Here is a 57,671-nt window from a genome sequence, read left to right as displayed (position 1 = left end):
GTGTTCTCCCGCGCCGCCTTCGGCACCCTCGGCGCCAACGTGCCTGCGGTGCTGCGCGCCCTGTCCGCATGCGGCTGGTTCGGCATCCAGACGTGGGTCGGCGGCGAGGCCATCTACACCATCACCGGTGCCTTCGCCGGTGACTCCTGGATCCACGCGGGCGAGATGTGGGGTCACCCGAAGACGCTGTGGCTGTCCTTCGCGGTCTTCTGGCTCCTGCAGATCGCGCTCATCGTCCGCGGCGTCGAATCCATCCGCCGCTTCGAGAACTGGTCCGCGCCGCTCATCCTGATCGTCGCCGCGTTCCTTCTGGTCTGGATGGTCGTACGGGCGCACGGCTTCGGCCCGCTCGCCGGTGAGCCGTCCCAGTTGGGTTGGGGCGCCGACTTCTGGATGCTGTTCGCGCCTTCCCTGATGGGGATGATCGCGTACTTCGCCACGATGTCCGTGAACATCGCGGACTTCACCCGCTTCGCCAAGGGGCAGCGGGACCAGATCGTCGGCCAGACACTGGGCCTGCCGACCACGATGACCCTGTTCTCCATGATCGGCGCTCTCACCACGTCGGCCACCATCGCCGTCTACGGGCACGCGATCTGGGACCCGATCGACCTGGTCAGCCGTTTCTCCAACCCGTTCGTCGTCCTGTTCGCGCTGCTGAGCGTCGTCGTGGCCACCGTCGCCGTCAACGTCGCGGCCAACACCGTGGGCCCGGCGTACGACTTCTCCAATGTCTTCCCGCGCCTCATCAGCTTCCGCACCGGTGGGATCATCGCCGGCGTCATCGGCATCCTGATGCAGCCCTGGCGGCTGCTGTCCTCGCCCGAGCTGTACATCTTCACCTGGCTCGGGGTGACCGGCGCCTTCCTCGGCGGCGTCGCCGGGATCCTGACCGCGGACTACTGGCTGCTGCGCAGGCGTGAACTCGACCTCGTCGGGCTGTACACGCGCGGCGGGCCGTACGAGTACGCGAAGGGCTTCAACTGGCGCCCGCTCGCAGCCCTCGCGATCGTTGTGTTCCTCTCCCTCGGCGGCGCGTACTCCGAGAACGGCGAGGGCCCCTTCCCGGCCGATGGGTACGTCCCGTTCCTCAAGCCGCTGTTCGACTACAACTGGGCCGTCGCCTTCCTCGGCGGCATCGCCCTGCACGCCGTCTTCAGCAAGCTCTTCCCGCCCCGCCGACCGCTCCCGGCGGCCCAGGAGGCCGAGCGGATCGCGGCCTGAACCGAAGGCGCCGGAGCGCACCGAGGCACGCCTGCCGCTCCGCCCCGGCGATGTCATGCGAAGTGGCCGTCGAGCCCCCGCCGCATCCTTGTCGCAGTCTCCCTCCCGGAGGACCCTGATGAAGACCCGTGCCGCCGTCATGACCGCCCCCGGCAAGGACTGGGAGATCACCGAACTCGAACTCGCCCCGCCCCAGGCGGGTGAGGTCCTGGTCCGCTTCACCCACGCCGGGCTCTGCTATTCCGACGAGCACGTGCGCACCGGCAACATGGCGCCGCTGCCCATCATCGGCGGCCACGAGGGATCCGGCATCGTCGAGGCCGTCGGCGACGGCGTCTCCAAGCTGGCCCCCGGCGATCACGTGGCCGCCTCCTTCAAACCGTCCTGCGGGCACTGCCGTTGGTGCGCCGGCGGCCGGTCCAACCTGTGCGACGCCGCGGCGTACGGCCCCGAGGGCAAACTCCCGGACGGGACCTACCGGTTCACCGGTCCCGACGGGCCGATCGGCGCCAACTGCGCGCTGGGCACCTTCGCCGAGCACTCCGTCGTCTCCCAGGACTCGCTGGTACGCGTCGCCCCCGACCTGCCGCTCTCGGTGGTCGCACTGGTGAGCTGCGGTGTACTCACCGGCTGGGGCGCGGCCGTGTACGCGGCCGAACCGGAGCCCGGTGACACCGTCATCGTCGTCGGCGCCGGCGGCGTCGGCATCAACGCCATCCAGGGAGCCCGGTTCTCCGGCGCCGGAAGCGTCATCCTGGTCGATCCGAACGAGGCCAAGCACGCCGTCGCGCGCGACCTCGGAGCCTCACACGTCTGCCGCACCCTCGACGAGGCGGCGGCCCTCGCCGCGGAGCTCAACCCCAGTGCGATGGGTGCCGACTCCACCCTCGTCTGCACCGGCGACACCACGGCCGAGGTCGTACGCGCCTCGTTCGAGGCCACCGGCAAGGGCGGCACCATCGTCCTCGCCGGAATGTCCGAGGACGTCCACGACATCAACATCCAACTCCCCGGAACCCAGCTCGTCTTCGCCGAGAAGCGCCTTCAGGGCACGATCTTCGGTTCTTGCAGCCCGGCGCGGGACGTGCCCCGCGTGCTGTCCCTGTACCGGCAGGGCCTGATCAAGCTCGACGAGCTGGTCAGCCGTACCTACGGCCTCGACGAGATCAACCAGGGGTTCGAGGACCTGCGCTCCGGACGGAACCTGCGGGGCATCGTCGCCCACCGCCCCGCGCACTGAGCCGACGGGAACAAGCCAGAAGGACCAGAAGGACCAGAAGGAGCACTCCGGCATGTCCCATGGGACCGATCGCGACGCCCTCTACATCGACGGTGACTGGCGCAAACCCTCGACCGCACGCACCTTCACCTCGATCAGCGCCGCGACCGAGGAACCCCTCGGCAGCTTTCCCGAAGCCGACCGCGCCGACGTGGACGCCGCTGTCACCGCCGCGCGCCGCGCCCTCGGTGGCCACCGCGGGTGGGGCTCGGCACAGGAACGCGCCGCGGCGATGGAACGCCTGGCCCGTGCCCTGGAATCCCGCACGGATGCCCTCGGTACCCTGATCGCGCAGGAGGTCGGTACACCTCTGGCCCGCGCCATCGAGGCCAACGTCGGCGCCGCGACGGGCCTGCTCCGGTTCTACGCCCCGCTCGCCGAGGTCATGTACGCGGAAGACCTGCGTCCCGCCCTGGTGGGCCACAGCCTGGTCCGCCGCGAGCCCGTCGGTGTGGTCGCCATGATCGTGCCGTGGAACTACCCGCTCAGCACCCTCTTCTTCAAGCTGGCGCCCGCGCTGGCGATGGGCTGCACCGCCGTGGTCAAACCCTCGCCCGCCACCGGCCTGGACTCGTTCCTTGTCGCCGACGCGGTCCACGAGGCCGGGTTCCCGCCCGGAGTGATCAACTTCCTGCCCGCCGAACGCGAGGTGGGGGAGTACCTGGTCACCCACCCCGGAGTGGACAAGGTCGCCTTCACCGGCTCCACCGCAGCCGGACGCCGTATCGGAGGGCTCTGCGGCGAGCTGTTGCGTCCCGTCACCCTGGAACTGGGCGGCAAGTCCGCTGCCCTCCTGCTGGAGGACGCCCCGCTGCCGCTCTTCCTCGACCACCTGCTCGACCTGTCGTTCAACAACAACGGCCAGACCTGCACCAACAACACACGGCTGCTGGTGCCCCGTTCACGCTACGAGGAGATCGTGGACGCCGTCACCGCGACGGTCGAGGGATGGCCGGTGGGTGACCCGCTGGCTCCGTCCACGGTGATCGGCCCGGTCGCCGGCGCCGCCGCCCGTGACCGTATCGAGGGCTACGTCCGCAAGGGCAGGCAGGAGGGGGCACGCGTCACCACCGGCGGCGGCCGTCCCGCTGGCCAGGACCGGGGGTTCTATGTCGAGCCCACGGTCTTCGCCGACGTGGATCCAGCGATGGTCGTCGCCCGTGAGGAGATCTTCGGCCCGGTGGTGACCGTCTCCGCCCACGACGGCTCGGTCGAGGGCGCCGTCGCCATGGCCAACGACTCGGCCTACGGTCTGGCCGGCAGTGTCTGGACGGCGGACGAGACGCTCGGCCGAGAGGTGGCCCGCGCGGTGGACACCGGCACCTTCAGCGTCAATCACGCCAACTTCGACATCGGCGCACCCTTCGGCGGACGGCGGGACAGCGGTCTGGGCTCCGAACTGGGCGCTGAAGGGATCGAGGCGTACCTCCAGTACAAGACGATCTTCGTGACCCAGCAGCCGAAGTGAGACCTGTGTCGTCCCCCAGGCCGCCATGGTCCTGGGGGACGGGTGGACCGCGCCCTGCGCGGCGGGCGGCCGGCGGGGTACGCCGGTGACGTCTGTTACCCGCAGCCGGCCCCCGCCGACCACCCCTGGCGCACCATGCCGCACCACGTGGCCCGCGACCGCCGTCGCGGATTGACTGGGAGGGCGCCTGGCCCGCACACGAGGCCGGACCGAGACCGTACGGAACTCGACTCTTTCCCGAGGCAGACCCAACTCTCGGAGTAAGCATCCGAGGGGGAGCCGGAATGAGACGTGCGTGCGGGGCGGTGTGCCTGGCGTTGGGTCTCACCATGGTGAGTGGGTGCAGCCCCCTGACCTGCCGCTCGTAGCGGTGCGAAACGGGGACGACGGGCAGCCGGTGGCCGAACTGCGGCCGTGCGAAGGGAGCGAGACCCTCTCCGGCACGGCCGGCTTGCCCCGGAAGAAGGGAAACCGCGGCCGGTCTTGCCAGGCAGGGTGTTCACTCGGTTGCCCGTTCGTGTCAGTGGGGCAACGGCAAGCGGGCGTGGTGAGGTGATGCAGGCGGCGGGGGCCTGGGCCGCTGGTGTGACGTCTTCCGGTCCTTGTTGAGATGGGGAGCATCCAATGCACGGCCTGCTCAAACCTGTTGCGGTGACAGCCAGTGCGGCCTGCGTGCTTCTGGGCCCGTCGGCGGCTCCGGCCGGCTCCGCTGCCGTGCCTCATCCCGTGCGGGCGGCCACGGAATCGTGGAGCAAGGGTGAGAACCTCCTGATCACACGCCTGTACACACCCCCCACCGGCACGTCGATCGCGTCACCCGCGCGCAACACCCTCTACGCCTGCCGCGGGGGAACCCTCACCCGGCCCGACCGCCCGTGGATCGACGCGCACGGCGTGATCGACGTGCGCAAGCGTCCTTTCGTGTCGGGGACCGGGCGCTGGCACGCCGAACTGCGGGTGACGAGGACCGCGACCAAGAGGCACTTCAAGGGCAACGGGCTCCCGGACCATGCGACCGGTCGCTTCCCCGTGCAGAAGGGCACCCCGCCTACAAGTACTACGCGGAGATTCCCGCGCACGGGTACCCCAATGCCGCTGCGATCCCCATCAAGCCGTGGAACCTCGACGTCATCGTTCCCCGTAATCCGTCCGTCGCGGCGAAGCCCACGTGCATCGACCAGTTGACGACGGGGCTGGCTCTGGCGGGCGGCACCTTCCACCTGGAGGTGGCCACCGACGCGCAGGACCGCCCGGTCGACCCGAACGCGGCCCTGCCCCTCGACCGCTGCTGGGGCCATCCGTACGAGACGCAGTACCACTACCACGGCCCCTCGCAGACCTGCTTCGGCAAGGCTTCCAGGGGGCCCGCGCATGCCCGTAACCGACACTCACCGCTCGTGGGATACGCCATCGACGGCTTCGGGATCTACGGGCCGCGCGGCGAGGACGGAAAGATCGTCAGGAACAAGGACCTGGATCTCTGCCACGGTCACACGCACGCGGTCATGTGGGACGGCCGGAAGGTGGTCATGTACCACTACCACCTCAACGGGGAGTATCCGTACTCGATCGGATGCTTCCGAGGGACGCCGGTGACGGTCCCCGGGTCCGGGCACGGCTGGTGCCACCAGTGGAAGCAGACTCCGGCCGCGGCAGGGTCCGGCATGAAAAGCCCCGCCAGACGGAGAGGTTACTGACCCACGGAGGAAGACGTAGCCGCGCTGGTCATGGCGAGTAGCCACCCTTCGGCACCGCTTGAGGCGGTGGATCGCCCGTTCGACGGTGTTGCGCTTCTTGCAGCGGTCCTCGTCGAAACCGGGCGGCCGCTCAGGTCATGCCACTGCACCCCGGTCCGTGCCCGGTGTCCTCTCATTCTCGGGCGGTGGCGATGTGGAGGTCATGCAGATCTCCGCTCAACACCTCGAACGGTCCCGTGACAAGTACAACCCGGATATCGACAACGAAGCTGCCCAGGTGGCCGCAGCCCTGTCGCTGCGTATCGTGCCTGTCCCTGACCTCGTCACCCGGTTGCAAGCGGCCGCCTCGAAGACCGAACCGCACTACGTCGTGACCGACGACGGGCAGGCGTTCGACCCACCGTTCGGCGAACACGTGGAGCCTCGCCACGGTGGCTGGCGCTGACCCCGACCGGCTGCTGCCGCCTGTCGCATCGACACCGGTATCCCGGCCGATATCTGACAACGCGCCGGGCAGCCGGCCCCCGCCCGTCCGAGCAGGGACCGCGAAGTCCGTCAGGGGCGGTCGTGGGGCCCATTCGGGCTGATGGCACCGTCGGCCGGGCGTGGCCGCGTGGCACGGGATCTTTGTGCCCCTACTCTCCGGCTGACCGACCAGCAGCATACGGATCTCCGGCCGGACGTCCCCGGTCGGGGCCCGCCCGTTTTCCTGGGGGAGACAAGTGACCCGGCCCACCACGCGTTGTTCCTCGCCGTCCCGCATCGTCGCCGGTCTGCTCCTCGCCGCGCTCTGGCTCGTCGGCTGCGCGGGGAGTGCACCGAGCGAGCGCTCCAGCGACACGCAGGGGTCCGTGGTCGAGGGCGGGCCCACACCGCCGGGCGCGGGGCCGCGGCTCCAGGATCCCCCGGAGGTGGTGAGCCGCGACGGCTTCCTCAGGACCACGATCGTGGTGGAACGGCGAAAGGTCCGCGTCGGCAACCGCCAGTTGTACGCGACGACCTACAACGGGGCCTACATGCCGCCCACGTTGCGCGTGTGGCCCGGCGACCGTATCGACCTGACCATGATCAACAAAACCGACAAGTACACCAATCTGCACACGCACGGTCTCTTCGTGTCGCCGCGTGCTCCCTCCGACGACATCTTCATCTCCATCAAGTACGGGCAGTCGTACCACTACACCTATCAGCTGCCGCTCAGCCACCCCACTGGCACCTTCTGGTACCACTCACACGCGGACATGCTGTCCGCCCCGCAGGTCGCGGGTGGTGAGTCGGGCATCCTCGTCGTCGAAGGCCTGAAGCAGCACCTGCCTCCGTCGTTGCGGAACATCACCGAGCACACCATCGCGCTCAAGGACTTCCAGGTCCAGGGCGACGCGATCAAGACCCATCCCCTGAGTATCGGCGCGTCCACCCACCGCACCGTCAACGGCCAGCAGAACCCGGCGATCCACATCCGGCCGGGAGAGACCCAGTTGTGGAGGCTGGCCAACATCGGCGCCAACATCTACTACAAGCTGCACCTTCCGGGCGCCCGCTTCCACGTGATCGCTCAGGACGGCGTTCCCGTGGGCAGGGTCTATGCCGAGGACATGCTGCTCGTTCCCGCCGCCGCTCGCTTCGATGTCCTGGTCCAGGGCGGCGCTCCCGGCACCACCCGGCTGGAGACACTGCCGTACAACACCGGCCCGGCTGGGAACCAGTTCCCCCGGGCGGACCTCGCCACTGTTGTCACCAGTGGCACGCCCATGACGCGGGCCGCGCTCCCGGCCGACCTCGGCCCTTACGAGGACTTGAGCCACGCGACGATCGCGGACCGCAAGACCGTCGTCTTCACGGAGAACAAGGCCGGCACGGTCTTCTACATCAACGGCCGGACGTACGCTCCGGACCGGACCGACTTCGTCTCCACCCTCGGCACCGTCGAGGAGTGGACCGTCCGCAATGACTCGGACGAGGACCACAGCTTCCACCTGCACACCAACCACTTCCAGTTGATGAGCACCAACGGGAAGGCCCACGACCCCACCCACGGCGTGTACGACACGGTGAACGTGCCGAAACGTGGTGCGATCGTCGTTCGCATCCACTTCCGGGACTTCACCGGCAGGACCGTGTATCACTGCCACATCCTCAATCACGAAGACATGGGCATGATGGCCGTCCTGGACATCGTTCCGCCCGGCGCGCGACCCCGGGCCACCCACAGCGGATGACCGCCGACACGCGGTGCGACCGCCCACCCCGCCGCTGCCCGTGATGCCTCTTCGGTGCGATGCCCGCCAGAGGGCCTCGCACGGGTGTGGTTGGCTCATGCTCTGCCGGACGGTTCGAGCCCTCGAGGGCTGCCGACGCTGAGAGCCGCCGGAATCCGACATGAGCCAAGTACTTCAGGAGCCAGCTTGTCCCGGAGCCACTCGCGCAGGTTCTCTCGTTCTGAGACCACACGGGCCGAGGCCTTCAGCGACGGTGTGTTCGCCATTGCCGTCACGCTTTTGGCCCTCAACCTCGCCGATCCGCCGCACAGGCCGGGCGGCCTTGGCCGGGCTTTGCTGGCTCAGTGGCCCGCCTACCTCGGCTACCTGGCGTCCTTCGGGTACGTTTCGGTGATCTGGCTCAACCACCACCAGGCCTTCGTGCGCATCAGGGCCATGGACCGCGGACTGCATGCCGCCAACCTGTTTCTCCTGCTCACCACGGCGGCGCTTTCCTTCCCCACCGCGGTGGTCGCGGACGCACTGCAGGCCGACCCCACGGGCTCCGACGCGCGGGTGGCCGTCGCTCTCTACGCCGGCCTCGCCGCAGCGATGTGCCTGAGCTGGGTGGCCTTCTACCAGCAGATCGCCCGGCGGCCCGAGCTGCTGGACCCCGACGTGGAGGACACGTACGTACGGCACGGACAGCTTCGTTCCTGGACCGGAGCCGTTGCCTACATCGTCGCCGGCCTCCTTGGGGTGTTCGTCGCTCCGTTGCTGGCGATCGCGGTGTTCGTCATGCTCCCGGTCTTCTACTTCGTCACCAGCGAAGGTCTGCCCGGCGGCCGGGACGGCTCTCCTGATACGGGACCCCATGCCGACGAGGGAGGCCGGGGAGGTGCGGTCTGACGCATCCTGACACCCGCCGGGTGTCCTGGGGGTGTGAGGCCGGAACCCCGGCCCGATTACGGCGGGCCGGGGTTCTACGTGGTGCTCATGGTGTGGTTGGGTTCAGAAGTCGAAGTCTTCACCGTGGTGGCGCTTGACCACCCGGAAGCTGCCCACCACTCCGTCCTTGACGTGGATGCCCTCGGTGTGGTGCACCTTGACGCCGTTGGCTTCGCTGCAGGGGCCGACGGTGGCGACGGGGGCGCCGTTGTCGCAGGTCGCGCCGCGGAAGAACTCGACGGCCCGCTTGCTGTCGTTGCGGATGTTGAAGCTCTTGGAGCCCAGGCCGCTCACCACGGTGATGCAGCCGTCCGGCTGGGCGGAGAACGACCGCTCGTTGATGAAGATCCTGCCGATCTCGTGGTGGCGACGCTTGCCGTGCTCGCCGCCCTGGCCACCCTCGCCGCGCTCGCCGCCTTCGCCGCCGCGGCCGCCGCCCTCGTTGCCCTTGCCCTGTCCGGACTCGCCGCCCAACGGGGCGTAGGCGGGGGCGGGGGCCTGCTGGACGACGGCCGGAGCCGCCTCGGGTGCGGGGGCGGCCGTGGCGTAGGTGATGCCGGTCGCGACGAGTGCTGCCGCGGCGGCGACGGCCGCGGGGATGACGTGGGAACGGGTCATGATCATGGCGCTTCTGCTCCTGTCTCAAAGTGGCCGGCTTTGGCAGTCGGCATGTGAATGAACGTAATGAAAGCCTCACGGGCTGTCATTTCGGACCACTGGGAGGGGGTGGCCCTGTGGGGCCGAACGGGGTACCCGGAGCACCCTCACGTCCGGCTCGACGCCTTCTGACGGCACGTCAATCTCCGTTGGATGTTCGGCGGGTCGGTGATCGACTAGGCCTTCAAGGTGATCTCTGACACCTGCTCACCCATGCGGCAGCGCGTCGCCTGGAAATGCCGGCGCGAAAGGGCCAAGGACAACGAGACCGCCCTGACGCACCGCCACGCTCACGGACAGGCCGGCCGAAGGCACCCCTGCCGGTCCCAAGCCTGTTCTCACAGGCGTTTCCTGTCTGCCGGCGAGGGCGTGGGTGCGGTCGTCGCCGTCCGTCGCCTGACGGACCCCCAGCCCCGAGCGGGGCGACGGCACCGGGAGGGCCAACTCATCACATGCGACCAGCAGGCCTTCGCCGGCTGAACTGATGGCCTGCGGCCGGGTGTCAGTGGGCCGGGGCGGGGCGCAGGGCGAGGAGGGCGGCGTCGTCGGTGCTGTCGGCGGCCAGTCCGCCGAGCAGTTCGTCGCAGAAGACGTCCAGGGGTTCGCGGGACAGCGCGGCGGTGTGCTGGCGCAGCCGGGCGAACCCGCGGTCCAGGGATTCGGCGCGGCGCTCGATCAGTCCGTCGGTGTACAGCAGCACGGTGGAGTACGGCGGCAGCTCGTCGATGGCGGTCGGGCGCTGGTGTCCGGGGTCGAGGCCGATCAGCAGTCCGGCGCCCGTCTCCAGATAGCGGGTGTCGCCCTCGGCGGTGGTCAGCAGCGGTGGCAGGTGCCCTGCGCAGGAGTGATGCAGGCCCCAGGGGCCGCTCTTCTCAGGGGGGGCCTTGACGAGGGCGTAGATGCACGTGGCGGTCGCCTCGTGCTGCAGCGTGTGGCTGGCGATGTCCAGGCGGCGCAGGACCTCGCCGGGGGGCTCCTGGCGGTCCACGGCGATACCGCGCAGCATGTTGCGCAGGGCGCTCATGTCGATGGCCGCTTGCAGGTCGTGGCCGGTCACGTCGCCGATGACCAGGGCGGTGTTTCCACGGGGCAGGACGAACGCGTCGTACCAGTCGCCGCCGACCTGTGCGACGGTCTGCGCGGAGGCGTAGCGGGCGGCGATCTGGAGGTCGCGGACCTGCGGCAGCTCGGGCAGCAGGGCGCGCTGGAACCGCTCGGCGATGCGCTGGGTCTGCTGGTACAGCCGCGCGTTGTCCACTTGCACCGCCAGGCCGCGGACCAGGTCCTCGACGAGTGGGAGATCGTCCTCGGTGAACGGGTGGCCGGGGTCGGTGCGCGCCACGGTCAGGGCGCCGAGGACCTCCCGCCGGGCCCGTAGCGGGGTGATGACGGCGCTGTGCGCGGCCAGCTGCTCGAACAGTTCCAGCTGTCGCGCGTGCAGCGGGTTCACCGCCAGACTCGGCGGGGACATGGGGGCGATCAGCAGCGGACCCGCCCCGCGCAGTACCCGCGGCAGCGGCCCGTCCGCATCCTCGGGCACCGGCGGAAGCGGCCCTTCGTGGCCACCCGGAATCAGCGCCTCGGGCGTGCGGTGGACCACGACGGCCCGCTCCAGCCGGCCGCATTCGTCGAGCAGGTCGACCACGCACCAGTCGCCCAGCCGCCCGGTCAGCACGCGGCACGCACGTCGCAGCCCGTCCAGCAGGTTCAGCGTGCTGGCCAGCGCCGCCTCGGCGTCCGCCAGCAACGTCAGACGGTCCAGCCGCGCCTTGTCGTCCGCGTCCTTGCCCATGCCCTACTTGTTCCCCGCCCTGGTCCTGCCACGACAGGACTGTTTTCCACATGTGGAGCGGCGACCGTGCCGTGCGCACCGGCAGCTTCCAGGGCCGGGCGGCCACCAGGCGCGCCTGACGGTCACGGAAGGGGGCGCGCTGATCTCACGCCGACCGTGCGCTCCACCACGGCGCACAGCGGGGTGGACGTCCTCGCCGTGGTCTGTTCGGTCAAGTCCGGATCCGCAGAACCCTCACCTGGTCCGCATCGAACTGTTCGAAGTGGAACTTCAGGCCGGCGAAGGGACTGCCCGGGAAATCCCCCGTGACCGTGCAGGTCACGACCGTCTCATCGCCGACTGGTTCGATGCCGGTGATCGTGTACTCGACGAGGGGGACCTCGGTGCGCCGTGCTCGAATGGAGGCGATGCCCCTGTACTCCTTGCCTTCGTCCTCGACGAGGGCGTCGTCCGTGAACAGGGCGAAGTATTCCTACGCGTCCCGCGAGGAGGCGAGCGCGAAGTAGCGCCGGATGATCGGGAGAGCGGGCGCGGCGGTTGTCATATGTGTTCTCCTGTTCGTTTTCGTGGTGGTTTCGGTGGTCAGACGGTGGGCTTGCTGCCGCCGTCGGAGACGTGCTCGGCGCCCACGATCGCCGAAGCACGGTCGGACACCAGGAAGGCGACCGGTTCGGCGACCTCCTCCGGACGGACCGGCCGGCCCAGTGGGATCCCGATGTCCGCCATCGCTCGTGTGCGTGCCTCGTCGTAGCCGGTGCCCGCGCGCTCGGCGAGCGCCTGGACGAACGAGCGGCCCCAGGAGCTCTCCGTGAACCCGGGGGTGACGCTGTTGACCCGCACGCCGAAGGGCGCCACCTCGTTGGCCAGGCCTTTGCTGGAGTGGCTCAGCGCCGCCTTGGCGGCTCCGTAGGGCACCCGGTGCGGGTTCGGTACGGAGCGGGAGAGCGACGAGACATGGACGACGCTCCCGGTGCCGCGCTCGACCATGCCGGGAACCAGGGCCCGGTCGAGCCGTGCGGCGGCGAAGACGTTGACGTCCATCACCAGCTGCCAGATGTCGTCGCTCTGCTGGAGGAGCGGCACATGCTGCTCGCCGTCCGCGCCCACGGTGTGGACGAGGATGTCGACGCCGCCGAGCCGGTCGTGGACATGTTGAGCGACTGCCTCGACGCCCGCGGCCGTGCCGACGTCGGCCTGGACGAACAGCTCGGGTGCCGCGGCCGGTGCCCGGTCCGCCGTCACCTGCCGCCGACTTCGCGTCAAAGTTAGGTTAGGCTAACCTGAATTAAACGAAGGGTGCAGGGTGGCGACCGAGATCTACCGCGATGACTGGGGCATCCCCCACCTGCGTGCGGACGGCGCGGTGCAACTGGCCCGTGCCCAGGGCCGCGTCACCGCCCTGGACCGGGCCTGGCAGCTGGAGGTGGAGCGGCACCGCGCACAGGGCACCTCGGCGTCGTTCCTCGGCCCGTCGGCCCTGCCCTGGGACCGGTTCGCGCACCGTGCCCGCCTGGACGACACCGCCCGCCGCTGCTTCACGGCCCTGGAGCGGCGTGACGTGGAGACGGCGGACTGGGTCCGGGCGTACGCCGACGGCGTCAACGCGGGACTGGCGGCCGCCACGGCCCCGGAGTTCGCCCGTGCCGGCCTCACGCCCGGCCGCTGGGAGCCCTGGACGCCCCTGGGCGTCTGGCTCGCCACCCACATCCTCTTCTCGGGCTTTCCCGCCAAGCTGTGGCGCGAGGAGGTGGTGACCCGTCTCGGCGCGGACGCGGTGGGCCTGTTCGCCACCGACGGCCCCGGCACTCTGGGCAGCAACGGCTGGCTCGTCGCCGGCGAGCGGACCGTCACGGGGCAGCCGCTCGTCGCGGGCGACCCGCACCGCTTCATCGAGGACCCGGGCGTCTACCAGCAGATCCGCCTGGCGTGCCCCGAGTTCGACGTCGTCGGCCTCGCCGTGCCCGGCGTCCCCGGCATCGCCCACTTCGGCCACACCGGCACGGTCGCCTGGGCCATCACCAACGCCATGGCCGACTACCAGGACCTGTACCGGGAGCGGCTGCGGCGTACCGGTGCCGGCGTCGAGGCGCTCGGTCCGGACGGCGTATGGCGGCGGGCCGCCCGGCACACCGAGACGATCGAGGTGGCCGGAGAGGAACCGGTCGAGGTGGAGGTGCTCGAGACGGAGCGGGGGCCCGTCGTCATCGGCGGACCCGAGGGGCTGGACGACGGCGCGGACGAGTCCGGCGCGATCCCGGTCGCGATCAGTCTGCGCTACCCGCCCCGTGTCACCGGCGATCTGGGCTTCGAAGCCCTGCTGCCCCTGCTGCGGGCCCGCCGGGTGGCCGATGTGGACGGGGCCCTGGACCGGTGGGCCGAGCCGGTCAACGTCGTGCAGGCCGCCGACACCGAGGGCGGGCTGCTGCACCGCGTGGCCGGCCGGGTGCCGGTGCGGGCCGAGGCCAACCGGATCCGCGTGGTGCCCGCCTGGGAGCCCGGCCACGACTGGCGGGGATGGCACGAACCACCACGCGCCGGACTGACCGACGGCGTCGCCGTCATGGCCAATCAGCGCGGCCCGGCCGCCCCCCTGGGCGTCGAGTTCGCTCCGTCGCACCGCGTCGACCGCATCAGGGCCCTGCTCGACGAGCGCCGGCACTGGTCGGCCGCCGACGTGTCCGTGCTCCACACCGACACCCAACTCGCCTCCGCCACGCCCCTGCTGGAACACCTCGCCACCCTCGACGGCCTCAGCGACGGGGCCGCCGCTCTGCGGGACCGGCTCCTGCGGTGGGACCGCCGCATGGACGCCGGCAGCGCCGACGCGGCCCTCTTCGCGACCGTACGCACGGCGGTCGTACGACGGCTCGCGGCCCACCCCGCCTTCGCCGTGCTGGCTGCCCCGCCCGCGTACCCCGAGGTCTTCCTGCCCTGGCTGGCTCTGACTCCGCGCATCGGCTACGCCCTGGAACACCTCCTGAGCGCCGAGGAGTTGTTCGGGATCGACCGGCCGTCCACCGTCCGCGAGGCGGTGGAGGAGGCGGCCGCCCGGCCACCCGCGGGCACCTGGGGGGACACCCACCGCCTCAGCCCCTGGCGGGCGATGCCCCCGGAGACGCCGTACGACGAACCCGGACTGTCCGGCGACCACGACTGTGTGCTGTGCACCTCCGCCGTCCCCGGCCTCACCGACCTCGCCGCGCGCGGCCCGGCCGCCCGGTACGTGTGGGACCTGGGCCGCCGCGAGAACAGCCGATGGGTGGTCCCCTTCGGCGCGTCCGGGATCCCCGGCTCGCCCCACCACCGCGACCAACTGCCCCTGTGGCTCGCGGGAAAGCTCCTCCCGGTCGTCACCGACTGGGAGCGGATGAAGAAGGAGAACGAGGAGACCGATGTCTGACGCGCACACCGTGAACACCGCGCACACCGCGCATGCCCCGCACCGCCCGTACGCCTTCCGAGAGGCCGTGCACGAGGTGCGCGTCGACGGCTTCGGCACCGTTCGCGTCCTGCCGCTGGACGCATGGGCCGACGCCGGGGCGGTCCACCGCTGGGTGAGCGAGGAACGGGCCGCGTTCTGGGGCATGACCGGTCTCACCGAGGAGCAGGTGGCCGAGGTCTACGCCCACATGGCCACCCTCGACACCCACCACGCCTTCCTCGTCCTGAAGGACGGCGAACCCGTCGCCCTGCTCCAGACCTACGAGCCGTCCGCCGACCGCGTCGGCGAGTGCTACCCCGTCGAACCCGGCGACATCGGCATCCACCTGCTCCTGGCCCCTGCCGCGCCGGGCGCCGCGCGGTCCGGCTGGACCTCCCGGCTGATGGCCGCCCTGCTGTCGTACGTCCTGCCGGGCCTGGACCGCACCCGCGTGGTGGTCGACCCGGACGTGCGCAACGACAAGGCCGTTGCCCGCTTCCTCCGCGAGGGCTTCACGGCCGGTCCCGTCGTCACCCTGCCCGAAGTGGACCTGCCGGACGTGTACTTGCCGGAGAAGAAGGCCCAACTGGCCTTCTTCGTAACGAGGTGCAGGTGAGGGGCGTAACAGGCGGCGCGCAGCTCCCTGTCGCCGGCCGGCGGTCCGAGGGCGGCGTCCCACTTCTCGGCCGGCGCCTCGGCGGCGCCGGTCAGGGTGCCCGCCTCGGCCATCAAGACCTAGCCAGGGGACGCCCCGCTTTAGCGGGGTGGGGAATGGCTTCTCTGGGCTGCTCTGACATCAACTGGGCGCGCGGATATGCACTGTTCACCTGTGCTGCCTCTCTGCCGCATTATACCTGCGGCATGTGTATAGTGATCGCATGGCCGTGACCAGGAAGGTTCGCCGGTTCTCCGGCGGCGTGTGTGACCTCGGACTCCACATCGTGTGGTGCCCGAAGTATCGCCGTCCGGTCCTCGGCGGCCGGGTCGCGGAACGACTGGACGAACTGATCCGGCAGAAGGCGGACGAGCGCGGCTGGGAGATCATCGCTCTTGAGGTGATGCCCGATCACGTCCACCTCTTCGTGAAGCACGACCCGAAGTCGTCAGCCTCGTACGTGGCCAACCAGTTCAAAGGCTTCACCTCCCGCGTCCTGCGCGAGGAGTTCCCGCACCTGAAGTCGCGGATGCCCACGCTGTGGTCGTCGTCGTACTTCGCCGCATCGGTCGGTGCTGTGTCGGCGGCGACGATCGAGAAGTACATCAACACCCAGTGGGAACGCCCGTGGAAGGAGGGGGACGGTTCGTGATCCGCGGGTACAAGTTCCTCCTTCGCCCCACCAAGGGGCAGGCGGCGGCGCTCACCGACATGCTGCGGGACCACTGCTCCCTTTACAACGGCGCATTGCAGGAGCGCCGGGACGCCTACCGGCACGCCTCGAAGACGAGCATCAAGTACGGGGACCAGTCCGCGCAGCTCAAAGAGATCCGCGCGTTCGATCCTGAGCGTCAGGGCCGCTGGTCGTTCAGCTCGCAGCAGGCCACTCTGCGGCGCCTCGACAAGGCATTCCAGGCGTTCTTCCGCCGTATCAAGGCCGGGCAGACGCCGGGCTACCCGCGCTTCAAGGGCGCCGGGCACTTCGACACCGTCACCTTCCCGAAGGACGGCGACGGCTGCCGCTGGGACTCCACACCCCACGGCCGTCACACTCGCATACGCCTCCAGGGCATCGGGCACATCCGGGTGCACCAGCACCGGCCCGTACGGGGCCGCGTCAAGACGATCAGCGTGAAGCGCGAGGGGACCCGCTGGTACGTCGCCCTCTCCTGCGACGAGGCCCCCGCCGAGCCGCTGCCGCCCACCGGGGCGATCGTCGGCATCGACATGGGCGTCGCCCACTTCCTGACCACCTCGGACGGCGAACACGTCGCCAACCCGCGCTTCCTCCGGGCGATGGCCGACGAACTCGCCGAAGCACAACGGCACCTCGCGGCCTTCCCGAAGCGGACCCGGCAGCGCACCAAGCGCCACCGTGCCGCGGCCCGGAAGGTCGCCAAGGTGCACGCCAAGATCCGCCGGCAGCGCGTCGACTTCCACCACAAGACCGCTCGCGCGCTCATCTGCGACCACGACGTGATCGCGCACGAGCGGCTGAACACTGCGGGCATGACCAAGAGCCCGGCACCCAAGCCCGACCCCGACAACGATGGCACGTTCCTTGCGAACGGCGCCGCCGCGAAGGCCGGGCTCAACCGCAGCATCCTCGACGCGGGTTGGACGCAGTTCCTCGGAATCCTGGCGAACAAGGCTGAGAGTGCCGGTCGCCTCGTGGTCCCGGTGGACGCGCGCAACACCTCCCGCACGTGCCCGGAATGCAGGCACGTCGCGAAGGGGAACCGCGCCACCCAAGCGAAATTCCAGTGCACGGCGTGCGGGTACACCGCGAACGCGGACCACGTCGGCGCGATGAACGTCCTGAACAGGGCCGGGCTGGTCCTCTGCGACGTGGCTTAGCCACCGACCCAGGAAGCCCACGCGTTTACGCGTGGGGTGGAGTCACGAACCGGTAACAACGAACGCCGTGCACACCGGTGATCACCGTGTCTCCCCGGTACGACGTCGGATCCGCGCCGAGGCCCCAGGGCACCGCCGAACGCCGCCACCCGAAAACCCGGCGACGGCCGACGGCAAGAACATCCGGTGGCCGTGCCGTCCTGACGCCCGCGAGCTCGGTGGGGCTCAGCGGCGGGAGGTGTGGCGGGCTCGGGCCATCAGCAGGGCGACGTCGTCGTGGGCCTCGGGGTGGCGCAGGGCGTTCAGCAGCAGGTCGCAGGTGTCCTCCAGAGGGGGCTGCGGGCCGGCCAGCAGGTCGAGCAGCGTCTCCAGCCGGGTGTCGAGAGCCTGGTCGCGGACCTCGACCAGGCCGTCGGTGTAGAGCGCCAGCCGGTCGCTGGGGGACAGCGCGACGCAGGTGGATTTGAAGGGGACGCCCCCGACCCCGAGGGGCGCGCCGGTGGGCAGGTTCAGCAGGGTGGAGGTCCCGCGGTCCGGGCGGACCAGGACCGGTGGCAGGTGGCCGGCGGAGGAGAGGCGGCAGCTGGACCGGTGTGGGTCGTGCACGGCGTAGATGCAGGTGGCGAAGCGGTGGTTGAGGTCTGCGGTGATGTGGTCCAGATGCTGCAGGACGGCGGCGGGGTCGAGGTCGAGCGTGGCCAGGGTGCGGGTGGCGGTGCGCAGTTGGCCCATGGTGGCGGCGGCGTTGATGCCGCTCCCCATGACGTCGCCGATGACCAGGGCGGTCTTTCCGCCGGGCAGCGGGACGACGTCGTACCAGTCGCCGCCGACTTCGCAGGCGGCTCCGGCGGCCTGGTAGCGGCAGGCGATCTCCAGGCCGGGCCGGTGGGGTGGTCGAAGGGGCAGCAGGCTGCGTTGGAGGGTCTCGGCGGTCTGCCGCTGCTGCTGGTACCACAGGGCGTGGTCGATGCACACGGCGGCGCGGGCGGCCAGTTCCACGGCCAGCAGGACGTCGTCGCCGTCGAAGGGGACGGGGTTGCGGGCACGCGCCAGGTCCAGCACGCCGAGTACCCGGCCGCGTACGGTCATGGGCACCGCCAGGTAGGAGTGCACCCCGGCGCGGGCCAGAACCGTGGCCGCGTCCTGGTCGGCGGCGATGCGGGCCAGGTTCGTGCTGTCCACGTGGGGGACCAGGAGGGGGCGCCCGGAGACCGCGCACTGGGTGACCAGGCGGTCGGGGCCGTAACGGGCGATCTCGCCGGCGCGGTCGGCGGCGCCGGTGGCGGGTGTGGGATAGGCCGCGGCCACCGAGAGCGCACGGAAGAGGACGCCGGGGCCCGAGAGCGCCATGTCGGGGCGCTCGCCCTCCAGAACGGCGTCGAGCACATCGACCGCGGCCAGGTCCGCCAGGGACGGCACGCACATCTCGACCAGCTCTCCGGCCGTGGTGTCCAGATCGAGGGTGGTGCCGATGCGCGCGGAGGCATCGGCGATACGGGCCAGGCGCTGCCTCGCCGCGATGGCCTCGGTGGCCGCGAGATGCTGCTCGGTGATGTCCACCAGCGACACGGCCAGGCCCAGCACTCGCCCGGCGGCGTCCTCCATCCGGTAGTACGAGACCGACCACGAGTGGTCGCGGCCGGGGTCGGAAGGGGTGGGGGTGACGATGACCTGGGCCAGCACCGGTGTGCCGGTGGTCAGAACCTGCCGCATGGCGGACTCGATGGGGTCCACGTCCAGGAAGGTGAGGACCTGACGGACGGTCCGGCCGACATGGTCCCGGGCGGGCACTCCGTTGATGCGCTCCAGCGCCGGATTGACCACGATGTACCGCAGATCGGCGTCCAGGACCGCCAGCCCGATCGGGGACTGGGAGATCAGCTGCGCGGAGAGGGCGAGATCCCGCTGCACGCGTTGCAGAACCTCGTGCTCGGTGATCACGCCCAGCAGGCACTGCCCCCCGCGCTCCCCCTGGAGCCGCACGCTGTGGCACTCCATCAGCCGCGTGCTGCCGTCCTTGTGCCGGGCGGGGAAGACCCCCGCCGCCCCCTCCTGAGCCTTCACCCGGGCGAACACGCCCGTCACCTGCCCCAGGTGCTTCTCGTCGACCAGCAGCCGGCGCGCGGACCGGCCCAGGGCCTCATCCTCGGTGTAGCCGAACAGCTGCCGTGCCTGCGGGCTCCACCAGGCGATCTTCCCGTCCTCGTCCAGGACCACCGCGGCGAGATTCAGGACCTCCAGGAGCGCGCCCGGCAGTGAGGGAAAGCCCCCGACGGGTCCGAGGCCGGCCCGGACGGATTCGGCCACACCCATGCCACCACTCCTTCCGCCCACCGCGGCGGGGGCTCTCGTGCTGGTCCGGCTCGTCCCGACCCGTCACCACCCATCATCCCTCCGGACCAGTTGCCCCGCAGCTTCCCGCGACGCGGTTCCGCGACCGCCACACGCCCCCCGGACTCCTCGCCATCAGGCCGCTGACCAGGGCGGAACCGGTCGGCACCCCGTCGCGCACATACGGCCGGCCAACATGGCCGACGCGCACAACGCGCTGCTGCCGGACACAACGCGCTGCCGCCGGACACGCCACGACGGGCCCCGCTCAGTCGCCCGGCCGCTCGACGGAGCGGGAGCGCCGGTGGGCCGCGACCCGTTCGCGGGTGGCGCACCGCCGGGAGCAGTAGCGGCGTTCGGGGCCGCTGCCCTGGGTGACGAAGACGTTCCGGCAGCTGGGAGAGGCACAGATCCTGCCGGGTGGGCGCTGACGGTCCCAGAGCAGGACGGTCAGGGCCATGCAGGACGAGGCGAGGAGCCACTCGTCCCAGGGGGCGTCGTCGTCGTGGTCGAGGTGGGGGTGCCAGGGGGTGCCGCCGCCGTGCGAGGTCAGGCGGAGCGGTCCGGTGTGTTCCCGCAGGAGGCGGTTGAGGGCGGCGGCGGCGCCGTCGGCGTGCTCGGCGGCGAAGACCTCCCGCAGCAGGCCGGCAGCCACGCGCATGCCGCGGACATCCCCAACGGTGAGATCGACGGGCTCCGCCTCACCGTATGTGCGGAGCACGTCGGCGACGTCGGCCGGGTCGGGGGATTCTTCGGCGAGGGCGTTGAGCAGGGCGGCGGTTCGACGAGCCGTGGTCAGCACGGAGTGCCGAGTCGACCAGTCGCCGGGGGTGTCGAGGGCGGGGGACACCCGCGCAATGTAACGCATATTGCTGAGTTTTGAGTTACCTCCGTAACGTCATGTCGGTGAAGAAGCGTTACTCCATGGGTTCCTATCTCGCCGGAGCGGTCGCGGCCCGTGCCGGGGACGAGATGTCGGGACCGGCGCTGATGCTGGCGGGATTCGCCCTGGCCGGGTCGACCGCTGACGCGTCGTCGCTGCTCGCGGGTGTCACGGTCTCCGCCGCGGCAGGAGGGCCGGTGCTCGGGGTGCTCCTCGACAGGGCCGGACGGCCGGGCCGCCTGGTGGCCGCAGCCCTCGTCCTGTACGCGGCGGGCCTGGGTCTGATCGTCGTGGGGCTCGACCGGTTGCCGTTCGCCGCCACCGTCCTGATCGCCGTGGTGACGGGGCTGCTGGGGCCGGCCCTGTCGGGTGGTTGGACCGCCCAGCTTCCTCGGGTGGTGCCCGGCGACCGCCTGCCCCGGGCGATCGCGCTCGACGCCATGACGTTCAGCGCGGCGAGCCTGGCGGGTCCGGCACTCGCGGGCGTCGTGGCGGAGGCGCTGGGAGCCCCGTCGGCGGTGGTGGTCGCCGCGGCGCTCATCGTCTCGGCACTGCCCGTCGCGTGGCTGCTGCCCGCCCGCCCCGGTGGGACGCGGGGCGCTCGCCCCGGTGGGACGCGGGACGCCCGCCTCGGTGGGACGCGGGGCGCTCGCCCCGGTCGGACGCGGGACGCTCGGGCCGCCTCGGTGATCGGCGACCTCGCCGCCGGAACGCGGGTCATCGCCGGAAGACCGCCGTTGGCCCGAGCGACCCTCACCTCGATCGTCACCTGTGTCGCCCAGGGCATGCTGACGGCCTGCCTCCCGCTCCTGGGCGAACGTGCCCTGGGGGGAGCCGGCCGTGGCGCGGCGCTGCTCTCCTGCGCGGCGATCTCCGCCCTGGTGGCCAACGCGGTCCTCGCCCGGTTCCCGCGCTCGGTCGCCCCCGACACCGTCATCTGGGCCGGTGCCCTTGTCCAGGCCGCCGCGTTGGCCCTGTGCGCGTCGGGACGACCGACCGTGCTCGTCGTGGCCGTCCTCATCCTCGGAGCCGGTGAAGGACCCCAGCTGGCCGCCTTGTTCGCGGTCCGCCACCGGGAGGCCCCAGAGCATCTGCGCGGCCAGATCTTCACCACCGGCGCCAGCCTGAAGATCACCGGATTCGCCCTGGGAGCGGCGGTCGCCGGACCGGCCGCGAACTGGTCCCTCCCAGGTGCTTCGGCGCTCGCGGCGACCGTGGCGGCCCTCGCGGCGCTGGTCTTCTTCGCCGTCCCGTCGACGAAGGTCGCCCCGTCCGCGGGCCGGGCCGGGCCCCACTCCTGAGCGAACTCGGCCGACGCTCGTCAGTCGGACTCCGCTCCGCCCTCTCTCTGCTCCGGAGCCGTCTTCTTCCGGTCGCCCCGCTCCGGCCCCGTGTGCTCCTCCTGACCGGCCGCGGCCGCCGGGAACATGCGCCCGGACTTGTCCTCCTGGGCTAGGCGGCGCATGGCGAGCAGGGCGGGCTCCAGGAGGACGGACACCACCACGGCGCGCTCGGCCCGCTCCAGCGGGCCGGACATGCCGTTGAGCTGTTCCAGGTCCAACGTCGACATTTTGTCGACGAGTTCGGCGTAGGGCAGCAGCGTCCGCCAGTCGATGCCCGCGCCGAGGTCGGCGAGGGCGTCCAGGATGCCGCCCAACTCCCCGATCGCGGACGTTTCCTCGTTCACGTCCCACCCCATCTCCGCCACCAGCCGGAGCGCGTCGGCGGCCCCGGGAGGTGCGGCCTCCTGCGACTGCTTCTCCTTGGCCTTGAGGTCGGCGGGGCGGGCGTTGATCACGATGCCCAGGATCTGATGCAGGTCGCCCTCGTGCGTGACCGCGGACAGGATCTCCTTCGTCGCGCCGACCGACAGCTGCCGCACGCTGATGAGGGTGCGGATCAGCCGGAGCCGGCGCAGGTGGTCCTCGTCGTAGACGGCCTGGTTGGCTGCCGTCGCGTGCCCCGGGGGCAGCAGCCCGTCCCGCAGGTAGTACTTGATCGTGGGGATGGGCACCCCACTGCGTCGGCTGAGTTCCGAGATCTTCATCGAGCCACTCACTTACAAATAACGGATAACGGATCGCGCTACTATCTATTATGCTTGCCGAAGGTCTTCTTCTGGAAGGTGGGTGCCGTTGTGCCTGCTCTCGGGTGGTGCACTCCTCGTCCTGTTCCCCCGCACTCCCGCGTCATCGTCATGGCGTCCCGCTTCGAGCTGAAGTCGCTGTCGGACGTGCCGCGGTTGTCTCCCCGGTTGTTCGCGCTCTCCGCCTGGGAAGACCGTAACGCCCTGTACGGCTGGGCCGAGTACCGGCTGGCCGAGAAGGCGCGCCGGGACGCCGAGGGTCGCGCGGCCTGACCGTACCCGGGTCGCCGCGCGCCGAGGTGTGCCGTCGTTGCCCGCGCGCCGCCCCGCTTTCGTCATCTGTTCTCGTCATCTGTTCTCGTCGTCCCGCACCCTGGAGGATTTGTCATGAGCGCGTTCAATGTCCCGGTGGGGGACTCGACTGGGCGCCGCCGATATCCACTGGCGTTCGTCGTCCTCGCCTCCGGCCTGCCCATGTTCATGGTGGCGCTCGACAACCTGGTCGTCTCCACGGCGCTGCGCACCATGGCCGTCGACCTCGGCGCGACCACGACCCAACTGCAGTGGTTCGTCAACGCCTACGTCCTCAGCTTCGCCTGCCTGCTGCTGACCGGCGCCGCGCTGGGCGACCGGTTCGGCCGGCGTCGGGTGTTCGTGACCGGTATCGCGCTGTTCACTCTCGCCTCGATGGGCTGCGGCCTCGCCGACAGCAGCGGCCAACTCATCGTCATGCGCGCTCTTCAGGGCCTCGGCGCAGCCGCGGTGATGCCGCTGTCGCTGACGCTGCTGGCCGAGGAGGTGCCGGAGCGCAAGCGCAACCTGGCGCTCGGACTGTGGTCGGCGGTCAGCGGTCTGGCGGTGGCGCTCGGGCCCGTGGTCGGCGGCGCGGTCGTCGACGGCCTGGACTGGCAGTGGATCTTCTGGATCAACGTCCCGGTCTGCGTGGTCGCCGTCCCGCTGGCGCTCGTGGTCCTCGGCGAGAGCTCGCTGCCCCGAACCCGGCTGGACCTGCCCGGCATGCTGCTCGCCACCGCCGGACTGGTCGCGATCGTCTGGGGGATCGTCAACGGCGAGCCGGAGGGGTGGAGTTCGGCCAGGATTCTGTCGGCGTTCATCGGCGGCGCGGTGCTCCTGGCCCTGTTCGTGCTGTGGGAGCGGCGTGCCGAACACCCGCTGCTGCCGCTGTCCTTCTACCGCGACCGCGCCTTCGTGTTCTCCAACATCGTCTCCGCGGCCATGTACTTCGGCGTCTTCGGCTCGATCTTCCTGCTCGCCCAGTTCTTCCAGATCGCACCCGTGCGCACCCCGCTGGAGGCCGGTGTGCTGACCCTGGCCTGGACCCTGATGCCGATGTTCGTCGCACCGGTGGCGGGCGCCCTGACCGACAGGGCGGGCGGCGGCCGGCTGATGGCACTCGGTCTGCTTCTCCAGGGTGTCGGACTGGCCTGGATCGACCTGGTCGCCACCGCCGACACTCCCTACTCGCAGGTGGTCGGCGCCATGATCATCGCGGGTACGGGGATGGGCCTGGTCTTCGCGCCGACGGCGGCGGTCGTACTCGGCTCGGTGGACGCGCGCCACCGAGGCAAGGCCTCCGGAGCCAACAACACCGTCCGCGAGATCGGGGGCGCCCTCGGCATCGCCGTACTGAGCAGCGTCTTCGTCCACTACGGCAGCCCCCGCAGCGCCCAGGACTTCGTCGACGGCATGCGCCCGGCGATCTGGATCGGCGTCGCCGTGGTGCTCGTCGGCGCACTGTGCGCCCTGGCCATCCCCCGGAGGGTGACGGCGAACAGGACCCCCGCCGCCGAGGAACGGGAGAGCGAGCGGACTCCGAGCCCGGCCGGCACGTGAACTCGACCGCTGCTCCCCGGACTTGGCGTGCTCAACGGGCATCCGCAGGGGAGACCCGCTCAAGATCGACGAGCGCCGGTGGGAGCTGTGTGCGCACGGTGGAAGTACCGGCGGGTGACTGTCCCGGTGCGGAGTCGCCGAGCCGCGCGCACCGTTACGCACATGGGGAAAGCATCATGACCAAGAGCACCGTGCGGACTTCCGCCCCTCCGAGCGCCCTGGCGGATCCGCTGCTGAACCACGGGGTGGCGTTCACCCAGGCGGAGCGGGACGAGCTGGGCCTGACCGGGCGACTGCCGTCGGGGGTGCTGACACTCGAGCAGCAGGCGCGGCGCGCCTACGACCAGTTGCAGGCCCAGGGCGGCGACTTGGCCAAGAACGTGTTCCTGGAGCAGCTCCACGACCGCAACGAGACCCTGTACTACCGGGTGCTCACCGATCACCTGGTGGATCTGCTGCCCATCGTGTACGACCCCACGGTCGGCGAGGCGATCGAGAAGTACTCCCACGAGTACCGCCGCCCCCGGGGTGTCTTCCTGTCCGTCGACCGCCCGGAGGACATCGAGAAGGCCTTCGCCACGCTTCGGCTCGGGCCCGAGGACGTGGACCTGATCGTGTGCACGGACGCGGAGGAGATCCTGGGCATCGGCGACTGGGGCGTGGGCGGCATCCAGATCTCGGTCGGCAAGCTGGCCGTGTACACGGCGGCCGCCGGCATCGACCCGCGCCGCGTCATCCCCGTGTCGCTGGACGTGGGCACGGACCGGGCGTCCCTGCTGGACGACCCGCTGTACCTGGGCAACCGGCACCACAGGGTGCGCGGCGCCGGCTACGACGCGTTCATCGAGAGGTACCTGCGGACCGCGTCGTCGATGTTCCCCGGCGCGCTGCTGCACTTCGAGGACTTCGGCCCCAGCAACGCCCGGCGGATCCTGGAGGCCTACGGCGGCACCTACCGGATCTTCAACGACGACATGCAGGGCACCGGGGCGATCACTCTGGCCGCGGCGCTGTCGGCCGTCAAGGTCAGCGGTGTGCCGATGCGTGAGCAGAAGCTCGTGGTCTTCGGTGCCGGCACCGCCGGTGTCGGTATCGCCGACCAGTTGCGCGACGCCATGATCCGTGACGGCGCGAGCCGCGAGCAGGCCACCGCACAGGTGTGGCTGATCGACAAACAGGGCCTGCTCACCCGTGACATGGCCGATCTGCGCGACTACCAGCGGCCGTACGCGCGCGATCCGGCGGAGGTCGCGGGCTGGGCGGGTGACGGCGGCGCGATCTCCCTGCTGGAGACCGTGCGCCGGGCCGAACCGACCATCCTGCTGGGCACCTCCACCGTGCACGGGGCGTTCACCCGCGAGGTCGTCGAGGCCATGGCCGCCGGCACCGAGCGGCCGGTCATCTTCCCGATCTCGAACCCCACGTCGCGCATCGAGGCCGTGCCCGCCGACGTCATCGCCTGGTCCAAGGGCAAGGCCCTGGTGGCCGTCGGCATCCCCGCCGCGCCCGTGGACTACGGCGGAGTGACCTACCGCATCGCCCAGGCCAACAACGCGCTGCTGTATCCCGGCCTGGGTCTGGGCACGATCGTCTCCCGCGCGTCGCACGTGACCGCCGGCATGCTGCTCGCGGCCGCGCAGGCGGTGGCCGACCAGGTCGACGTCTCCGCGCCGGGAGCCTCGCTGCTCCCGCCGGTGGAGAACCTGCGCGAGTCGTCGGCGCTCACCGCGGCGGCCGTGGTCCGCGCGGCCGTCGGCGAGGGCGTCGCCGCCCACCAGCCCGCCGACCCCGACCGGGCGGTCCGCCACGCCATGTGGCAGCCCGTCTACGCGGGCGGAGCGGACTCATGACACCGCCCGGCGCCGGCGCGACCCCGGACGGCGACGCCCGGGACGACCACGCCCCGAAGATCCGCGACATACCCGTCGGACTGCACGCGACCGGCACTCGGCGGGAGACCGACTCGATGGGCGCCGTCGACGTCCCGGCCGACCGCTACTGGGGCGCGCAGACCCAGCGCTCGCTGATCCACTTCTCCATCGGGGACGACCGGATGCCCAAGGCCGTCTACCACGCCTACGGCTACGTCAAGAAGGCCGCCGCGATCGTCAACGGGCGGGCCGGACGGCTGCCGGCCTGGAAGGCCCGCCTGATCGAGAAGGTGGCGGACGAGGTCATCGCCGGCGAACTCGACGACCACTTCCCGCTGTACGTGTGGCAGACCGGGTCCGGGACGCAGTCCAACATGAACACCAACGAGGTGATCGGCAACCGCGCCATCCAACTCGTCGGCGGCGAACTGGGCAGCAAGACACCCGTCCACCCCAACGACCACGTCAACATGGGGCAGTCCTCCAACGACACCTTCCCCACCGCCATGCACATCGCCGCGGTCAAGGCCGTCCGCGAGCGCCTGCTGCCCAGCGTGCGGGAACTCCGGCAGGCGATCGAGGCCAAGGCCGAGCAGTGGCACGACGTGGTCAAGACCGGCCGCACCCATCTGGAGGACGCCGTGCCGCTCACCGCCGGACAGGAGTGGTCCGGCTACGCCCACCAGCTCGAGCAGGCGGCCGGCCGGCTCACCGGATCCGCGGAGGGGCTGTACGAGCTGGCCATGGGCGGCACCGCGGTCGGGACCGGGCTCAACGCCCCGCCCGGATTCGGCGAGCGGGTCGCCGCCGAGATCGCCTCCGCGACCGGCCTCCCGTTCACCACTGCCGAGAACAAGTTCGCGGCCCAAGGCGGTCTGGACGCCATGGTCGGCGCCTCGGCCGGGCTGAGGGCGCTGGCCGTGCCGTTGATGAAGATCGCCAACGATATCCGCTGGCTGGCCTCCGGACCCCGCTGCGGCCTGGCGGAACTGAGCCTCCCGGCGAACGAGCCGGGCTCCTCGATCATGCCGGGCAAGGTCAATCCGACCCAGTGCGAGGCGATGGTCATGGTCTGCATCCAGGTGCTGGCCGAGGACACCGCCGTCGCCTTCGCCGGCTCACAGGGCAACTTCGAGCTCAACGCCATGCGCCCGGTCGTCATCAACAACTTCCTGCACGCGGCCACCATCCTCGCCGACGCCTGCACCAAGCTGCGCCAGTACTGCGTCGAGGGCACGCGGCTCAACCGCGACCAGATCGACAGGTACGTCGACCGGTCACTGATGCTCGTCACCGCGCTCTCACCAGTCATCGGCTACGACAAGGCCTCGGCCATCGCCCACAGAGCCGACGACGAGGGCACCACCCTGCGCGAGGCCGCACTGGCCTCCGGCTACGTCACCGCCGAGGAATTCGACCGCGTCGTCGACCCGGCCGCCATGGTCGGCGCGGCCGGGCGGCACGGGTGAACACGCCGTCACGCTTCGGACCCGCCCGCCGGACGGGAGATCGCCGGGCCAGGTTTCGCTCGGCTGGGGCACATTGGAACCATGCACATACGGCAGCGCCTCGACCGGCCGCGGCAGCTGTGGCGCTCGCGCCACGCGCTGGTGGCGATTCCACTGGTGCTGATCGTCGCGATCACCCTGGGGGACATCCACTCGCCGGAATCCGTCCACCTCGGCCCGCTGCTCGTCGTGGCCCCCGCCATCACCACCTCGTTCGGCGGTTACCTGCTGACCGGACTCATCGGGGCGCTGGCGGTGGGAGCGGAGGTGATCATCGCGGTGGTCCAGGGCGGAGTGGGCAGCACCAACCACATCTCGCAGCTCGTCGCGCTCGCGATCCTCTCGGTCTTCGCCATGGTGGTGTGCTTCTTCCGGGACCGGCAGAAGGCGGAGCTGGCCCAGGTGCGGTCCGTGTCCGAGGCCGCCCAGAGAGCTTTGCTGCGCCCGCTGCCCGACCACCTCGGCGACCTGCACATCGCCTCCTCGTACCTGGCGGCCGAGAAGGAGGCGTGCATCGGCGGCGACCTGTACGCGGTGACGCGCACCGGAGACCGTACACGGGTGATCGTCGGCGACGTGCGGGGAAAGGGGCTGGCTGCGATCGGGGAGGCGGCCACGCTGCTCGGCTCGTTCCGGGAGGCCGCGCACCACCACGCCACGCTGCCCGCCCTCGCGGAGGCCCTGGACCGCAGCGTCTGCCGCTACCTCACCGAATTCCCGGAAGCGGACGGGGAGGCCCAGGAGCACTTCATCACGGCGCTGCTGCTGGAGATCCCCGAGCACAGCCCCGTGGCACGGGTCGTCCACTGCGGGCACCCGCCGCCTTTCCTGATCAGGCACGGTGACGTCATCTCCGTGACGAGTCCCCGCCCGGCGCCTCCGCTGGGCATGTCGGGACTCCGGCCGGACGCCTATGACACGCATGCCTTCTCGTTCCACCCCGGTGACACCCTGCTCCTCTACACCGACGGCGTCGTGGAGGCCCGCGACCGCGGCCGGGTCTTCTACCCGCTGCGGGAACGGGTCGCGCAGTGGACCAAGTGCGGACCCAGGACACTGGTGCAGCGCGTGGAACAGGATCTTCTCGCCCACACCGACGGGGCTCTCGGTGACGACGCCGCCATCCTCGCCATCCGGCGCGCGCCCGTGCCGCACACCGGCCTCCACCTCAGTCATCGGGTGCACGAAGCAGTCTGATGTGGCGCAGGAACGCGGCGACCGCGGGAGACAGGTCGCCGCGCGGATGGACGACTCCGACGGTCCAGGCCGGCGCGTGCGCGGTGAAGGGGCGGACCGGGAGTTCCGGGAACCGGGCCGCGAGCGACGGGGGCATGATGCACACGCCGAGGCCCTGACGGACGAGATCGGCGGCCGCGAGCAGGTCGTTCACCTCGAACGTGACGGCGCGTTCCAGGGACGCCGCCCGGAAGGCCCTGTCGACCTCGTGCCGCACCGCCCAGCCCGGAGAGAAGTCCACCAGCGGCAGCCCGGCGGCCTCGGCCAGGGTCACCGGACCCTCGGACGGCGGACCGTCCGGCGTCGGCGCCGTCACCAGGACCATCTCCTCCCGTGACAGCAGCCGGGTCGAAAGACCACGCGGCACCGGGGTGTCCAGAGCGGTCACGGCCAGGTCGACGGCACCGTCGCGCAGCGCCCGCGGGATGTCCGCGGCCGGGGCCTGGCGCAGCCGCACCACCACGCCCGGATGCTCCCGGTGGAAGTCCGCCAGTGCCGTCGCGAGGCCGCCGTGCAGCCCTTGCATCACACCGATCGTGATCTCCCCGTGCAACTCGCCCTGCGCGAGGTCGACGGCGGCCCTGGCCTCCTCGGCAGCGCGCAGGGCGGCGCGCGCGGCCGGCAGGAAGGCGCGCCCCGCGGGGGTCAGCGACACCCGGTGGGTGGTGCGGTGGAACAGCGCCGCGCCCAGTTCGCGTTCCAGGGCGCGGACCGCGCTGGAGACCGCTGACTGTGCGACGTGCAGCCGCCGGGCCGCGGCGCTGAACCCGCCTTCTTCGGCGACCGCGACGACGACCTTCATCTCCCGAAGATCCATGGCCGGCCTTCCCTGGGCCATCTCCCGCACAGATAACCGCCATCTTGGATTATCTCCGCACAACGGGAAAAAACGGATCCGCCGGGTCGTTGGCATCAGAAGGCGGTGAACGAGGCGAACGAAGGACCGAGGCCGTTCCACCGCCGCCGGAATCCACCGTCGAGACAGTCGAGGACGGGAGTGCTCTCATGCCGCCGACGTCGGCCACGGGTCCGCGTACGGACCGCGCGTCCGCCCCGAAGACCCGGGCGCCCGAGCGTCCGGACACCGTGTTCCGGTACGGCGCGGGGTTCTGGACGGTCGCCGCGGTGTTCGTGACCGCGATGGCGTTCTCCACCGTTCCCACACCGCTGTATCCCCTGTACGAGGCCCATGACGGGTTCTCCACGTTCACGGTCACGGTCGTGTTCGCCGCCTACGCAGTCGGAGTGCTGATCAGCCTGCTGCTCGCCGGGCACGTCTCGGACTGGCTGGGCCGCAAGAAGGTCATGACGTCGGCCCTGGCACTGGAACTGCTCGCCGCCGCCCTGTTCCTGTCCGCGCCGGCCCTGCCGGTACTGGTCGTCGCCCGGCTGGTCACCGGTCTCGGCGTCGGCATACTGACGGCGACCGCCACCGCCTATCTTCAGGAACTGCACAGCGCCCACCGGCCCGGCGCCTCGACACGGCGGTTCGAGATCGTGTCGACCGCGGCCAACATCGGCGGACTCGGCCTCGGACCCATCGCCGCCGGAGCGCTCGCCCAGTACCTGGGCGCGCCGCTCCGGCTGCCGTACGCGGTCTTCTTCCTGCTGCTGCTGACCGGCGCGGCCGCCATAGCGCTGATGCCCGAGACCGTCGACAAGCCCGCGGTCAGGCCGGCCTACCGCCCGCAGCGGGCCGGGATCGCCCTCGGCGACCCCGGATTCCTCGCCGCCGCGGCGGCCGGGTTCACCTCCATGGCCGTGTTCGGCCTGTTCACCTCCGTGGTCCCCGGATTCGTCGGCGGGACCCTGCACCACCCGTCCCGGGCGCTCGCCGGACTGGTCGTGTCCGCGGTGTTCGCAGCCGCGGCGGCGGCCCAGACGGGCACCGGCCGGCTCGGCGCCCGGGCGCGTTGGCACATCGGGCTGCTCGCCCAGGCCGTGGGCATGGCCGTCCTCACGGTCGGCATCCGCCTCGCCAGCCTGCCCGTGTTCCTGCTCGCCGGGATCATCGCCGGGGCCGGCGCGGGCGTCCTGTTCAAGTCCGCCGTCGGCCAGGTGGCCGGCACGGCGGCGCCGGCCCGGCGCGGCGAGGCCCTCGCCGGTCTGTTCCTCGCCTCCTACCTCGGTCTGGCACTGCTTCCCGTCGGCCTCGGCGCGGCCAGCCGCACCATGAGCCTGTCCGACGCGACGACGTGGTTCACCGTCGTCGTCCTCGCGCTGCTCGTCGCCGTCGCCGTACGCGGTCGCCGCCAGGAACCCACCGCGGCCGGCGACGGAACGGGCGATGAACCGTTCCTATGGACTGAGCGGGAGTGAGTCCTGGGTCCAGGGCTCGTGCTCAGCCGTGTGTCCCGAACGGTTGTGGGCACACTGGTCGCCCGCTTTCGCTCCGCATTCGGCGCCGGCGGATCGTGTCCGTGGTCCGGGAATGCGGGGGTGGGGTCCCTCACGCCCCGGGGTGCCTGGTCGGGCCTGGACGGTCCGATGCCCCACCGCATCGCTCCGGTGCGGTGGGGGCGGTGCCGTCCGTCGCCTGATCGGGCATCCCAGGGCGCGTCGTCCGATCGCCACGGCGGCAGCATCGTGCCGCGTGGCCTTCCTGTTCTTGCTGGTGAGGGGTTTCTGCCAGTGCTGGGCGCCCCAGCGGCTGGTGTAGGCCGGGTCCACCGCTACGACGGCGACGCCCAGCTCGGCCGCCATGGACACCAGCCTGGCGCGCAGCCGGGCGGTGGGCAGGCCGGAGATCAGCTTCCGGAACCGCTTCCTGTGGCCGTGCTTCTCCCGGGTCTTCTCCGCGGCGAAGTCCAGGTCCTCGACCGCGAGCGCCAGACCGTGCCGCGCGGCCCAGTGCAGCAGGCGGATGAGGGCGTGGCGGACCTGCGCGTCCCGATGGCCCGCGGTACCGGTGAGGGTGTAGTCGAAGCGGCGGGGCACGCCGGTGGGGTTGCCGTGCTGATCCAGGCGCCAGGCGGCCAGGTGGTCTGCGTTCATGTCCACCCCGACCAGTCCGCCCGCACGTACAGACTCCAACGTCAGGGTCCGCACAGGCGGGTTCTGCCAGGAGGCGGTCACGTACCAGCGGTTGCGGCCGGTGTCGTAGTGGATGCGGTAGGCCACCGCACGGGCCGCTGCGACGCGGTCGGCCCACTGCTCGCCCCGGTGCCGAAACGACACTCGCGCGGCGAGCACGTACCGGCCATGCGGCGCGTTGGCCAGGTAGGCCAGCGCCGCCGGAAGCCGGATACTCACCTCACCGCCGGGGCTGACGCGGATCGTCTCGTTCCCGTACCGCTTCCCGGACTCACCGTCGGCCTGCAGGAACCACCGCTCGGCCTGCCACCGCAACCGCCAGCCGGCCTCGGTCAGCCCGGCGGCCTTCAGGTGGTGCCGAGTGCGCGCCAGCTTCTTGCCGCCGCGCACCACCCGCACCTGCCCGGCCTCCCAGTCGGCCCGCTCACCCTCCAGCCGGTCCTGAAGCACGTGCAGGCGTCGGGACTTGGCGAACCACTCCTTTCGGGAACGGTAACCGCCCGGCGCCCTCTTGGAGCCCTTCGCGCCGATGGGCTGGGAGAGCCGGTACGTGATCGTGTCGACGCCTGCCCGCAGACTCTGGATGTGGGCGAGCTGTCCGCGTCGGGCCAGCGCCCACTGATCGTGCGTGGCCTTGGTGATACTGCCCGCCCACCGCGACGACGACTGGCCGGTCAACGCCCGCTTCCGCCGCGCCCACTGCTCACTGTCATGGCCCAGCTCCGCCGCACAGCGCACCTTCAGATCGCGGGAGGCCAGCGAGCCGAGCAGACTGCCGACCTGGCGCAGCACCGCCTCGTCCTGCCCACTCAGGCCCTTGAGACTGGAGCGGATCGCCACTCCGGACGGGCCAGGCACCACGAACGGCGCTGATACCTCCCGCAACCCGCCCATGACCTCACCCCCGCCCGATGCTGAAGAACCCGTCACCGCATCCAACGACCACCCCCGGCCGAAGGTCACGCATTCGAAACCAGAACCCCTGCTCGCCCTACCACGCACTGCCGTCCCACACCGCGCACCGCAACTGCGACGCTCACTTACGCACACCAGAACGTTCCCAACCACTGTCGAACGACAGCAGTTCACAACCCTGCCGGGCAGCGCCCATGGGCACCCCTCGGCTCTGGATCGTCGGCCACGACCGGGCACACGGCAACCACCGCCCGGACGGCGCCGAGCAACGGGCCCGCGACACGACTCGGACACGGAACCGGACGACATGCTCACCGCGCGGTGGTGACGTGTGCCGAGCCCGTGCGAAAGCCTGTGAGGGACCCCTGTGTGAGACCTCTTCGGATCCTTCGGAAGCGTTCCTCAGCCGTGGACGGGCGCCTGCTCGCCGGTGGCACGGGCGCGGGAGGCTTCGATCTCCGCGTAGGCCTGCTCGCGGCCCTCCCAGTGCGAGCCCTCGACGGACTTGCCGGGTTCCAGGTCCTTGTACACCTCGAAGAAGTGGGTGATCTCCAGCCGGTCGAAGAGGGGGATGTCGTCGATGTCCTGCACGTCCGCGTACCGCGGATCGTGCGCGGGGACGCAGAGGATCTTCTCGTCCGGGCCGCGTTCGTCCTTCATGGCGAACATGCCCACCGCCCGGCACTCGATGGTGCAGCCGGGGAACGTCGGCTCGCCGGTCAGCACCAGCGCGTCCAGCGGGTCGCCGTCGCGGCCCAGCGTGCCGTCGATGTAGCCGTAGTCCGCCGGATACTGGGTGGAGGTGAACAGCAGCCGGTCGAGCCGGATGCGGTGCAGTTCGTGGTCCATCTCGTACTTGTTCCGGGACCCCTGGGGGATCTCAACGATCACGTCGAACTCCATGGTGTCCTCCTGGTGGCGGAAGCCGTCTCGCCGTGCGGCACCAGGACGTGCGGCCGTACGTGCCGGGCGGGCATGGGCGGACCGGGCCGTGGCCGGGGAGAGAGGGTCGGTCGGCGTGGGCATCGTTCCTCCTGGTCACATCCGTTGGACCAGGGACCGTCAGCGGCGTCATACCGCGGTTTCGGTGAGCCCCATCACCGACGCTCGGCGCGTTCTGCGGGTGCCCGGCGGATCGCCGTGGCCGGCATCCAGCGTACGCCGCACAGGCCTCGTCGACACCGCGACCAGGTCGGCGACGCCGCGCGTCACGCCGGGCACGCGTTCCCGAGCGCCCTCCATGGCGTAGCCCCGACCCCGGGCGGCGGCGATCCTCTTCATCGGCGGCCCGTCCCTCCACCGGACATCGGCCGCGCCGCCCCGCACAATGCTCCCGATCATGCCGGTCCGGGTTCTGGCCACCCCTGGATGCGCATCGCGGTCCGCGTGGCGCGCGGAAGGCCGCTGCGGGCGGCCGGGGGCGGCGTACCCCTCGCCGGTCTTGGGCCGGGGATCGTCCTGGACGAACTCAACCGGCAACTGGCCGGTTACCGCCTCCAGTTCGGTCTCGAACCGTCGACGCACACCTACTGCGCGCCGGGCGGCATGATCGGCAACAACTTCTGCGGGGCGTCCGCCGAGGTGCAGGAGTTCCTGCCCGGCGACCGTGACCGCGGGACCGGCCCCCGCACACGGCGGGTGGTGACGGCACGACCCCCGACCCGTCGGCCGGCGCGGTCCGGCGTGAGTGCCGTGACGCGTCGGCCGACGTGGCCGCCGAGGGGGGGCGGAAGAGCGGCGTCTAACGCCGACCGGCCATGGCGGCCGGGAGCGCCGCTCGCGCCGTCTCGGCGCAGGTCACCGGGCGGCTCCGAACTCCTGGGTCCAGTAGTTGCCGGGCTGGGCGAGACCGACGCCGATCTCCTTGAAGGAGCAGTTGAGGATGTTCGCCTTGTGGCCGGCGCTGGACATCCAGCCCGCCATGACCTGCTCGGGAGTGGCGTAGCCGTAGGCGACGTTCTCGCCGTAGGTCTGCCAGCTGTAGCCGGCGCGCGTGATGCGGTCGCCCGGGGCGGAGCCGTCGGACCCGGTGTGCGACATGTTCTGGTGGGCCGCCATGTCCTCGCTGTGTGCCTGGGCGGCCTTGGTCAGCTTCTCATTCACGGTCAGCGCCGAGCAACCGACCTTGGAACGCTCGGCGTTGACGAGTTCCACGACGCGAGCCGTGGCCCCGGACGACGTGCTGGTGTCATTGGACGCACTCGGCTCGGCGGGCGCACTGGCCTCCGGCGCGCTCGGCTCGGCGGGCGCGGCGGAGGCCGGCGCGTTCGGTTGGCTGGGGGCGGCCGGCTCGGCCGGGGACTCCGGCGAAACGGGGCTGACCGGGGAGACGGGGTTGGCCTGCCGGTTCCAGCCCGGGTGGCCCTGCCGGTTCCAGCCGTGGTTGCCCTGCTGGTTCCCGGCGCCGTAGGAGGGGCGCTCTCCGGGGGCGGACGGCTGGTTGCAGGCCAGTGCGGTGGAAGGTATGGCGACGGCGCCCGTGGCGACGGCGGCGACGACTATGCGCCGGTAGTGCTGCTTCTTGCGGTGCGTGCCCATTGCGTGACCTCGCTCGGGGTGGGGGGTCGTCATTCTCTGGACGGCTCCGCAAAGGGCGCAAAGGGCCCTTGTTACTACTTGACCTCGTACTTTCGCGAGACCCTTGCGAAAGCGAATGCAGGCGTGCTGCTCCCGGCCGCCGTGGCCGCCGGATTCCTGGCACGCCGTCAGAAGGCCCCGGGCGGCGCGGGACGAGCGAGGGCGGCGGGGGAGGGGGGTGCCGCCGGGCCCGTAATGACGCGCTCTGCACGAAGACGGACAAATCCCATATGTCGCCGGAGCGGCATCTACTAAGCGGCCCGCTTAGTTACGGGAATGATGTGAGGGATGTCACGGAATAACGGTTTCGTGACCATGTTCCACGTGATGCGTCGCCGGGTCCCGTGTGATGCGAGGGGGCGCGGCGACACGCTCGACCTTCACCCCTCGTTTTCTTGAGTCGTTCGTGTTTACGGCGTAGGTTCGGCGCATGACCGGACCTCGGACCGAGTCCACAGCAGGGGAGCTTCGTGACGCCGGCCTGCGCGTGACCGCCGTGCGGGTGGCACTGCTCGAGACCGTACGGGCAGGTGATCACCTCGATGTCGAGGCGATCGCCTCCGGGACGCGCGAGCGCGTGGGTCACGTCTCCCTGCAAGCCGTCTACGAGGCGCTGCGCGCGCTCACCGCGGCGGGGCTCGTGCGCCGTATCGAACCGGCCGGCAGTCCGGCCCGGTTCGAGGGGCGCGTCGGGGACAACCACCACCACGTCGTGTGCCGCTCGTGCGGTGTCGTCGCCGACGTCGACTGCGCCGTCGGCGACGCTCCCTGTCTGGCCGCGTCCGAGGACCACGGCTTCTCGATCCACGAGGCCGAGGTCAACTACTGGGGCCTGTGCCCCGCCTGTTCCACCTCCGGCAGTACCTGAGCTCGCGATCCGCCCAGTCCGGAAGGAAGACCATGTCCGAGAACCCCGATGCAATCGTGACCGACGCGAAGACGGAGGGCACAGGCGGCTGCCCGGTCGCGCACGGTCGTGCGGCGCACCCCACCCAGGGCGGTGGAAACCGCCAGTGGTGGCCGGAGCGCCTCAACCTGAAGATCCTTGCCAAGAACCCCGCGGTGGCCAACCCCCTCGGCGAGGACTTCGACTACGCCGAGGCGTTCAAGAGCCTCGACCTCCCGGCCGTCAAACGGGACGTGGCCGAGGTGCTGACCACTTCGCAGGACTGGTGGCCCGCCGACTTCAACCACTACGGCCCCTTCATCATCCGGATGGCGTGGCACAGCGCCGGCACCTACCGGATCAGCGACGGCCGGGGCGGCGCCGGTGCCGGCCAGCAGCGCTTCGCACCGCTCAACAGCTGGCCGGACAACGGGAACCTGGACAAGGCCCGCCGCCTGCTGTGGCCGGTGAAGAAGAAGTACGGCCGGAACCTCTCGTGGGCCGACCTCATGATCCTCGCCGGCAACGTCGCCCTGGAGTCGATGGGCTTCAAGACCTTCGGGTACGCCGGCGGCCGTGAGGACGTGTGGGAGCCCGAGGAGGACGTCTACTGGGGTCCCGAGACCACCTGGCTCGGCGACGAGCGCTACACCGGTGACCGCGAGCTGGAGAACCCGCTCGGCGCGGTCCAGATGGGCCTGATCTACGTCAACCCCGAGGGCCCGAACGGCAATCCGGACCCGATCGCCGCGGCCCGCGACGTCCGTGAGACGTTCCGCCGGATGGCGATGAACGACGAGGAGACGGTCGCCCTGATCGCGGGTGGCCACACCTTCGGCAAGACCCACGGCGCGGGCCCCGCCGATCACGTCGGCCCCGCCCCCGAGGGCGCCTCGATGGAGGAGCAGGGCCTGGGCTGGCGGAGCACCTACGGCACCGGCAAGGGCGGCGACGCGATCACCAGCGGCCTGGAGGGCATCTGGACGGACACGCCCACCACCTGGGACAACAGCTTCTTCCAGATCCTGTTCGGCTATGAGTGGGAGCTGTTCAAGAGCCCGGCCGGCGCCTACCAGTGGCGGCCGAAGGACGGCGCGGGCGCGGACACCGTCCCCGACGCCCACGACCCGTCCAGGCGGCACGCGCCCACGATGCTGACGACGGACCTCTCGCTGCGCGTCGACCCGGCCTACGAGCCGATCTCGCGCCGCTTCATGGAGAACCCGGAGGAGTTCGCGGACGCCTTCGCGCGCGCGTGGTTCAAGCTGACCCACCGCGACATGGGTCCGGTCGTGCGCTACCTCGGCCCGGAGGTTCCGGCGCAGACGCTCCTGTGGCAGGACCCGCTGCCGGAGGCGGAGTACGAGCAGATCGACGCCGGGGACGCCGCCGAGCTCAAGGCCAGGATCCTCGAATCGGGTCTGTCCGTGCCGCAGCTGGTGTCCACCGCGTGGGCGTCGGCCTCCACCTTCCGCGGCAGCGACAAGCGCGGCGGTGCCAACGGCGCTCGTATCCGGCTTCAGCCGCAGAGCGGCTGGGAGGTCAACGACCCCGACGAGCTGGCGACGGTGCTGCGCACCCTGGAGCAGGTCCAGGAGTCCTTCAACGCCGCCCAGAGCGGCGGCAAGCGGGTCTCGCTGGCCGACCTGATCGTGCTCGCCGGTGGTGCGGCCGTCGAGAGGGCCGCCAAGGAGGCCGGCTTCGACGTCGAGGTGCCCTTCACCCCGGGCCGCGTGGACGCCTCGCAGGAGCAGACCGACGCGGAGTCCTTCGCCGCGCTGGAGCCCACCGCCGACGGCTTCCGCAACCACTACGGGAAGGGCAACCGGCTGCCGGCCGAGTACCTGCTGCTCGACCGGGCGAACCTGCTGACCCTGAGCGCCCCCGAGATGACGGTCCTCGTCGGTGGTCTGCGCGCCCTCGGCGCCACGTACAAGGGCTCGCAGCTCGGTGTCCTCACCGCGACGCCCGGCGTGCTGACCAACGACTTCTTCGTCAACCTGCTCGACCTGGGCACGACGTGGAAGGCGACGTCCGAGGACGCCGCTGCCTTCGAGGGCCGCGACGCCGCCACCGGCGAGGTCAAGTGGACGGGCAGCCGTGCCGACCTCGTCTTCGGGTCCAACTCCGAGCTGCGCGCGCTCGCGGAGGTCTACGCGAGCGACGACGCGAAGGAGAAGCTCGTCGAGGACTTCGTCGCGGCGTGGGTCAAGGTCATGAACCTCGACCGGTTCGACCTCGCCTGATCGCGCATGACCACAACTGAACACGCCTGATCACGCCTGACTTCGGCTGATCATGGCATCGAGGCCGGCCGGCCCGCTCCGGCCGGCCTCGACATGTTTCCGCCTCCCCGCGTCCCGGAATCTTGTTTCGTCCTACATCCAAGTGCATAATGCGCTTATGCATAAGCGGGTTATGGACCCAGTGGGTTCCGAGGCGTCGCCCGAGGACCTGATGATCGCCGTCGAGCAGATGGTGCGCTACGTACGCCGCAGCGCCACCTCCGGCGGACTGAGCACGGCCGCCTCCTCGGCGCTGTCCCGGCTGGGCCGCGAGGGCCCCTACCGGCTGACCGAGCTGGCGCGGGCGGAGAGCGTGTCCCAGCCCAACATGACCCAGCTCGTGACCCGGCTGGAGCGGGCGGGCCTGGTACGGCGCACCGCCGACCACAGCGACGGCCGGGGCGTGCTGGTGGAGGCCACCGACGCCGGTCTTGAACTCTTCCGGCAGCGCCGCGCCGAACGCGCCCGGGCCCTGCAGCAACTCGTGGAGGAACTGCCCGAGGCCGAGCAGCGGGCGGTGCGGGTCGCGCTGCCGGCCCTGGCCCGCGTCATCGAGGACCGCCAGGCGCGCTCCTGACCCGCCGCGCCACCACCGCTCACCTCAGCCCACCTCACAGGAGAGGCGCACATGAGTGCACCGCACGGAAAGGCCGCCGGTCATGGAAAGGCCGCCAGCCCTTTCAAACAACCCAAGGCCGTCTGGGCCGTCGCGTTCGCCTGCGTCATCTCGTTCATGGGCATCGGCCTGGTCGACCCGATCCTGCCCGCCCTGGCCGAGAGCCTGCACGCCACGCCCAGCCAGGTCTCCCTGCTGTTCAGCAGCTACCTGATCGTCACCGCGGTCGCGATGCTGATCGTCGGCTGGTTCTCCAGCCGCTTCGGAGCCAAGCGCACCCTCGTCACCGGCCTGGCCGTCATCGTCGTCTTCGCCGCCCTGGCCGGCTCGTCGGGCTCCATCAACGGCATCGTCGGCTTCCGCGCCGGCTGGGGGCTGGGCAACGCCCTGTTCATCGCCACCTCGCTGGCCGTCATCGTCGCCTCGGCCAGCGGTGGCTTCGGCGGCGCGATCATCCTCTACGAGACCGCGCTCGGCCTCGGCATCGCCGTGGGCCCGCTGCTCGGCGGCGAACTGGGCGCCATCAGCTGGCGCGGCCCCTTCTTCGGCGTCGCCGTCCTCATGGCCGTCGCGCTCATAGCCACCCTGGCCTTCGTCCCGAACCTGCCGAAACCGGAACGCCGCACCTCGCCCCTCGCCCCCCTCAAGGCACTGCGCCACCGCGGCCTGCTGACCATGGGCATCATGGCACTGCTGTACAACTGGGGCTTCTTCACCATGCTCGGCTACGCGCCGTACCCGATGGAGCTCGGCGCCCACCAGCTCGGGCTGGTCTTCACCGGCTGGGGCCTGCTCGTGGCCGCCTTCAGCGTCTTCTTCGCCCCGCGCCTTCAGGCCCGCTACGGCACCGCCCCCGTCCTCTACGCCAACCTGCTCGGCCTGAGCATCGTGATGGCCGTCATCGCGGCCGGGGTCGCCAGCCCCACCGTGGTCATCGTGGCGGTCATCGCCAGCGGCGCGTTCATCGGCATCAACAACACCCTGACCACCCAGGCCGTCATGCTCGTCTCCCCGGTCGAGCGGCCCGTCGCCTCCTCCGCGTACGGCTTCCTGCGGTTCATCGGCGGCGGCCTGGCACCCTACGTCGCCGGCAAGCTCGCCGACGCCACCGACCTCAGTGTCCCGTTCTACCTCGGCGCCGCCACCTTCCTCCTCGCCATTCCGGTGCTGGCCTTCGGCCACCGGCTGCTGCGGGAGGCCGAGACGCGCACCGGTGAAGGGGAGCCCGTCACACCGACGTTCACGTCCGTCGGCACCGCGGCGCCCACCGGCACGCCGCCCGTGGTCGTCGCCGTCGGCGCCCACGAAGGGGCAGCCGTGATCGTCGACGCCGCGGCACGGCTCGCCCGGGACACCGGCAGCCCCCTGGAGGTCGTGCACGTCCAGCAGACCGCCGTCGTCGAGGAACAGGCGGCCGACGCCGAGGACTTCGCGCAGGCCCGCGCCACCGTCACCGCCCACCTCGACCGGCTCGCTGCCCATGGCGTCGTCGCGCGGGGCCAGATCCTCGGCAGCGTCGGCGACCACGCGGCGGCCGGCCGCGCCCTGGCCCGGCACGCCGCCGAGGTGGGCGCGCGTGCCGTGGCGGTGGGCCGTTCGCCGCGCGGCCCGCTCGCTCAGTTCGCCGACGGCAGTTTCACCGCGGCCCTGACCCACGCCGCCACCTGCACCGTGGTCCTCGTCGACCCCGACAGCGAGCCGCGGCCGCTGACCGCGGCCATGTTGCCGGAACTCCGGGGCGCGGCGGGCTGACCGGCGCCGGATCCCCGGACGGGGACCGCGGGGCGGCCGTCCGCCGCGCGGTCCCCGTCCGCGCGGCGGACGTCACCGGTCGCGTGGCGCGCGCCGCGTGCGCGAGCGGGGGTCGACGGCCAGGGAGCCCGCGGTGACCTCCTCGGGGCCGGATTCCGGCCGGTCGTGCCGGTCGCCGAGGAACGCGTCGCCGTACAGGTCCTCGAGCCAGGAGGACTGGTAGATCGTGTCGAGGTAGCGCTCCCCGAGGTCCGGGGCGATGGCCACGGCGGTCAGGGCGCGGGCGTCGTTGCGCGACAGCCAGTCCATCGCGCCGCTGACCACCGTCCCGGTGGACCCGCCGAACAGGAAGCCGCGCCGGGCCAGTCGGTGGCAGGCGCGAATGGTGTCCGCCTCCTCGACCCGGACCACCTCGTCGACGAAGGACTCGTCGAGCAGCGGCGGGCGCATGCTCATGCCCAGGCCGGGGATCATCCGCCGGCCCGGCTTGCCGCCGAAGGCCACCGAGCCGACGGTGTCCACCGCGACGATCCGCACCGGCCGATGCCACTCGCGGAAGAAGCGGGCACAGCCCATCAGCGTGCCCGTGGTGCCCGAGCCGACGAACAGCACGTCGAGACGGGGGAACTGGAGGGCGATCTCCGGTGCGGTCTTGCGGTAGTGGGCCCCCCAGTTGTTCGGGTTGGTGTACTGGCTGAGCCAGACGTACCGCTCGTCGGAGGCGCACAGCGCGCGGACGTAGTCGATCCGCGCGCCGAGGAAGCCGCCGTTGGCATCCAGGTCGGCGATGACGTGCACCTCGCTGCCCAGCGCCTCCATCAGCAGCCGTGCGGACAGGTTGCAGCGGGAGTCCGTCACGCAGAGGAACCGGTAGCCCTTGCTGGCGGCGATCATGCTGAGCGCCACACCGAGGTTGCCCGACGAGGACTCGATGAGGATCGAGCGGGGCGTCAGGAGGCCGTCCCGTTCCGCGGCCTCCACCATCTCTGTCGCGGCCTTCATCTTGATCGAGCCGGCGAAGTTGAAGCCCTCGCACTTCAGGTAGAGCGAGCGCCCGAATGTCGGCCGGAGATCAACATAGAGTTGGCCTTCGTTGAAGGCGTGGGGGGCTGAGATGACGGGCACGCTGGCCTCCTGATGCCTGGGCCGAGGGTAGGAACGTTCAGCCGTATCGGCGCAGCTCATGGAAGAAGTCGTCGATGACGTGCAGGTTTCCGGCGCGGGCCACCTCGTCGTAGACGTACTTGCCGACGGCGAGGTCGAGGATCCCCAGGCCGAACGGCGAGAAGATCACCGGCCGGTCGGTGGGCGGATCCACCCGCCCGGTCATGACGTCGTCGAGGGTGCCGTGCAGGAAGTCCCGGCCGCCGGTGAGCTGCTCGGTCAGGTGCGGCGAGGTGCCGGCCTTCAGGCAGTGCTCGACGTCGTCGACGAAGTTGGCCGCGGAGAGCAGCACCTGGGGGGCGAGATCGCGCAGCGACACGTGCAGGACGACCGGATGGTGGGTGAACCAGGCCGGGTCGGTGATGTGCGGCTCGCCGGCGATCGTGGCGAAGACCACCAGGTCGCTGGAGCGGATCAGGTCCTCGGCGCTCTCGTGGACGGTGACCTCGGGGGCGTGCCCGGGGGCACCGGTCTGGCGCAGGTAGCCGCAGAACCCGGCGGAGCTGTCGGCGGACACGTCGTACACGCCAACGCTGTCGAAGCTGAAGCCGGTGCCGGTCAGGAAGGTGTGGATGTAGCGCGCGATCAGGCCGGTGCCGAAGAAGCCGACCCGGGTGGGGCGGGGCCGGTTGCGGGTGAGCCAGTCGGCGGCCAGCGCCGCGGACGCGGCGGTCCTGGTGGCGCTGATGATGGAGCTCTCCAGGCAGGCGAACGGGTAGCCGGTGTCGTGGTCGTTGAGGACCAGGACCGCCGAGGCCCGGGGCAGGCCGGCGCCGACGTTGGCAGGGAAGCTGGAGATCCACTTCAGTCCGTCCACGCCCGCCGACCCGCCGACGGAGGCCGGCAGCGCGATGATCCGCGCCGTGGGACGGTCGGTGAAGCGCAGGAAGTACGACGGCGGGTTCACCGTGCTGCCGGAGCCGTGCAGCCGATACGTCGCCTCGACCAGCTCCGTGAGCTGCTTCTCACGCCCTTCGAGCGCTTGCCGGACCTGGGCGCCGGAGATCACGGCGAAGGTCGGCACCGGGGTGGGCCGGGAGGTGGTCGGGTCGGTGGCGGGGGAGGTCACGGGGGTCATCGCCGGATTCCCTTCGGGGTCGGGCCGTACTCGGCCAGGCGCTGGGGCTCGGCCATGGCGACGAGTACCTGTCGGTCACCGGTGAAGGCCTCCCTGCTGTGCGCGGTGCGGATGTTGTCGACCAGCATCAGGTCGCCGGACTGCCAGGGCTCGCGTTGGGTGTGCGCCTCGTAGGTCTCGTTGAGCAGCTGCACGACTTCCTCGCCGATCGGTGCGCCGTCGCCGAAGAGGGTGTTGAACGGCAGCCCGTCCGCGCCGTACTCGTCCACCAGGTACTCGCGCACCTCCGGGGCCAGCGTCCACTCGTTGAGGAAGGCGATCTGGTTGAACCAGCAGCGCCGGCCGGTGACCGGGTGCCGGACCACGGCGCAGCGCCGCTGCCGGGTGCGCAGGCCGCCGTCCGGCTGCCAGGCGAACTCGATGGCATGGGCGCGGCAGTAGTTCTCGACGGTCTCGCGGTCGTCGGTGCCGAACGACTCCGCCAGGGACGCCCCGATCTCGTCGTTGTAGCTGCGGGTGAGCAGCCAGCCCTCACGCTCGAAGCGCTCGGTCAGCTCCGCCGGCAGCGCGTTCAGCACCGCCTCCGCGTCGGCCACCGCGGTCGCCCCGCCCCCGGCGGGCGCGGTCGGGCACGCGAACAGCATCAGCCCGGGCACCTTCAGCGCGTAACTCAGCTCGTGGTGCATGCACATGGGCTGGTTGGCGGGCCAGGCGGTGGAGGAGTACAGACCGGGGCCGTAGGACTCGCGGGGGGCGAAGGCCTCCCGTTCCGGCATCAGCGGGCCGGCCAGTTCCGTGAAGACGGCGGAGATCTGCTCGGGCTCCCGCAGTCCCAGGCCGCGTACGAGCACGGCTCCGTGCTCGGCGACCCGGGCCCGCAGTGTCTCGCGGTGCTCGGCCGCCCATCCGGTCGCGTCCGCAGAGGTCTCGACACGCAGGACGGGCGGTCTGTCCGGTCGCAGCTCCACCTCCAGTACCGAAGCCGGGGACGAGAACGACATCTCGGTTTCCTTTCGTTCGTCACCAACGAGGCCGGGGTGGTCCTCAGCGGTGTTCAGGAGGAGGCCAGCAGGTCGGCGGCGTCCAGTACGGTCGCCGCCACCGCGGCCGGGCGGGTGCGTGGGAAGTAGTGGCCGCCGTCGGTGAGTTCACGCAGCGCCACCTGCTCGGCCAGGAACTCCCAGTCCCGCCAGTGGTCCTGGAAGCCCGCGGTGCTCGGGTCGTCGGCGGCGACGACCACGGTGACCGGCGCGGCCAGTCTCACCGCCGGCGGCCTGTCCAGGGCGTCGGCGAAGCAGCGGTGCGCCAACACGCAGTCGTGCCGGTAGGCGGCCCCGACGCGCTCGGCGTGCTCCGCGTTCAGCTCGCCGAGCTCCAGGTGGCCGCCGTCCGCACCGAGCCGGGCGGCGATCTCGGCGTCGCCGCGCTCAGTCAACTCGGTCGCTGCGGCGCGTCGTTCGGTGGCCGTGCCGAGCAGCTGCGCGCCGAGGAACACCCGGGTCACCTCCACTCCGAGCGCGGCGAGCCTCCGGGCGGTCAGCAGGGCGGGCGCGGTGCCGGAGGAGTGGCCCCAGAGCATGACCCGCTTCAGGCCGCGCCCGGCGATCTCCGCGGCGACCCGCTCCACCACCTGTTCCAACGGCGCGAACGGCTCCTCGCCTGCGGCCAGGTCGTGTCCGGGCAGGTCCACCGCGTGGACGGCGACGCCGCTGCCGGCCAGGGCGCTCGCCAGCGGCTGGAAGTTGACCGCGTTGCCGCCCGCGTGGGGGAAGCACACCAGCGCGCACTCGGGGGAATCCTCGCCCGCCGACAGCGGCTGGAGCAGCTCCGGCCGCTGCCGGGCCGTGCCGTCGAGGCACGCCGCGAGTTCGGCGAGCACCGGGTGCCGGGTGATGTCCTTGAGGGACACCGCGCGGTTCAGGGCGATGGTGAGCTTCACCGCCGACAGGGAGGTCCCGCCGCGGTCGAAGAAGTGGTCCCGTCGGCCGATCGTCTGCCCGGGCAGGCCCAGCAGTTCCGCCCAGGCGGCCGCCAGCCTCCGCTCGGTCGGGGTGCGCGGGGCGTCGTCGGACTCGCCGGAACCGGCTTCCTCCGTCGTCTGCTCGCCCCGTTCGGCCAGCGCGGTCAGCGCCTTACGGTCGATCTTGCCGTTGGCGGTCAGCGGCAGCCCGTCCTGCCAGTGGAAGGCCGACGGGACCATGTACGCGGGGAGCACGGCACCGAGCGCGTCGCGCAACTCCTCCGGATCGAGTCGCCGGCCGGTGTGGAAGGCGATCAGATGCGTGCTGCGGCCCGCGAGTTCGGCGACGACCACCGCGCCGTCCCGGACCCCGGGAACGCGCAGCAGGGTGTTCTCGATCTCCCCGATCTCGATGCGGAACCCGCGGATCTTGACCTGGCTGTCCCGGCGGCCGAGGAACTCCAGCTTCCCGCCGGGGTGCCAGCGGCCCCAGTCGCCCGCCAGATACAGCCGCTCGCCCGGCCGGTGCGGGTCCTCGCGGTAGGCCTCACGGGTCCGCTCGGGGTCGTTGACGTATCCGCGTCCCACGCACACGCCGGAGAAGGCGATCAGCCCGGGGGCGCCGAGCGGCACGGGTGAAAGGTGCTCGTCGACCACGTAGACGCGCACGTTGCCGACCGGGCGCCCCAGCAGCACCCGTTCCGGAACCGCGTCCATGACCTCGTGGTTGGTGTCGTCCGAAGTCTCTGTCAGCCCGTAGGCGTTGACCAGCTTGATGCCGGGCTGGAGGGCGAACCAGCGCTGGACGAGTTCCCGCTTCAGCGCTTCGCCGGTCACCGACACGCAGGCCAGGTCGGGCAGTTCGCGCGGGTGCCGCTCCAGGTACGAGGCCACCACCTCCAGATAGGAGGGCACGACCTGCGCCACGGCGACCCGGCCGCGCACCAGCGTGTCGACGAACCGCTCCACGTCCACGACGGCGTCCTGCTCGACCAGCAGGGTCCGCCCGCCCACCAGCAGCGCGGCCAGCAGCTGCCACAGGGAGATGTCGAAGCACTGCGGAGCCGTCTGTGCCACCACCCGCCCGGGACCGATCCCCAGATCGTCGATCTTGGCGTACAGGTGGTTGAGCATGCCGGCGTGCTCGCACATCGCTCCCTTGGGCTCGCCGGTGGAGCCCGAGGTGAAGTAGATGTACGCCAACTGGCCCGGGGAGACCTCCACTCGGAGGTCGTCGTCCGCGTGTTCCTGCGCGTACGCCGTTTCGATCAGCAGCTTCTCGGTCCCCGGCGGCAGCGCGGCCAGCGCCTCGTCCAGGGTGCCGGTGCTGCCCGGCTCGGTCAGCACCAGTCGGCAGCCGGCCCGGGCGAGCGTCGCCTTGATGCGCCCGGCCGGGAAGTGCGGCTCGATCGGCAGATAGGTACCGCCGGCCTTGAACACCGCCAGTACCGCCGCCAGCCAGTCGAGGTTGCGTGCGGTGACCACGGCCACCACGTCCTCCCGGCCCAGACCGCGCTCCAGCAGCGCGCGGGCCAGCCGGTTGGCCCGCGCGTTCAGCTCCCCGTACGTCCACGAGCGCTCGCCGTGCACCGCGGCCACCGCCTCGGGGTGGGCCCGTGCCCGCTCCTCGAAGAGCTCGTGCGCCCGCGCGGACGGCAGTTCCCGATGAGGTCCGGCCAGCCCCTCCAGCTGGTCGCGCGTCTCCTCGGGCGACAGCAGGCTCCGCCGGGTGTGCTCGGCGTCCACGTCGGCGGTCATCAGGCGCAGCGCGGTCAGGTGATAACCGCAGACCCGGGCCGCGGCCTCGGCGTCCAGCACGTCCGTGCGGTACCGCAACCGTGCCGTCAGCAGCCCGTCCCGCTCGCCGAAGGCCATCCGCAGCACCGCCCCGGCGGGCAGGGCGCCGCCCCCGGTGTCCGCCGGGTCGAAGACGGCCTCGAACAACGGTCCTGGGAGTCCCAGCTCCCGGCGCAGCTCGTCCACGGGGAAATCCCGGTGCGCGAGCAGGTCCGCCGCGACGCGGTGGGTGTCGAGCACCAGCCGGCGCCAGGACCCCGGCGCGACGGCCGACCGACAGGGCAGCGGGCCGGCGTCGGGGCCCGTGACACAGCCCGTCACCACGTCCTGCTCACCGGACAGCGCGGCCAGCACCTTGGCGTGCGCGGCCAGCAGGACCGTGCTGGACGGCACCCCCAGCTCCGCCGCGAGGGCGCGCACCGCCCGGGCCGTCCCGGCCGGCACGGTCTCCTCGTGCTCGGCGTCACCGGCCACCGGCTCGCGTGCCCACCGCGGAACGGCGGTGAACCCGCCGGCGGTGAGCACCTCGCTCCAGAACTCCCTGTCCGCTGCCACGAGCGCTCCCATTGAATGGCCCTTCCTCATTTCGCCGTCGGCTCGGCGGGGTTTCCGCCCCATTCCGCCTTCGCGGGGACTTCCTCGCCCTTCATGAGGAAGGAATCGGGCGCCAGTACGGCCCCGTCGCCCACCGTCACGCCGTAGTGCACGTGTGCGCCGACCCCGAGGGTGCAGTCGGATCCGAGCCTGGTGTGGTCCGACTTGAAGGTGCCGTCCTCCTGCGAGTGGCACTGGATCTTGCTGCCCACGTTCAGCGTGCAGTCGTCCCCGATGACGGTGAGCGTCCGCTCCGTGATGTAGCAGCCGTCGTCGAAGACCCTGCGGCCGATGCGCACGCCCATCAGGCGCCAGACCAGACGCTTGAAGGGGGTCCCGTTGAACAGCTCGAGCCACTCGTCCGGCACCTTCCACAGCCGCTCGTGCCACCAGAAGTACGGGTCGTAGATGGAGCACAGGCGGGGGCGCAGGGAGCGGAAGACGGCGATGGCCCGTTCCACCAGGATGAAGTAGCCGGCCGTGAGGGCGACGGTCAGGGCCAGATAGCCGCCGATCACCACGTGGCCCAGCGTGCCGTACAGGTCGACGCAGGCCAGACCGACTCCCGTGAGCACGGCGGCGAGCACCCAGCGCAGCAACAGGAAGAGTGCGATGGAGCGGAGGTTGTAACGGTTCTTGGCGGCGAGGTTGCGGCGCAGGGCGTCGCCCGTCCTGAGGTGGTCGAAGCGGGTGTCGCGCTCCACCGAGCGGGGGATCTCGAAGGATGGTGAGCCGAGCAGCCCGACCCCTTCGCGCAGTTCGCCGTCGAGGGGGACCATCACCTTCGTCGCGAGCAGGCAGTTGTCGCCCGTTCTGGCTCCCGCCGGATAGGCGATGTTGTTGCCGAGGAAGTTGTGCGCGCCGATCGTCGCCCGGCTCACCCTGAAGGAGGTGCTGGAGTAGTCGGCGTTGATGACGGAGAGCCCGTCGGCCACCATCGTCCCGCTGCCGACGGACACCAGGTACGGCGTCTCGTGCTGCACCTCGGTGCCGAAGTTCGAGCCGGTCTGCTCCACCTGGGACAGGTCGTATCCGAGGCGGCGCAGATAGGGGACGATGTAGGAGCTGTCGCCGAAGAGCCAGGGGAAGAACTTGAGGTTCGTCAGGCCGGCCACTGCCCGGTGCATCGCGTACTGGAAGCCGTAGAGCGGGTAGACCCGGTCGGGCTTGACGGCCAGGCTCAGCAGCCGGGGCACCGCGAACATCAGGGCCAGGCCCACGACGACCCCGCCGAAGAACAGCACGGCGGACACGACCAGGGTGTCGGTGAGGAACTCCGGCACCGTGGACAGGGTCGTCCCCGCGTCCAGCCGGCCGCGCAGCGCCGGTACCTCCGCGAACAGCATGTAGACGCCGCCGACGCCGAACGGCAGGTACAGCAGGAACAGCTGGAGCAGGGAGGACACCCCGAAGACGGCCCGCCGCAGCGTGCCGCACCGGGTCGGCTCGACCCTGATGTGGTCGACCGACGTGGGCTGTGCCGGGGAGCCGTGCCGGCGTTCGCCGGCCGGCACGTGCTGGCCCCGGTACAGGGCGGAGGCGTGGCCGAGCTGTGAGCCGTCGCCCATCGAGGTGTCGATGTCGAGCACCGACTTCTCGCCGACGAAGGCGTCCCGGCCGATGTCGATCCGGCCGGTCTGGATGCGCCCGGCGTGCGCCCGGTAGCACAGGAAGAACGCGTCCTTGCGGATCACCGTGCCCGCGCCGATGGTGAGCAGGTCGGTGCAGACCGGCACGGAGTGGGAGAGGATCGTGACGTCCTTGCCGATCCGCGCGCCCAGGGCCCGCAGGTACAACACGTACACGGGGTTTCCGATGAAGAGGATCATCGGATTCGCGTGCAGGAGCACCTTGACGATCCAGAAGCGGAGATAGGCCGCACCCCACACCGGGAACTCGCCCGGCTTCCAGCGGCCGACGAGAATCCACTTCGCCGCGATCGGGAAGACGCACAGGAGGAGAAAACCGCCGGTCCCGAACAACAGGGACCGGAGATAGATGTCGGCGAGGCCCGATGCCGAGCCGACCCACTCGTAGGCTCGTGCGGTGGCCATTCCGGCGACGAACGAATATCCGAGGAAAATGAGCAACTGAGCCGTGCCGCACAGCACGTAGCGAGCCGTGCTCGGGGTCGTCGCGGCCGGTGCCGGCGCCTCGTCCGCGGGTGCCGCCGGGGCCGCCGGAGCGGGTGCGCCGGCGGGGGGTGGAGCGAGCTCCGCGAGGGCTTCCGCCAGGCTGCGGACCGTGGGGTTGCGGTAGATGTCCTTCATGGACACCGGCGGCAGATCTGATCTCTTCCGGACCCGCGCGCAGAACTGCGCCATGACCAGGGAGTTGGCGCCCAGGTCGTCGAAGAAATGACTTTCGGGCGGAACGTGTTCGGCGTTTACGACGTCCGCCAGGATTCCGGCGAGCTCCCTCTCGGTGTCCGCCGTCGCCGGGAGGGAGCGTGCCTGCCCGGCGATCACGGGCTCGTCCGGCCCGGGCATCAAGATGTCGGCAGACTTCTCCACCATGCCAGCTCCCTGAAGGAAAGGTCGAAAACCATCGGCCAACGGTGCCCGGTCTCCGGGACCGTGCGTTTTCGCCTGATCACGAAACCACTGATCAGTCTTGTTCGGTCATCGCTCGGTTGCCACTTGGATCCGCTCGCGCCGAGGCAACCGGAGTGTTCGACGCGCCTCTATTCCTCGGTTCTTTGCGCCGACGGCCTGAGTAATCTCACTCGTATGGGGGTTCACCCTCCGGGAGGGCCTCGGCACGCCGTGGGGGGCGTATCGGCGCCGTGGCCGGCTGGTCATGGAACGCGCGTTCGGCGGGCCGGCGGTGTCCCGGAACGGGCCGAGTGGCCTCGGTGCGGACCGGCGCGCAGACTGAGCGGTGAGGCGGGGCCGCCCGGGGCCGGGCGGTGACGCGAGGCCGTCCTGTTCGCTGAGGGGGCCGATATGGCCGTGGAAATCCCGCCCCTGCTGAGTCCCTCACGGCTCAGGCGCCGTGGCGGGCTCTGGGGCGAATGCATGGCGGAGTTCCTCGGGACGCTGGTCCTCATCGCCTTCGGATGCGGCTCGGTGGCCATGGCGGTTGCGGCGCTGCCCGGCTCGGGGCGCACCGAGGGGCCCACGACGTTCTTCATCAGCGCCGGTGACTGGCTGCTGGTCGGCTGGGGCTGGGCCTTCGCGGTGGCCTTCGGCGTGTACGTCGCCGGAGGCGTCAGCGGGGCGCACCTCAACCCGGCGGTGACCCTGGCCTTCGCGGTGCGCCGCAAGTTCCCCTGGGCGAAGGTGGTTCCGTACTGGATCTCACAGGTGGCGGGCGCCTTCGTCGGTGCCGCGGTGGTGTACGCGGTTTATCACGACGCTATCAACACCTTCGACCAGGCGATGAAGGGACCGAAGACGCACGGGCACACCGTCGCCTCGTTCTCGATCTTCGCCACCTTCCCGGCGCCCTACTTCCATGGCGGTTACTGGGGGCCGCTCGTGGACCAGATCGTCGGCACCGCGTTCCTGGTCATGCTGATCGTGGCGGTCATCGACCTGCGCAACACCGCCGTGAAGGCCAACCTCGGGCCGCTGGTCATCGGCTTCGTGGTGGCCGCCATCGGCTTCTCCTACGGAGCGAACGCCGGGTACGCCATCAACCCGGCCCGTGACTTCGGCCCACGTCTGTTCACGTTCTTCGCCGGGTGGGGAGACCTGGCTCTGCCCGGCAGCCTGGCCGGGTCGTTCAGCCACTACTGGTGGATCCCGATCGTCGGACCGCTCATCGGCGGGGTCGTCGGTGTTCTGGTGTACGACCTGTTCATCGGCGACGTACTGCACATCCGTGCCCAGGACAACGAGCTCCCGGAGTCCGGACTCACCCGCCCGGCCGAGGAGAGCGGCACGTAGCCGCCCCCGACACCGGGCGGGTGGGCGCGGGCCGCCCGGGACGGCCCTGTTGCAGACGCTCCGTCAGGAGTATGCCCGCGGCCCACACGAGTCCGCGCCGGTGCGACGGCCGGATGCCGGATCTGCCGCGCGGTCGTCGCTGCTGGTGGTGCTGGGTCATGGTCCGCCCTGGGCCCGGTACGAGGGCCGGCCGCCGTGAGCTTCCCGGCAGCCGGCGGGATCGGGGTGGGCTCAGCCGTGGTAGCTGATGTAGCCGTCGCCGTCGCGGTCGTCGCGGGCCTTGGTGTAGGAGTGGACGTCGGCGCGGGCACCGGAGGGCTTGAGCAGGTAAATGGTGTCCTTGTCGTTGTTCCAGATGAAGTTGCAGTTCTGGCGGTAGACGACGTTCTTGGCGTCGGAGTCCGTGCCCTTGCCGCCGCGCAGCTTCACGTAGTCGCCGGGCTCGAGTTTGTGGTTGGCGCGGAACGTGAACCGCTTGCCGGAGGCGTCCTTGACCACGTAGCCCTTGAGGTTGACGGTCGCGGTGCGCGAGTAGTTCTTGATCGTCACGTACTCGTTCTTGGTGTTGCCGGTACGGCAGTTGTTGGAGTCCCGTCCGGGCGCGTCGTACTGGACGCCCTTGACCTTCAGCGCGGACGAGTATTCGGCGGCCTGCGCCGGCGCGGCGGCGACGACGGCGACCGTTCCGGCCGTGGCGGCCACGGCCAGCGCGGAGCGTATACGCATGAGGTTCCCCCCTCAGTGGTGCCAATGGAGCCTCAGGAGCATACACAAGAAGTAAGAATGGGGTGACGGAGAGGTGTGGAGAGTGTGAAGGTCGCCGTGTCCTCTCGACACGCGAGCCCTGCTCCATGTCACGGGTGACGTGCTCGGCGGCATCCTCGCCCGGTACTCCACGCCGGTCGTCACGGCCCGGTTGGGGCAGGAGCCCGCCGGGCGGCTGACGCGGCAGCACGCCTGCCTTCCGGCTCGGAAGGCCTGGGCGCTTCACCCCGTGCGGGACAACCGGCCGTGGTCCCGCGCCGGTTGGTCATCCGGTCGTGAGCACCATGCGGAACCGAGCGGTGCCGGCGAGCATTTTCCGGTACGCCTCGCCGGCCTGGTCCAGCGGCACCGCCTCGGTCATCGGACGGATCCCGTGCAGGGCGCTGAACGCCATGGTGTCCTGCACGTCCTGCGCGGTGCCCGACGGGTGGCCGCGGATGATCCGGGCGCTCGTGATCAGCTGGAGCGGGCTGATCCCCAGCGGCGTGGGAGCCGCCCCGATCACCACCAGCTCACCGCGGTGCGACAGCCCGTCGACGGTCGCCGCGATCGCCTCGGAGCTGCCGGCCGTGGCCAGCACGACCTTGGCGCCGCCCAGCGATCGCAGCGCGTCGGCGACGGGAGTGTCCGTCGTGTTGTCGACGTAGTGGTGCGCGCCGAGCCGCTTGGCGAAGTCGGCCTTGTCGGCCCCGCGTGCGATCGCCACCGTCTCGAAGCCCATGGCCGCCGCGTACTGCACGCCCAGGTGACCCAGGCCTCCGATGCCGAGCACGGCCACCAGATCACCCGGCTGCGCGGAGCTGCGCCGCAGTCCGTTGAACGTGGTCACGCCCGCGCACGCCATCGGCCCGGCGTCGGTCGCCGCCAGGGCGTCGGGGATCCGGGCCAGGGCGTCGACCGGTGCGATCACCCGCTCGGCGAAGCCGCCGTCGTAGGACCAGCCGGGGACCTTCAGATCCGGGCACACGATGAAGTCGCCCTGGCGGCACGGGGTGCAGTGGTGACAGCTGCCGCCGAACCAGCCCACCGTCACCCGGTCGCCCACCTGCCAGCCCTGGTCCCGCGTCCCCTCGCCGAGCTGCTCGATCCGCCCGGCGATCTCGTGCCCGGCAACCACCGGGAAAGTGACCCCGGGCATCACGGCGTCCACGAAGAAGCTGTCGCTGTGACAGACTCCGCACGCCTCCACGGTGATCGCGACCTGGCCACGGCCCGGCTCCGCCGCCTCACGCTCGACGATCTCGAACGGACCGCCGGCGGTGGTCACCTGCGCGACTGTGTAGGTACTCATCGGTCTCTCCCGGAAGCGGGTACGACGGCCCCCGCAACCAGGACATCAGCTCCCTGCCGATCGCGCGCGCCGTACGGGACGGGCGGCGGGCCCGCGAAGGACCGGCCGCCGTCAGCCGCCCGGCATGGGGCGCACGGTCAGGATCTGCTGGGCGTGGCCGACCGGGCCGTGCAGGTCGTGCAGGACCGTGCTGGTCAGTCCCACGCCGGTCGGGCCGAAGGCCACGGTGGTGTCCAGACCGGTCCAGGGGCCCTCCGGGCGGCGGTGCAGGTGCACGGTCAGGTCGACGTTGGGGAACATCCACGCGGTGGGCGACTGGCGCACGGCGATGCCGTTCGCCGTGTCGACGAGGGAGAGGTAGGAGGCGAGCGGGCTGATGGGTTCGCCGGCGACCAGGGTGAGCGGGGTGGAGACCCAGGCGGTGGTGCGGCCGGGGCTCGGCGGGGCGAGCGGACGCACGTCCAGGGACGCGATGTAGCCGCCCGGCCAGAACTCGCTCATCGCCCACGGTTCGAGCCGGTCGGGCGGGGTGAGCCGGTCGCCGGCACCCCCGGCGACGGCGGAGGTGTCCTGCGCCGACAGCAGCCAGACGCGGGCCCGGACCACCGGGCGGCCGGCGATGCGCACGACGGCTTCCAGGAGTTCGATGGTGCGGCCGGGGCGGAGGGTCTCCACCTCGATCTCGCACTCGTCCAGGGCCGGGCGGCCCAGGATGTCGTAGCTGATCCGGACCGGTATGAGCGCGCTGCCCCCACGCGCGGCCAGATGGTCCTCGACGGCGTGGACGACCAGTCCGCCCAGCGGGCTGAAGTGCTGCTCGCGCACGTCCCAGGCACCACCGGCGTGTGCGGTGGGCTTGAAACGGTGCTCGTCGATGCGCTCGTAGTAGCTGTCGGGAACCGGGGCGCCGGTGTTCAACGGGTGCTTCTCCTCGGGCTGTTCACAGGGAAGCCGAACAGGCACGGGTCTCTCGCGCCGTATCGGCCGGGCAGCCCCATCATGACCCAGCCCATACTTGGCACCTACACCCACCTGCCGTCAGGAGGCCCCGTGCTCTTGCGTGACGTCACCCCCGACGACGTGGACGCGTACGTCCGGATGCGCTGCGACCCGGTCATGATGGCCGAGCTCGGCGGGCCCCTGCCGGCCGGCGGCATGGCGGACAAGGTGCGCCGGGACGCCCGGCAGGCGGCCGCCGGCGTCGCCTGGATCAAGATGATCGTCCCTGACCCGGGCACCCCCGAGGAGGTGGCCGGGACGGTGACCATCTGGACCCACGACGGCGACGACGGCCCGATGTCCGAGATCGGCTGGATGGTGCTGCCGCGGTTCCAGGGCCGCGGCCTCGGCGGGCGTGCGGCACGCGCGCTGCTGGAGCGGGCGCGGGACGAGGAGCGCTGGGGAGTGGTGCACGCCTTTCCGGCCACCACCAACGCGGCCTCGAACGGGATCTGCCGCTCGCTCGGCTTCCGGTTCGTCGCCGAGCGCGAGGTGGCGTTCGCCGGCCGGGTGCTGCGCACCAACCACTGGGCGATCACCCCGCGCACGGACCTGACGCCGGGATGAGGCGGCACGGGTGGGTCAGCCGAGGCTCACCCATCCGTGCTCCTCGGCGGAGCGGGCCATCGCGTCCAGGGCCACCGCGGCGGCCACGGCGTCGTCGAGGGTGGCGCCGTGGACCCCGCCCTCCGTGACCGAGCGCAGGAAGTGGTACGCCTCGATGACCTTGAGGTCGTCGTAGCCCATGGCGTTGGCCGCACCCGGCTGGAAGGCCCCGTACTCGCCGTGGCCGGGGCCCACGTAGACCGTGCTGACGGGCTGGTCCTGGTACGCGGTGCCGCGACTGACGCCGAGTTCGCCCATGCGCCGGAAGTCCCACCAGAGCGCGCCCCTGGTGCCGTGGATCTCGAAGCCGTAGTTGTTCTGCTCACCCACCGAGACCCGGCACGCCTCCAGGACGCCGCGCGCGCCGGAGGCGAAACGCAGCAGGCAGCTGACGTAGTCGTCGTTCTCGACCGGTCCGAGTTCGCCGCCCGCCGCCCGGGTGTGACCGGCGGTGGCGCCGGCCGGCCGGGCCCGTTCGGGCACGAACACCGCGGTGTCGGCGGCCAGCGACTCGATCTCGCCGAGCAGATGGCGGGCCAGGTCGACCCCGTGCGAGGCCAGGTCGCCCAGTACCCCGCTGCCGCCGCGTTCACGCTCGTAGCGCCAGGTCAGGGCGCCCTCCGGGTGGGCCGCGTAGTCGCTGAACAGCCGGATGCGGACATGGGTGACCCTGCCGATCTCACCGGCCGCGATCATCTCGCGGGCGGCGGCGACGGCGGGGGCGTTGCGGTAGTTGAAGCCGACCGTTCCTTGTACACCGGCTTCGGCGGCTGCGTCGGCGACCGCGCGGGCGTCGTCGGCGCTCAGGCCCACCGGCTTCTCGATCCAGATGTGCTTGCCCGCCTCGGCCATGGTGAGGCCGATCTCGCGGTGCAGGAAGTTCGGGGCGGTGATGCTGACCGCCTCCACCCGGGGGTCGGCGGCGATCTCCCGCCAGTCACGGGTGGCGGAGTCGAAGCCGTACCGCCCGGCCGCCTCCTCGGCCCGGCCGGGCACCTCGTCGGCGACGGCGACCAGGTGCGGCCGTACCGCGAGCCCGGGGAAGTGGTGGGGCACGCGGGCGTACGCCTGGGTGTGCACGCGTCCCATCCAGCCGAATCCGACGACGGCGACGCCGAGCGCAGACACCATGAAAGCCCCTTGTTTGGACCGATCCAAAACCTGGTGGCTCACGATGAGGCCGCCTCCCGCCAGGTGTCAAGCCATCGTTTGAAGCCCTCTGCGAGCGCTTCCGGACGGCCTTCCAGCGTCTTTATCCGGACGGCCTTCCGGCCTCTTTACAAGGGGCCGGTCCTCATGGAACGGTCCACAGCGTGCGATCGCCCACCATCCGAGACGTCGCCGCGCGCGCCGGTGTGTCCAAGTCCCTGGTCTCGCTGGTGCTGCGCGGCTCCGCCGGCGTGCGCCCCGAGAAGCGGCAGGCGGTGCTCGCCGCCGTCGAGGAACTCGGCTACCGGCCCAACGCCGCCGCCCGCAGCCTCAGCGAGCGCCGCACCCGCACCGTCGGCGTGCTGCTGAACGACATGCGCAACCCCTGGTTCGTGGAACTCCTCGACGGGCTGAACTCCCGCCTGTACGACTCCGGTCTGCACATGCTGCTCGCCGACGGCCACCTCAACCGGCGCCTGGGGGAGGACCTCACCCGCACCTTCACCGAGTTGCGCGTCGACGGCCTGGTCGCCGTCGGCACCCTGCGGGATCCGGGGGCGCTGCGCGTCGCGGCCGGCCGGGTGCCCACCGTCGTCGCCGGTGCCCGCGAACCCGAACTGCCGGGGGTGGACGTCGTCGCGGGCGACGACGAGCAGGGCGCCCGGCTGGCCACCGAGCACCTCATCGCCCTCGGCCACCGGCACATCGCCCACATCGCCGGCCGGGGCGCGGTCGGCGACCTGCGCCGCCGCGGCTTCGAGGCCACCATGCGGGCGCACGGGCCGGCCGGCACGGCGGTCGTCGAGCAGGGCGACCTCACCGAGGAGGGCGGCTACCGGGCGACCGTACGGCTGCTCAGCCGTACCCCGCGGCCCACCGCCGTGTTCGCGGTCAACGACATGGCCTGCGTCGGCGCGCTGTCCGCCGCCGAGGAGAGCGGCCTCCGGGTCCCCCGGGACCTCTCCCTGGCCGGATACGACAACACCTACCTGTCGCGCCTGCGCCACGTGTGGCTGACCACCGTGGACAACGCCAGCCACGACGTGGGCCGGCGCGCCGCCCAGCGGCTGCTCGACCGCATCGACGACTCGGACCTGCCCCGCACGGTCGACCTGACCAGCCCGGTCCTGGAGGTGCGCGGCACGACCGCACCGCCCGCCGGAATCGGCTGACGAGTACCGCTCCGAGACGCTCCGTGGGACCTGGGCCGGTACCGGCCGGGTGGATCCGTGGGGCCCGGGCGGGCATCGGCGGGGTGGATCCGTGGGGCCCGGGCGGGCATCGGCGGGGTGGATCCGTGGGGCCCGGGCGGGCATCGGCGGGGTGGATCCGTGGGGCCCGGGCGGGCC

Annotated in this window: 44 protein-coding genes, 1 pseudogene and 1 riboswitch (1 of these 46 only partly in view); of the genes and pseudogenes, 26 read left to right on the top strand and 19 right to left on the bottom strand. The window is 71.2% G+C overall.

Translation table 11 applies throughout. The features are described from left to right. The 7 genes from ACIQMV_RS30690 to ACIQMV_RS30660 all read left to right on the top strand — a co-directional run. A protein-coding gene (locus ACIQMV_RS30690; protein ID WP_402596491.1) for an NCS1 family nucleobase:cation symporter-1 crosses the window boundary here: on the top strand, positions 1-1,224 show its 3' portion. The gene continues 312 nt to the left of window position 1, outside the view; 1,224 of the gene's 1,536 nt are visible here — the last part of the coding sequence; its start codon lies off the left edge, out of view; it ends in the stop codon at positions 1,222-1,224. 118 nt (positions 1,225-1,342) lie between these two features. After that, positions 1,343-2,464: a Zn-dependent alcohol dehydrogenase gene (locus ACIQMV_RS30685; protein ID WP_402596490.1), complete on the top strand. Its 1,122-nt coding sequence runs from the start codon at positions 1,343-1,345 to the stop codon at positions 2,462-2,464. 52 nt (positions 2,465-2,516) lie between these two features. Continuing rightward, the gene (locus ACIQMV_RS30680; protein WP_402596489.1) at positions 2,517-3,971 is read left to right on the top strand and encodes an aldehyde dehydrogenase; all 1,455 of its coding nucleotides are present in this window, start codon (positions 2,517-2,519) and stop codon (positions 3,969-3,971) included. An 875-nt stretch (positions 3,972-4,846) separates the two neighbouring features. After that, positions 4,847-5,668: a YHYH protein gene (locus ACIQMV_RS30675; RefSeq protein WP_402596488.1), complete on the top strand. Its 822-nt coding sequence runs from the start codon at positions 4,847-4,849 to the stop codon at positions 5,666-5,668. Positions 5,669-5,870: 202 nt separating this feature from the next. Further along, positions 5,871-6,113 carry a hypothetical protein gene (locus ACIQMV_RS30670; RefSeq protein WP_402596487.1) on the top strand — a complete coding sequence of 81 codons (243 nt, stop codon included), beginning with the start codon at positions 5,871-5,873 and terminating at the stop codon, positions 6,111-6,113. Positions 6,114-6,390: 277 nt separating this feature from the next. Beyond that, on the top strand, positions 6,391-7,887 hold the full coding sequence (locus ACIQMV_RS30665) for a multicopper oxidase family protein (RefSeq protein ID WP_402596486.1): 1,497 nt from the start codon (positions 6,391-6,393) through the stop codon (positions 7,885-7,887). 186 nt (positions 7,888-8,073) lie between these two features. Further along, positions 8,074-8,775 (top strand): TMEM175 family protein, encoded by a 702-nt coding sequence (locus ACIQMV_RS30660; RefSeq protein ID WP_141364070.1) that lies wholly within the window; start codon positions 8,074-8,076, stop codon positions 8,773-8,775. Positions 8,776-8,877: 102 nt separating this feature from the next. Here the strand turns inward: ACIQMV_RS30660 and ACIQMV_RS30655 are convergent, their stop codons facing one another. The 3 genes from ACIQMV_RS30655 to ACIQMV_RS30645 form a co-directional block, all read right to left on the bottom strand. Continuing rightward, the gene (locus tag ACIQMV_RS30655; RefSeq protein WP_401774671.1) at positions 8,878-9,438 is read right to left on the bottom strand and encodes a hypothetical protein; all 561 of its coding nucleotides are present in this window, start codon (positions 9,436-9,438) and stop codon (positions 8,878-8,880) included. 535 nt (positions 9,439-9,973) lie between these two features. After that, positions 9,974-11,263, bottom strand: coding sequence for a PP2C family protein-serine/threonine phosphatase (locus tag ACIQMV_RS30650; RefSeq protein WP_402596485.1), 1,290 nt, complete (start codon positions 11,261-11,263; stop codon positions 9,974-9,976). A 582-nt stretch (positions 11,264-11,845) separates the two neighbouring features. After that, positions 11,846-12,526 carry an oxidoreductase gene (locus tag ACIQMV_RS30645; protein ID WP_402596484.1) on the bottom strand — a complete coding sequence of 227 codons (681 nt, stop codon included), beginning with the start codon at positions 12,524-12,526 and terminating at the stop codon, positions 11,846-11,848. Positions 12,527-12,566: 40 nt separating this feature from the next. Here ACIQMV_RS30645 and ACIQMV_RS30640 point away from each other — a divergent pair, with 40 nt between their 5' ends. From ACIQMV_RS30640 to ACIQMV_RS30625, 4 genes are all read left to right on the top strand, one after another. Further along, positions 12,567-14,663 carry a penicillin acylase family protein gene (locus ACIQMV_RS30640; protein ID WP_402596483.1) on the top strand — a complete coding sequence of 699 codons (2,097 nt, stop codon included), beginning with the start codon at positions 12,567-12,569 and terminating at the stop codon, positions 14,661-14,663. Further along, positions 14,656-15,300, top strand: coding sequence for a GNAT family N-acetyltransferase (locus tag ACIQMV_RS30635; RefSeq protein WP_402596482.1), 645 nt, complete (start codon positions 14,656-14,658; stop codon positions 15,298-15,300). The genes ACIQMV_RS30640 and ACIQMV_RS30635 overlap by 8 nt, the downstream gene beginning before the upstream one ends. 262 nt (positions 15,301-15,562) lie before the next feature. Next, on the top strand, positions 15,563-15,991 hold the full coding sequence (gene tnpA / locus ACIQMV_RS30630; protein ID WP_401782717.1) for an IS200/IS605 family transposase: 429 nt from the start codon (positions 15,563-15,565) through the stop codon (positions 15,989-15,991). Beyond that, positions 15,988-17,196, top strand: a complete 1,209-nt coding sequence (locus tag ACIQMV_RS30625; protein ID WP_402596481.1) for an RNA-guided endonuclease InsQ/TnpB family protein — start codon at positions 15,988-15,990, stop codon at positions 17,194-17,196. The genes tnpA and ACIQMV_RS30625 overlap by 4 nt, the downstream gene beginning before the upstream one ends. 225 nt (positions 17,197-17,421) lie before the next feature. Here the strand turns inward: ACIQMV_RS30625 and ACIQMV_RS30620 are convergent, their stop codons facing one another. Then, positions 17,422-19,509 (bottom strand): SpoIIE family protein phosphatase, encoded by a 2,088-nt coding sequence (locus tag ACIQMV_RS30620; RefSeq protein WP_402596480.1) that lies wholly within the window; start codon positions 19,507-19,509, stop codon positions 17,422-17,424. A gap of 286 nt (positions 19,510-19,795) precedes the next feature. Next, complete coding sequence (locus ACIQMV_RS30615; RefSeq protein ID WP_401774662.1) at positions 19,796-20,395, bottom strand: CGNR zinc finger domain-containing protein; 600 nt, start codon at positions 20,393-20,395, stop codon at positions 19,796-19,798. Positions 20,396-20,433: 38 nt separating this feature from the next. On the opposite strand from ACIQMV_RS30615, the gene ACIQMV_RS30610 reads away from it, so the two are divergent. Then, positions 20,434-21,711, top strand: coding sequence for an MFS transporter (locus ACIQMV_RS30610; RefSeq protein WP_402596479.1), 1,278 nt, complete (start codon positions 20,434-20,436; stop codon positions 21,709-21,711). A gap of 20 nt (positions 21,712-21,731) precedes the next feature. On the opposite strand, the gene ACIQMV_RS30605 is transcribed toward ACIQMV_RS30610, so the two are convergent. Beyond that, entirely contained in the window at positions 21,732-22,457 is a 726-nt protein-coding gene (locus ACIQMV_RS30605) for a MerR family transcriptional regulator (RefSeq protein WP_401774657.1), read from the bottom strand. Between the two features lie 90 nt (positions 22,458-22,547). Between ACIQMV_RS30605 and ACIQMV_RS30600 the strand changes: the two genes are divergently transcribed. The 5 genes from ACIQMV_RS30600 to ACIQMV_RS30580 all read left to right on the top strand — a co-directional run bounded on the left by ACIQMV_RS30600 (position 22,548) and on the right by ACIQMV_RS30580 (position 28,926). After that, on the top strand, positions 22,548-22,769 hold the full coding sequence (locus tag ACIQMV_RS30600; protein ID WP_402596478.1) for a hypothetical protein: 222 nt from the start codon (positions 22,548-22,550) through the stop codon (positions 22,767-22,769). Between the two features lie 114 nt (positions 22,770-22,883). Continuing rightward, positions 22,884-24,350 carry an MFS transporter gene (locus ACIQMV_RS30595; protein ID WP_402596477.1) on the top strand — a complete coding sequence of 489 codons (1,467 nt, stop codon included), beginning with the start codon at positions 22,884-22,886 and terminating at the stop codon, positions 24,348-24,350. Positions 24,351-24,526: 176 nt separating this feature from the next. After that, on the top strand, positions 24,527-26,200 hold the full coding sequence (locus ACIQMV_RS30590) for an NAD-dependent malic enzyme (RefSeq protein WP_402596476.1): 1,674 nt from the start codon (positions 24,527-24,529) through the stop codon (positions 26,198-26,200). After that, complete coding sequence (gene fumC / locus ACIQMV_RS30585; protein ID WP_402596475.1) at positions 26,197-27,690, top strand: class II fumarate hydratase; 1,494 nt, start codon at positions 26,197-26,199, stop codon at positions 27,688-27,690. The genes ACIQMV_RS30590 and fumC overlap by 4 nt, the downstream gene beginning before the upstream one ends. A gap of 81 nt (positions 27,691-27,771) precedes the next feature. After that, positions 27,772-28,926, top strand: a complete 1,155-nt coding sequence (locus ACIQMV_RS30580; protein ID WP_172633099.1) for a PP2C family protein-serine/threonine phosphatase — start codon at positions 27,772-27,774, stop codon at positions 28,924-28,926. On the opposite strand, the gene ACIQMV_RS30575 is transcribed toward ACIQMV_RS30580, so the two are convergent. Beyond that, positions 28,898-29,782 carry a LysR family transcriptional regulator gene (locus ACIQMV_RS30575; protein ID WP_402596474.1) on the bottom strand — a complete coding sequence of 295 codons (885 nt, stop codon included), beginning with the start codon at positions 29,780-29,782 and terminating at the stop codon, positions 28,898-28,900. The genes ACIQMV_RS30580 and ACIQMV_RS30575 overlap by 29 nt on opposite strands. Before the next feature lie 188 nt (positions 29,783-29,970). Here ACIQMV_RS30575 and ACIQMV_RS30570 point away from each other — a divergent pair, with 188 nt between their 5' ends. Beyond that, a complete protein-coding gene (locus ACIQMV_RS30570) occupies positions 29,971-31,284 on the top strand; it encodes an MFS transporter (RefSeq protein WP_402596473.1) in 1,314 nt (437 codons plus the stop codon). On the opposite strand, the gene ACIQMV_RS30565 is transcribed toward ACIQMV_RS30570, so the two are convergent. After that, positions 31,264-32,892 carry an IS200/IS605 family accessory protein TnpB-related protein gene (locus ACIQMV_RS30565; protein ID WP_402596472.1) on the bottom strand — a complete coding sequence of 543 codons (1,629 nt, stop codon included), beginning with the start codon at positions 32,890-32,892 and terminating at the stop codon, positions 31,264-31,266. The genes ACIQMV_RS30570 and ACIQMV_RS30565 overlap by 21 nt on opposite strands. A 423-nt stretch (positions 32,893-33,315) precedes the next feature. Beyond that, entirely contained in the window at positions 33,316-33,816 is a 501-nt protein-coding gene (locus ACIQMV_RS30560; RefSeq protein WP_401774638.1) for an inorganic diphosphatase, read from the bottom strand. Positions 33,817-33,959: 143 nt separating this feature from the next. Then, positions 33,960-34,024, bottom strand: a riboswitch (Fluoride riboswitch). A gap of 332 nt (positions 34,025-34,356) precedes the next feature. On the opposite strand from ACIQMV_RS30560, the pseudogene ACIQMV_RS30555 reads away from it, so the two are divergent. Then, positions 34,357-34,494, top strand: a pseudogene (locus tag ACIQMV_RS30555) (FAD-binding protein); the annotation flags it as partial. Positions 34,495-34,710: 216 nt separating this feature from the next. On the opposite strand, the gene ACIQMV_RS30550 reads toward ACIQMV_RS30555, so the two are convergent. Continuing rightward, positions 34,711-35,451 carry a CAP domain-containing protein gene (locus ACIQMV_RS30550; protein ID WP_402596471.1) on the bottom strand — a complete coding sequence of 247 codons (741 nt, stop codon included), beginning with the start codon at positions 35,449-35,451 and terminating at the stop codon, positions 34,711-34,713. A gap of 469 nt (positions 35,452-35,920) precedes the next feature. Between ACIQMV_RS30550 and ACIQMV_RS30545 the strand changes: the two genes are divergently transcribed. From ACIQMV_RS30545 to ACIQMV_RS30530, 4 genes are all read left to right on the top strand, one after another. Further along, a complete protein-coding gene (locus ACIQMV_RS30545; protein WP_141364106.1) occupies positions 35,921-36,358 on the top strand; it encodes a Fur family transcriptional regulator in 438 nt (145 codons plus the stop codon). 32 nt (positions 36,359-36,390) lie between these two features. Beyond that, positions 36,391-38,622, top strand: coding sequence for a catalase/peroxidase HPI (gene katG / locus ACIQMV_RS30540; protein WP_402596470.1), 2,232 nt, complete (start codon positions 36,391-36,393; stop codon positions 38,620-38,622). 172 nt (positions 38,623-38,794) lie between these two features. After that, the gene (locus ACIQMV_RS30535) at positions 38,795-39,238 is read left to right on the top strand and encodes a MarR family winged helix-turn-helix transcriptional regulator (protein WP_141364109.1); all 444 of its coding nucleotides are present in this window, start codon (positions 38,795-38,797) and stop codon (positions 39,236-39,238) included. A 51-nt stretch (positions 39,239-39,289) separates the two neighbouring features. Beyond that, on the top strand, positions 39,290-41,029 hold the full coding sequence (locus ACIQMV_RS30530) for an MFS transporter (protein ID WP_402596469.1): 1,740 nt from the start codon (positions 39,290-39,292) through the stop codon (positions 41,027-41,029). 72 nt (positions 41,030-41,101) lie between these two features. Here ACIQMV_RS30530 and sbnA read toward each other — a convergent pair whose 3' ends face one another. The 5 genes from sbnA to ACIQMV_RS30505 are packed head-to-tail and all read right to left on the bottom strand — an operon-like array spanning position 41,102 to position 50,138. Next, the gene (gene sbnA, locus ACIQMV_RS30525) at positions 41,102-42,154 is read right to left on the bottom strand and encodes a 2,3-diaminopropionate biosynthesis protein SbnA (protein ID WP_402596468.1); all 1,053 of its coding nucleotides are present in this window, start codon (positions 42,152-42,154) and stop codon (positions 41,102-41,104) included. A gap of 37 nt (positions 42,155-42,191) precedes the next feature. Then, positions 42,192-43,271 carry a 2,3-diaminopropionate biosynthesis protein SbnB gene (gene sbnB / locus ACIQMV_RS30520; protein ID WP_401774625.1) on the bottom strand — a complete coding sequence of 360 codons (1,080 nt, stop codon included), beginning with the start codon at positions 43,269-43,271 and terminating at the stop codon, positions 42,192-42,194. Further along, entirely contained in the window at positions 43,268-44,272 is a 1,005-nt protein-coding gene (locus ACIQMV_RS30515) for a TauD/TfdA family dioxygenase (RefSeq protein WP_141364117.1), read from the bottom strand. The genes sbnB and ACIQMV_RS30515 overlap by 4 nt, the downstream gene beginning before the upstream one ends. Positions 44,273-44,325: 53 nt before the next feature. Further along, positions 44,326-47,595 carry an amino acid adenylation domain-containing protein gene (locus ACIQMV_RS30510; RefSeq protein WP_402596467.1) on the bottom strand — a complete coding sequence of 1,090 codons (3,270 nt, stop codon included), beginning with the start codon at positions 47,593-47,595 and terminating at the stop codon, positions 44,326-44,328. Between the two features lie 14 nt (positions 47,596-47,609). Then, positions 47,610-50,138, bottom strand: coding sequence for a Pls/PosA family non-ribosomal peptide synthetase (locus tag ACIQMV_RS30505; protein ID WP_402596466.1), 2,529 nt, complete (start codon positions 50,136-50,138; stop codon positions 47,610-47,612). A 429-nt stretch (positions 50,139-50,567) separates the two neighbouring features. On the opposite strand from ACIQMV_RS30505, the gene ACIQMV_RS30500 reads away from it, so the two are divergent. After that, complete coding sequence (locus ACIQMV_RS30500; RefSeq protein ID WP_141364123.1) at positions 50,568-51,512, top strand: MIP/aquaporin family protein; 945 nt, start codon at positions 50,568-50,570, stop codon at positions 51,510-51,512. A 231-nt stretch (positions 51,513-51,743) separates the two neighbouring features. Here ACIQMV_RS30500 and ACIQMV_RS30495 read toward each other — a convergent pair whose 3' ends face one another. The 3 genes from ACIQMV_RS30495 to ACIQMV_RS30485 all read right to left on the bottom strand — a co-directional run bounded on the left by ACIQMV_RS30495 (position 51,744) and on the right by ACIQMV_RS30485 (position 54,486). Beyond that, positions 51,744-52,238: a lamin tail domain-containing protein gene (locus ACIQMV_RS30495; RefSeq protein ID WP_402596465.1), complete on the bottom strand. Its 495-nt coding sequence runs from the start codon at positions 52,236-52,238 to the stop codon at positions 51,744-51,746. Between the two features lie 304 nt (positions 52,239-52,542). Continuing rightward, positions 52,543-53,568 (bottom strand): alcohol dehydrogenase, encoded by a 1,026-nt coding sequence (locus tag ACIQMV_RS30490; RefSeq protein WP_141364127.1) that lies wholly within the window; start codon positions 53,566-53,568, stop codon positions 52,543-52,545. 111 nt (positions 53,569-53,679) lie between these two features. Then, positions 53,680-54,486, bottom strand: coding sequence for a thioesterase family protein (locus ACIQMV_RS30485; RefSeq protein ID WP_402596464.1), 807 nt, complete (start codon positions 54,484-54,486; stop codon positions 53,680-53,682). Positions 54,487-54,618: 132 nt separating this feature from the next. On the opposite strand from ACIQMV_RS30485, the gene ACIQMV_RS30480 reads away from it, so the two are divergent. Continuing rightward, the gene (locus tag ACIQMV_RS30480) at positions 54,619-55,134 is read left to right on the top strand and encodes a GNAT family N-acetyltransferase (RefSeq protein WP_141364131.1); all 516 of its coding nucleotides are present in this window, start codon (positions 54,619-54,621) and stop codon (positions 55,132-55,134) included. A 15-nt stretch (positions 55,135-55,149) separates the two neighbouring features. Here ACIQMV_RS30480 and ACIQMV_RS30475 read toward each other — a convergent pair whose 3' ends face one another. After that, positions 55,150-56,304 carry a Gfo/Idh/MocA family protein gene (locus ACIQMV_RS30475; protein ID WP_402596463.1) on the bottom strand — a complete coding sequence of 385 codons (1,155 nt, stop codon included), beginning with the start codon at positions 56,302-56,304 and terminating at the stop codon, positions 55,150-55,152. Positions 56,305-56,486: 182 nt separating this feature from the next. Between ACIQMV_RS30475 and ACIQMV_RS30470 the strand changes: the two genes are divergently transcribed. Continuing rightward, the gene (locus ACIQMV_RS30470) at positions 56,487-57,494 is read left to right on the top strand and encodes a LacI family DNA-binding transcriptional regulator (protein ID WP_402596462.1); all 1,008 of its coding nucleotides are present in this window, start codon (positions 56,487-56,489) and stop codon (positions 57,492-57,494) included. Positions 57,495-57,671: the final 177 nt, after the last annotated feature.

Source organism: Streptomyces sp. NPDC091412 (assembly GCF_044756885.1).
Lineage (GTDB): Bacteria > Actinomycetota > Actinomycetes > Streptomycetales > Streptomycetaceae > Streptomyces.
Note: the sequence above shows the minus strand (reverse complement) of the source record. Positions and strands in the feature narration are given on the sequence as shown.

What these genes read in the sequence shown, in the direction of transcription:
- ACIQMV_RS30685 (WP_402596490.1), top strand. Translation starts at nt 1,343, where the DNA reads ATGAAGACCCGTGCCGCCGTCATGACCGCCCCCGGCAAGGACTGGGAG.
- ACIQMV_RS30680 (WP_402596489.1), top strand. Translation starts at nt 2,517, where the DNA reads ATGTCCCATGGGACCGATCGCGACGCCCTCTACATCGACGGTGACTGG.
- ACIQMV_RS30670 (WP_402596487.1), top strand. Translation starts at nt 5,871, where the DNA reads ATGCAGATCTCCGCTCAACACCTCGAACGGTCCCGTGACAAGTACAAC.
- ACIQMV_RS30655 (WP_401774671.1), bottom strand. Translation starts at nt 9,438, where the DNA reads ATGATCATGACCCGTTCCCACGTCATCCCCGCGGCCGTCGCCGCCGCG.
- ACIQMV_RS30650 (WP_402596485.1), bottom strand. Translation starts at nt 11,263, where the DNA reads ATGGGCAAGGACGCGGACGACAAGGCGCGGCTGGACCGTCTGACGTTG.
- ACIQMV_RS30635 (WP_402596482.1), top strand. Translation starts at nt 14,656, where the DNA reads ATGTCTGACGCGCACACCGTGAACACCGCGCACACCGCGCATGCCCCG.
- tnpA (WP_401782717.1), top strand. Translation starts at nt 15,563, where the DNA reads ATGGCCGTGACCAGGAAGGTTCGCCGGTTCTCCGGCGGCGTGTGTGAC.
- ACIQMV_RS30620 (WP_402596480.1), bottom strand. Translation starts at nt 19,509, where the DNA reads ATGGGTGTGGCCGAATCCGTCCGGGCCGGCCTCGGACCCGTCGGGGGC.
- ACIQMV_RS30615 (WP_401774662.1), bottom strand. Translation starts at nt 20,395, where the DNA reads ATGCGTTACATTGCGCGGGTGTCCCCCGCCCTCGACACCCCCGGCGAC.
- ACIQMV_RS30605 (WP_401774657.1), bottom strand. Translation starts at nt 22,457, where the DNA reads ATGAAGATCTCGGAACTCAGCCGACGCAGTGGGGTGCCCATCCCCACG.
- ACIQMV_RS30595 (WP_402596477.1), top strand. Translation starts at nt 22,884, where the DNA reads ATGAGCGCGTTCAATGTCCCGGTGGGGGACTCGACTGGGCGCCGCCGA.
- ACIQMV_RS30590 (WP_402596476.1), top strand. Translation starts at nt 24,527, where the DNA reads ATGACCAAGAGCACCGTGCGGACTTCCGCCCCTCCGAGCGCCCTGGCG.
- fumC (WP_402596475.1), top strand. Translation starts at nt 26,197, where the DNA reads ATGACACCGCCCGGCGCCGGCGCGACCCCGGACGGCGACGCCCGGGAC.
- ACIQMV_RS30580 (WP_172633099.1), top strand. Translation starts at nt 27,772, where the DNA reads ATGCACATACGGCAGCGCCTCGACCGGCCGCGGCAGCTGTGGCGCTCG.
- ACIQMV_RS30575 (WP_402596474.1), bottom strand. Translation starts at nt 29,782, where the DNA reads ATGGATCTTCGGGAGATGAAGGTCGTCGTCGCGGTCGCCGAAGAAGGC.
- ACIQMV_RS30570 (WP_402596473.1), top strand. Translation starts at nt 29,971, where the DNA reads ATGCCGCCGACGTCGGCCACGGGTCCGCGTACGGACCGCGCGTCCGCC.
- ACIQMV_RS30565 (WP_402596472.1), bottom strand. Translation starts at nt 32,892, where the DNA reads ATGGGCGGGTTGCGGGAGGTATCAGCGCCGTTCGTGGTGCCTGGCCCG.
- ACIQMV_RS30560 (WP_401774638.1), bottom strand. Translation starts at nt 33,816, where the DNA reads ATGGAGTTCGACGTGATCGTTGAGATCCCCCAGGGGTCCCGGAACAAG.
- ACIQMV_RS30550 (WP_402596471.1), bottom strand. Translation starts at nt 35,451, where the DNA reads ATGGGCACGCACCGCAAGAAGCAGCACTACCGGCGCATAGTCGTCGCC.
- ACIQMV_RS30545 (WP_141364106.1), top strand. Translation starts at nt 35,921, where the DNA reads ATGACCGGACCTCGGACCGAGTCCACAGCAGGGGAGCTTCGTGACGCC.
- katG (WP_402596470.1), top strand. Translation starts at nt 36,391, where the DNA reads ATGTCCGAGAACCCCGATGCAATCGTGACCGACGCGAAGACGGAGGGC.
- ACIQMV_RS30535 (WP_141364109.1), top strand. Translation starts at nt 38,795, where the DNA reads ATGGACCCAGTGGGTTCCGAGGCGTCGCCCGAGGACCTGATGATCGCC.
- ACIQMV_RS30530 (WP_402596469.1), top strand. Translation starts at nt 39,290, where the DNA reads ATGAGTGCACCGCACGGAAAGGCCGCCGGTCATGGAAAGGCCGCCAGC.
- sbnB (WP_401774625.1), bottom strand. Translation starts at nt 43,271, where the DNA reads ATGACCCCCGTGACCTCCCCCGCCACCGACCCGACCACCTCCCGGCCC.
- ACIQMV_RS30515 (WP_141364117.1), bottom strand. Translation starts at nt 44,272, where the DNA reads ATGTCGTTCTCGTCCCCGGCTTCGGTACTGGAGGTGGAGCTGCGACCG.
- ACIQMV_RS30510 (WP_402596467.1), bottom strand. Translation starts at nt 47,595, where the DNA reads ATGGGAGCGCTCGTGGCAGCGGACAGGGAGTTCTGGAGCGAGGTGCTC.
- ACIQMV_RS30505 (WP_402596466.1), bottom strand. Translation starts at nt 50,138, where the DNA reads ATGGTGGAGAAGTCTGCCGACATCTTGATGCCCGGGCCGGACGAGCCC.
- ACIQMV_RS30500 (WP_141364123.1), top strand. Translation starts at nt 50,568, where the DNA reads ATGGCCGTGGAAATCCCGCCCCTGCTGAGTCCCTCACGGCTCAGGCGC.
- ACIQMV_RS30495 (WP_402596465.1), bottom strand. Translation starts at nt 52,238, where the DNA reads ATGCGTATACGCTCCGCGCTGGCCGTGGCCGCCACGGCCGGAACGGTC.
- ACIQMV_RS30490 (WP_141364127.1), bottom strand. Translation starts at nt 53,568, where the DNA reads ATGAGTACCTACACAGTCGCGCAGGTGACCACCGCCGGCGGTCCGTTC.
- ACIQMV_RS30475 (WP_402596463.1), bottom strand. Translation starts at nt 56,304, where the DNA reads ATGGTGTCTGCGCTCGGCGTCGCCGTCGTCGGATTCGGCTGGATGGGA.